The 56,711-nt window shown below is 61.9% G+C and carries 52 protein-coding genes, 1 tRNA gene and 1 pseudogene (2 of these 54 running past the window's edge); 26 read left to right on the plus strand and 28 right to left on the minus strand.

The genetic code is table 11. The features are described from left to right. On the minus strand, window positions 1–2,117 hold the 5' portion of the coding sequence (gene lon, locus BV911_RS04175; protein ID WP_086052333.1) for an endopeptidase La. It extends 292 nt beyond the left edge of the window; only the first 2,117 of its 2,409 coding nucleotides appear in the window; it begins with the start codon at window positions 2,115–2,117; its stop codon lies off the left edge, out of view. 210 nt (window positions 2,118–2,327) lie between these two features. Then, complete coding sequence (gene tgt / locus BV911_RS04180; RefSeq protein ID WP_086052334.1) at window positions 2,328–3,458, minus strand: tRNA guanosine(34) transglycosylase Tgt; 1,131 nt, start codon at window positions 3,456–3,458, stop codon at window positions 2,328–2,330. Between the two features lie 82 nt (window positions 3,459–3,540). Between tgt and BV911_RS04185 the strand changes: the two genes are divergently transcribed. The 6 genes and pseudogenes from BV911_RS04185 to BV911_RS04210 all read left to right on the plus strand — a co-directional run bounded on the left by BV911_RS04185 (window position 3,541) and on the right by BV911_RS04210 (window position 8,042). Continuing rightward, entirely contained in the window at window positions 3,541–4,950 is a 1,410-nt protein-coding gene (locus BV911_RS04185; protein ID WP_086052335.1) for a RimK family alpha-L-glutamate ligase, read from the plus strand. A 76-nt stretch (window positions 4,951–5,026) separates the two neighbouring features. After that, window positions 5,027–5,395 (plus strand): SUF system Fe-S cluster assembly protein, encoded by a 369-nt coding sequence (locus tag BV911_RS04190; protein WP_371587843.1) that lies wholly within the window; start codon window positions 5,027–5,029, stop codon window positions 5,393–5,395. Window positions 5,396–5,477: 82 nt separating this feature from the next. Continuing rightward, window positions 5,478–5,750: pseudogene (locus BV911_RS20315) on the plus strand (sugar O-acetyltransferase); the annotation flags it as partial. 52 nt (window positions 5,751–5,802) lie between these two features. Then, the gene (locus tag BV911_RS04200) at window positions 5,803–6,186 is read left to right on the plus strand and encodes an iron-sulfur cluster assembly accessory protein (RefSeq protein ID WP_086052388.1); all 384 of its coding nucleotides are present in this window, start codon (window positions 5,803–5,805) and stop codon (window positions 6,184–6,186) included. Between the two features lie 109 nt (window positions 6,187–6,295). Beyond that, window positions 6,296–7,042 carry a triose-phosphate isomerase gene (tpiA, locus tag BV911_RS04205; RefSeq protein ID WP_086052337.1) on the plus strand — a complete coding sequence of 249 codons (747 nt, stop codon included), beginning with the start codon at window positions 6,296–6,298 and terminating at the stop codon, window positions 7,040–7,042. A gap of 217 nt (window positions 7,043–7,259) precedes the next feature. Further along, a complete protein-coding gene (locus tag BV911_RS04210) occupies window positions 7,260–8,042 on the plus strand; it encodes a GH25 family lysozyme (protein ID WP_086052338.1) in 783 nt (260 codons plus the stop codon). 129 nt (window positions 8,043–8,171) lie between these two features. On the opposite strand, the gene BV911_RS04215 is transcribed toward BV911_RS04210, so the two are convergent. After that, complete coding sequence (locus BV911_RS04215; protein ID WP_086052339.1) at window positions 8,172–8,771, minus strand: superoxide dismutase; 600 nt, start codon at window positions 8,769–8,771, stop codon at window positions 8,172–8,174. 215 nt (window positions 8,772–8,986) lie between these two features. Here BV911_RS04215 and ccmI point away from each other — a divergent pair, with 215 nt between their 5' ends. Genes ccmI through BV911_RS04230 form a run of 3 tightly spaced genes read left to right on the plus strand, consistent with a single transcriptional unit; the run spans window position 8,987 to window position 10,880 of the window. Next, entirely contained in the window at window positions 8,987–10,222 is a 1,236-nt protein-coding gene (gene ccmI, locus BV911_RS04220) for a c-type cytochrome biogenesis protein CcmI (protein ID WP_086052389.1), read from the plus strand. Then, window positions 10,219–10,695 (plus strand): Holliday junction resolvase RuvX, encoded by a 477-nt coding sequence (gene ruvX, locus BV911_RS04225; RefSeq protein ID WP_086052340.1) that lies wholly within the window; start codon window positions 10,219–10,221, stop codon window positions 10,693–10,695. Before ccmI ends, ruvX begins: the two co-directional genes overlap by 4 nt. Beyond that, window positions 10,692–10,880, plus strand: coding sequence for a DUF1289 domain-containing protein (locus BV911_RS04230; RefSeq protein ID WP_086052341.1), 189 nt, complete (start codon window positions 10,692–10,694; stop codon window positions 10,878–10,880). The genes ruvX and BV911_RS04230 overlap by 4 nt, the downstream gene beginning before the upstream one ends. On the opposite strand, the gene dusA is transcribed toward BV911_RS04230, so the two are convergent. Continuing rightward, entirely contained in the window at window positions 10,849–11,907 is a 1,059-nt protein-coding gene (dusA, locus tag BV911_RS04235) for a tRNA dihydrouridine(20/20a) synthase DusA (RefSeq protein WP_086052342.1), read from the minus strand. The two genes, BV911_RS04230 and dusA, sit on opposite strands and share 32 nt — an antisense overlap. Before the next feature lie 339 nt (window positions 11,908–12,246). Continuing rightward, the gene (locus BV911_RS04240) at window positions 12,247–14,181 is read right to left on the minus strand and encodes a multiheme c-type cytochrome (RefSeq protein ID WP_240512138.1); all 1,935 of its coding nucleotides are present in this window, start codon (window positions 14,179–14,181) and stop codon (window positions 12,247–12,249) included. A gap of 334 nt (window positions 14,182–14,515) precedes the next feature. Between BV911_RS04240 and BV911_RS04245 the strand changes: the two genes are divergently transcribed. Then, window positions 14,516–15,760: an FAD-binding oxidoreductase gene (locus BV911_RS04245; protein ID WP_086052343.1), complete on the plus strand. Its 1,245-nt coding sequence runs from the start codon at window positions 14,516–14,518 to the stop codon at window positions 15,758–15,760. A 66-nt stretch (window positions 15,761–15,826) separates the two neighbouring features. Here BV911_RS04245 and BV911_RS04250 read toward each other — a convergent pair whose 3' ends face one another. The 6 genes from BV911_RS04250 to BV911_RS04270 form a co-directional block, all read right to left on the minus strand. Beyond that, window positions 15,827–16,429 carry a DedA family protein gene (locus BV911_RS04250; protein ID WP_086052344.1) on the minus strand — a complete coding sequence of 201 codons (603 nt, stop codon included), beginning with the start codon at window positions 16,427–16,429 and terminating at the stop codon, window positions 15,827–15,829. Further along, window positions 16,426–16,782: a hypothetical protein gene (locus BV911_RS04255; RefSeq protein ID WP_086052345.1), complete on the minus strand. Its 357-nt coding sequence runs from the start codon at window positions 16,780–16,782 to the stop codon at window positions 16,426–16,428. The genes BV911_RS04250 and BV911_RS04255 overlap by 4 nt, the downstream gene beginning before the upstream one ends. After that, complete coding sequence (locus BV911_RS19110; RefSeq protein ID WP_205963791.1) at window positions 16,779–16,991, minus strand: hypothetical protein; 213 nt, start codon at window positions 16,989–16,991, stop codon at window positions 16,779–16,781. The genes BV911_RS04255 and BV911_RS19110 overlap by 4 nt, the downstream gene beginning before the upstream one ends. Before the next feature lie 53 nt (window positions 16,992–17,044). Beyond that, on the minus strand, window positions 17,045–17,893 hold the full coding sequence (locus BV911_RS04260; RefSeq protein ID WP_086052346.1) for an SDR family oxidoreductase: 849 nt from the start codon (window positions 17,891–17,893) through the stop codon (window positions 17,045–17,047). Between the two features lie 68 nt (window positions 17,894–17,961). Further along, window positions 17,962–18,771, minus strand: coding sequence for an SDR family NAD(P)-dependent oxidoreductase (locus tag BV911_RS04265; protein WP_086052347.1), 810 nt, complete (start codon window positions 18,769–18,771; stop codon window positions 17,962–17,964). Between the two features lie 79 nt (window positions 18,772–18,850). Beyond that, the gene (locus tag BV911_RS04270) at window positions 18,851–19,855 is read right to left on the minus strand and encodes a zinc-binding alcohol dehydrogenase family protein (RefSeq protein WP_086052348.1); all 1,005 of its coding nucleotides are present in this window, start codon (window positions 19,853–19,855) and stop codon (window positions 18,851–18,853) included. A gap of 108 nt (window positions 19,856–19,963) precedes the next feature. Between BV911_RS04270 and BV911_RS04275 the strand changes: the two genes are divergently transcribed. Beyond that, entirely contained in the window at window positions 19,964–20,869 is a 906-nt protein-coding gene (locus tag BV911_RS04275) for a LysR family transcriptional regulator (protein ID WP_086052349.1), read from the plus strand. Between the two features lie 133 nt (window positions 20,870–21,002). Here BV911_RS04275 and guaB read toward each other — a convergent pair whose 3' ends face one another. From guaB to BV911_RS04305, 6 genes are all read right to left on the minus strand, one after another. Beyond that, window positions 21,003–22,457, minus strand: coding sequence for an IMP dehydrogenase (gene guaB, locus BV911_RS04280; protein ID WP_086052350.1), 1,455 nt, complete (start codon window positions 22,455–22,457; stop codon window positions 21,003–21,005). Window positions 22,458–22,588: 131 nt separating this feature from the next. Further along, window positions 22,589–23,680, minus strand: coding sequence for an ABC transporter ATP-binding protein (locus BV911_RS04285; protein ID WP_086052351.1), 1,092 nt, complete (start codon window positions 23,678–23,680; stop codon window positions 22,589–22,591). A gap of 23 nt (window positions 23,681–23,703) precedes the next feature. After that, entirely contained in the window at window positions 23,704–25,371 is a 1,668-nt protein-coding gene (locus BV911_RS04290; RefSeq protein ID WP_086052352.1) for an alpha-amylase family glycosyl hydrolase, read from the minus strand. A gap of 11 nt (window positions 25,372–25,382) precedes the next feature. Next, entirely contained in the window at window positions 25,383–26,534 is a 1,152-nt protein-coding gene (locus BV911_RS04295; RefSeq protein WP_086052353.1) for a carbohydrate ABC transporter permease, read from the minus strand. Between the two features lie 14 nt (window positions 26,535–26,548). Beyond that, window positions 26,549–27,529: a carbohydrate ABC transporter permease gene (locus tag BV911_RS04300; RefSeq protein WP_086052354.1), complete on the minus strand. Its 981-nt coding sequence runs from the start codon at window positions 27,527–27,529 to the stop codon at window positions 26,549–26,551. Window positions 27,530–27,607: 78 nt separating this feature from the next. Further along, window positions 27,608–28,960 carry an ABC transporter substrate-binding protein gene (locus BV911_RS04305; RefSeq protein ID WP_086052355.1) on the minus strand — a complete coding sequence of 451 codons (1,353 nt, stop codon included), beginning with the start codon at window positions 28,958–28,960 and terminating at the stop codon, window positions 27,608–27,610. 269 nt (window positions 28,961–29,229) lie between these two features. Here BV911_RS04305 and BV911_RS04310 point away from each other — a divergent pair, with 269 nt between their 5' ends. The 3 genes from BV911_RS04310 to BV911_RS04320 are packed head-to-tail and all read left to right on the plus strand — an operon-like array spanning window position 29,230 to window position 32,586. Next, window positions 29,230–30,282, plus strand: coding sequence for a LacI family DNA-binding transcriptional regulator (locus tag BV911_RS04310; RefSeq protein ID WP_086052356.1), 1,053 nt, complete (start codon window positions 29,230–29,232; stop codon window positions 30,280–30,282). Continuing rightward, window positions 30,276–31,598: a GH1 family beta-glucosidase gene (locus tag BV911_RS04315; protein ID WP_086052357.1), complete on the plus strand. Its 1,323-nt coding sequence runs from the start codon at window positions 30,276–30,278 to the stop codon at window positions 31,596–31,598. Before BV911_RS04310 ends, BV911_RS04315 begins: the two co-directional genes overlap by 7 nt. A 37-nt stretch (window positions 31,599–31,635) precedes the next feature. Then, window positions 31,636–32,586, plus strand: coding sequence for a glucokinase (locus BV911_RS04320; protein ID WP_086052358.1), 951 nt, complete (start codon window positions 31,636–31,638; stop codon window positions 32,584–32,586). A 33-nt stretch (window positions 32,587–32,619) separates the two neighbouring features. Here the strand turns inward: BV911_RS04320 and BV911_RS04325 are convergent, their stop codons facing one another. Beyond that, complete coding sequence (locus BV911_RS04325) at window positions 32,620–33,324, minus strand: GntR family transcriptional regulator (RefSeq protein ID WP_086052359.1); 705 nt, start codon at window positions 33,322–33,324, stop codon at window positions 32,620–32,622. A gap of 138 nt (window positions 33,325–33,462) precedes the next feature. Between BV911_RS04325 and uxaC the strand changes: the two genes are divergently transcribed. Genes uxaC through kduD form a run of 3 tightly spaced genes read left to right on the plus strand, consistent with a single transcriptional unit; the run spans window position 33,463 to window position 36,474 of the window. After that, window positions 33,463–34,869: a glucuronate isomerase gene (gene uxaC / locus BV911_RS04330; protein ID WP_086052360.1), complete on the plus strand. Its 1,407-nt coding sequence runs from the start codon at window positions 33,463–33,465 to the stop codon at window positions 34,867–34,869. Between the two features lie 37 nt (window positions 34,870–34,906). Continuing rightward, window positions 34,907–35,731, plus strand: coding sequence for a 5-dehydro-4-deoxy-D-glucuronate isomerase (gene kduI, locus BV911_RS04335; protein ID WP_086052361.1), 825 nt, complete (start codon window positions 34,907–34,909; stop codon window positions 35,729–35,731). Then, entirely contained in the window at window positions 35,728–36,474 is a 747-nt protein-coding gene (kduD, locus tag BV911_RS04340; protein WP_086052362.1) for a 2-dehydro-3-deoxy-D-gluconate 5-dehydrogenase KduD, read from the plus strand. Before kduI ends, kduD begins: the two co-directional genes overlap by 4 nt. Window positions 36,475–36,590: 116 nt before the next feature. Here the strand turns inward: kduD and araD are convergent, their stop codons facing one another. Then, window positions 36,591–38,333 (minus strand): L-arabinonate dehydratase, encoded by a 1,743-nt coding sequence (gene araD / locus BV911_RS04345; protein ID WP_086052363.1) that lies wholly within the window; start codon window positions 38,331–38,333, stop codon window positions 36,591–36,593. Window positions 38,334–38,565: 232 nt separating this feature from the next. On the opposite strand from araD, the gene BV911_RS04350 reads away from it, so the two are divergent. Next, a complete protein-coding gene (locus BV911_RS04350; RefSeq protein ID WP_086052364.1) occupies window positions 38,566–39,549 on the plus strand; it encodes a LysR family transcriptional regulator in 984 nt (327 codons plus the stop codon). Window positions 39,550–39,608: 59 nt separating this feature from the next. Here the strand turns inward: BV911_RS04350 and BV911_RS04355 are convergent. The 3 genes from BV911_RS04355 to BV911_RS04365 form a co-directional block, all read right to left on the minus strand. Then, window positions 39,609–39,694: transfer RNA gene (locus tag BV911_RS04355), tRNA-Leu, on the minus strand. Window positions 39,695–39,964: 270 nt separating this feature from the next. Further along, a complete protein-coding gene (locus BV911_RS04360) occupies window positions 39,965–40,756 on the minus strand; it encodes an inositol monophosphatase family protein (protein WP_086052365.1) in 792 nt (263 codons plus the stop codon). Between the two features lie 106 nt (window positions 40,757–40,862). Beyond that, window positions 40,863–41,768: a LysR family transcriptional regulator gene (locus tag BV911_RS04365; RefSeq protein WP_086052366.1), complete on the minus strand. Its 906-nt coding sequence runs from the start codon at window positions 41,766–41,768 to the stop codon at window positions 40,863–40,865. Between the two features lie 93 nt (window positions 41,769–41,861). Here BV911_RS04365 and metF point away from each other — a divergent pair, with 93 nt between their 5' ends. After that, window positions 41,862–42,728 carry a methylenetetrahydrofolate reductase [NAD(P)H] gene (gene metF / locus BV911_RS04370; protein WP_086052367.1) on the plus strand — a complete coding sequence of 289 codons (867 nt, stop codon included), beginning with the start codon at window positions 41,862–41,864 and terminating at the stop codon, window positions 42,726–42,728. A 135-nt stretch (window positions 42,729–42,863) separates the two neighbouring features. On the opposite strand, the gene BV911_RS04375 is transcribed toward metF, so the two are convergent. Next, window positions 42,864–43,958 (minus strand): DUF2235 domain-containing protein, encoded by a 1,095-nt coding sequence (locus BV911_RS04375; RefSeq protein WP_240512139.1) that lies wholly within the window; start codon window positions 43,956–43,958, stop codon window positions 42,864–42,866. Window positions 43,959–44,160: 202 nt separating this feature from the next. Between BV911_RS04375 and BV911_RS04380 the strand changes: the two genes are divergently transcribed. The 3 genes from BV911_RS04380 to BV911_RS04390 are packed head-to-tail and all read left to right on the plus strand — an operon-like array spanning window position 44,161 to window position 49,030. Next, the gene (locus BV911_RS04380; RefSeq protein WP_086052368.1) at window positions 44,161–47,295 is read left to right on the plus strand and encodes a valine--tRNA ligase; all 3,135 of its coding nucleotides are present in this window, start codon (window positions 44,161–44,163) and stop codon (window positions 47,293–47,295) included. Further along, on the plus strand, window positions 47,292–47,906 hold the full coding sequence (locus BV911_RS04385; protein WP_086052369.1) for a hypothetical protein: 615 nt from the start codon (window positions 47,292–47,294) through the stop codon (window positions 47,904–47,906). Before BV911_RS04380 ends, BV911_RS04385 begins: the two co-directional genes overlap by 4 nt. 20 nt (window positions 47,907–47,926) lie before the next feature. Continuing rightward, window positions 47,927–49,030, plus strand: coding sequence for a pyridoxal phosphate-dependent aminotransferase (locus tag BV911_RS04390; protein ID WP_086052370.1), 1,104 nt, complete (start codon window positions 47,927–47,929; stop codon window positions 49,028–49,030). Between the two features lie 26 nt (window positions 49,031–49,056). On the opposite strand, the gene BV911_RS04395 is transcribed toward BV911_RS04390, so the two are convergent. Both BV911_RS04395 and BV911_RS04400 read right to left on the minus strand, forming a co-directional pair. Then, on the minus strand, window positions 49,057–49,569 hold the full coding sequence (locus tag BV911_RS04395; RefSeq protein ID WP_086052371.1) for a DUF1269 domain-containing protein: 513 nt from the start codon (window positions 49,567–49,569) through the stop codon (window positions 49,057–49,059). A 123-nt stretch (window positions 49,570–49,692) separates the two neighbouring features. Then, window positions 49,693–50,892, minus strand: coding sequence for an alanine--glyoxylate aminotransferase family protein (locus BV911_RS04400; protein ID WP_086052372.1), 1,200 nt, complete (start codon window positions 50,890–50,892; stop codon window positions 49,693–49,695). 171 nt (window positions 50,893–51,063) lie between these two features. Here BV911_RS04400 and BV911_RS04405 point away from each other — a divergent pair, with 171 nt between their 5' ends. Both BV911_RS04405 and BV911_RS04410 read left to right on the plus strand, forming a co-directional pair. Continuing rightward, window positions 51,064–51,744, plus strand: a complete 681-nt coding sequence (locus BV911_RS04405) for a tyrosine-protein phosphatase (protein ID WP_086052373.1) — start codon at window positions 51,064–51,066, stop codon at window positions 51,742–51,744. Then, window positions 51,741–53,525 (plus strand): ABC transporter ATP-binding protein, encoded by a 1,785-nt coding sequence (locus tag BV911_RS04410; RefSeq protein WP_086052374.1) that lies wholly within the window; start codon window positions 51,741–51,743, stop codon window positions 53,523–53,525. Before BV911_RS04405 ends, BV911_RS04410 begins: the two co-directional genes overlap by 4 nt. Here BV911_RS04410 and BV911_RS04415 read toward each other — a convergent pair. Beyond that, the gene (locus BV911_RS04415; protein WP_086052375.1) at window positions 53,522–54,208 is read right to left on the minus strand and encodes a TIGR04283 family arsenosugar biosynthesis glycosyltransferase; all 687 of its coding nucleotides are present in this window, start codon (window positions 54,206–54,208) and stop codon (window positions 53,522–53,524) included. The genes BV911_RS04410 and BV911_RS04415 overlap by 4 nt on opposite strands. Before the next feature lie 66 nt (window positions 54,209–54,274). Here BV911_RS04415 and BV911_RS04420 point away from each other — a divergent pair, with 66 nt between their 5' ends. Continuing rightward, window positions 54,275–55,021 carry a folate-binding protein YgfZ gene (locus tag BV911_RS04420; protein WP_086052376.1) on the plus strand — a complete coding sequence of 249 codons (747 nt, stop codon included), beginning with the start codon at window positions 54,275–54,277 and terminating at the stop codon, window positions 55,019–55,021. A gap of 58 nt (window positions 55,022–55,079) precedes the next feature. Here the strand turns inward: BV911_RS04420 and BV911_RS04425 are convergent, their stop codons facing one another. Beyond that, complete coding sequence (locus BV911_RS04425) at window positions 55,080–55,739, minus strand: DUF1523 family protein (RefSeq protein ID WP_086052377.1); 660 nt, start codon at window positions 55,737–55,739, stop codon at window positions 55,080–55,082. Window positions 55,740–55,746: 7 nt separating this feature from the next. Then, a complete protein-coding gene (locus tag BV911_RS04430; protein WP_086052378.1) occupies window positions 55,747–56,010 on the minus strand; it encodes a hypothetical protein in 264 nt (87 codons plus the stop codon). Between the two features lie 160 nt (window positions 56,011–56,170). Between BV911_RS04430 and BV911_RS04435 the strand changes: the two genes are divergently transcribed. Next, a protein-coding gene (locus tag BV911_RS04435) for a P1 family peptidase (RefSeq protein WP_086052379.1) crosses the window boundary here: on the plus strand, window positions 56,171–56,711 show its 5' portion. It continues 455 nt past the right edge of the window; the window shows 541 of its 996 coding nt (coding positions 1–541); its start codon is at window positions 56,171–56,173; its stop codon lies beyond the right edge, outside the window.

The following is a 56,711-nucleotide window of genomic DNA, read 5'->3' on the forward strand; positions in this document are numbered from 1 at the left end:
AGGGTGACCTCACCGGTCATGGCGATGTCCTTGCGCACAGGGATCTGTGTCAGCACCGACACGATCGACGTGACCATCCCCACCCCGGCAGATGGACCATCCTTGGGCGTCGCGCCTTCGGGCACGTGCACGTGGATGTCGATCTTGTCGAACACCGTCGGCTTGACCCCGACAGAGGGCGCAATCGAGCGGACGAAACTGGATGCCGCGTCGATCGATTCCTTCATCACATCGCCCAACGTACCGGTGGTCTTCATCCGGCCCTTGCCCGGCAGGCGCAGCGCCTCAATGGACAACAGATCGCCGCCCACTTGCGTCCACGCCAGTCCTGTCACGACACCGACCTGATCTTCGACCTCTGCCAAGCCATAGCGATACCGCTTGGCCCCCAGCATGTCTTCCAGCACCTCGGGCGTGACGACCACCTTATCGGCCTCTTTGCGCACGATCCGCGTCACCGCCTTCCGGGCCAGCTTTGCGATCTCACGCTCAAGGTTCCGCACCCCGGCTTCGCGGGTATAGACGCGGATGATGGCAGTCAGCGCCTCGTCCGTGACTTCAAATTCCGCAGCCTTCAAGCCGTGATTCTTGGTCACTTTATCGATCAGGTGCTGACGCGCGATTTCACGCTTTTCGTCTTCGGTGTAGCCAGAGAGCGGGATAATCTCCATCCGGTCCAGCAGCGGGCCGGGCATGTTATAGCTGTTGGCCGTGGTCAGGAACATCACGTTCGACAGGTCATACTCGACCTCAAGATAGTGATCGACAAAGCTGCCGTTCTGTTCCGGATCCAACACCTCAAGCATCGCCGACGCCGGATCGCCCCGGAAATCCTGACCCATCTTGTCAATCTCATCAAGCAGGATCAGCGGGTTGGTGGTCTTGGCCTTTTTCAACGCCTGAATGATCTTGCCGGGCATGGAGCCGATATAAGTTCGACGGTGGCCACGGATCTCGGATTCGTCGCGCACGCCGCCAAGGCTGATGCGGATGAACTCCCGCCCCGTTGCCCGCGCAACCGATTTGCCAAGCGAGGTCTTGCCGACACCCGGAGGGCCCACAAGGCACATGATCGGGCCTTTCAGGGCCTTGGACCGCTGCTGCACCGCCAGATACTCGACAATGCGCTCCTTGACCTTGACCAGACCATAGTGATCGTCGTCCAGCACCTTTTGTGCGGCGTTCAGGTCTTTCTTGACCCGACTGCGGGTGCCCCACGGGATCGCCAGCATCCAGTCCAGATAATTGCGCACCACGGTGGCTTCGGCCGACATCGGGCTCATGTTCTTGAGCTTTTTCAATTCGGCATCGGCCTTTTCACGGGCTTCCTTCGACAGCTTGGTGGCAATGATCCGGGCTTCCAGTTCGGCCACTTCGTTCTGGCCGTCTTCGCCGTCGCCCAGTTCCTTCTGGATCGCCTTCATCTGTTCGTTCAGATAATACTCGCGCTGGGTCCGCTCCATCTGCGATTTCACGCGGGTCTTGATCTGCTTTTCGACCTGCAGCACCGACATTTCACCTTGGATCAGGCCATAGACCTTCTCCAGACGCTCAGCCACGTTCAGCGTCTCCAAAAGCTTCTGCTTCTGGTCGACGTCAATGCCCAGATGGCCCGACACCAAATCCACCAGTTTGCCGGGCTCATGGGTCTCGGCAATCGCACTCAGGGCTTCGTCGGGAATGTTCTTGCGCACTTTGGCATAGCGTTCGAATTCCGTTCCGACGGTGCGCAACAGCGCCTCGACCGTATCGGCATCGCCCATTTCTTCGTCCAGCTCGACGGCGCGAGCCTCGAAGAAATCGGGGTTTTCAATGTATTCCGCAATCGCCACGCGCTGCCGGCCCTCGACCAGCACCTTCACGGTGCCATCGGGCAGTTTCAGCAGTTGCAGGACATTGGCCAAAACACCGATCTTATAGATGCCATCGGAGGTCGGATCATCAACGCCCGGATCGATCTGGCTGGACAGCAGGATCTGCTTGTCATCGGCCATCACTTCTTCCAGCGCCTTGACGGATTTTTCCCGGCCCACGAACAGCGGCACGATCATGTGGGGAAAGACCACAATATCGCGCAGCGGCAAGACGGGGTAGGATGCGTTGAGTTGCTCTTGCATGCTCTTTTCCTCATTGGCGAAGGACCCGGGCCCCGACAGCGGCGACCATCGGCCCTTCCCTGTTACATCGTCCTTAAAGTGGGACAAACCCGCGCCGCTTTCAACTGCTTGTCATTGGGACAGCGCCTTGGGTCTGCAATAGATGTATCTCGATTTCCAAATTCGCAAGGGGGCATCACCATGCTGTGCGTGGCCACCCCCGTGCACAAATTAAAGCGGCTCCAGATCACCCTGGGCACGCAGCGCGTTGAATTCACGCTGAAACTCAGTGAACGTTCCGGCTGCGATCGCGGCGCGGATGTCGGACATCAACTCCTGATAGTAATGCAGGTTATGCCACGTCAACAGCATTGAGCTGATGATTTCTTGCGCACGAAACACATGATGCAGATAGGCGCGGGAATATCCGGTACAAGCCGGACAGGTGCACTGGTCATCAATCGGGCGTGGATCGTTCTGATGACGGGCATTCTTGATGTTCACCACGCCGCGCCGGGTAAAGAGTTGCCCGGTCCGGCCCGACCGAGACGGCAGAACACAGTCAAACATATCGATGCCACGGGCCACAGCCCCGACGATATCGTCGGGCTTGCCCACGCCCATCAGATAGCGCGGCTTGTCTTCGGGCAGCATGCCGGGGGCGTAATCGAGCACCTTGAACATGATCTCCTGCCCTTCGCCCACCGCCAGACCGCCAACAGCATAGCCGTCGAAGTCGATGGCGCGCAGAGCTTCGGCACTTTCACCGCGCAGGTCTTCGATGTCGCCACCTTGCTGGATGCCGAACAGCGCGTGGCCCGGGCGATCGCCAAAGGCGTCCCGCGACCGCTGCGCCCACCGCATCGACAGACGCATACTTTCGGCAATCCGATCCCGGTCAGCGGGCAATGCCGGACATTCGTCAAAGCACATGACGATATCAGACCCCAACAGCTTTTGGATCTGCATGCTGGTCTCGGGCGAGAGCATGTGTTTGGAGCCGTCGATATGGCTGCGGAAGGTGACGCCTTCTTCGGTCAGCTTGCGCAAGTCGGCCAAGCTCATCACTTGGAAGCCGCCGCTATCGGTCAGGATCGGCCGATCCCAGTTCATAAAGCGGTGCAACCCGCCCAAAGCGTTGATCCGCTCGGCGGTTGGGCGCAGCATCAGGTGATACGTGTTGCCCAAAAGGATGTCGGCGCCGGTGGCGCGGACGGATCCGGGCAACATTGCCTTGACCGTGGCCGCGGTGCCGACGGGCATGAATGCAGGGGTCCGAATATCCCCGCGTGGCGTCCGCAAGGTGCCGGTCCGGGCCCGGCCTTCGGTGGCATGAAGCTGAAAGTTTATATTTCGGGTCATTGGCACTGTTGTCATTGGCTTGGGGAGGCGTGATAGGCTGTCCGGCGGCAGAACGCCACGAGAAAACAACCGAGGGCCTGATATGACTGATGCGGACACGTCCGGGGATTTCCGTCTGGGATGGGAAGAATGGGTCAGTCTTCCCGACCTTGGCCTTCCCACCCTGAAGGCCAAAGTTGATACCGGCGCGCGGACCTCGGCGCTGCATGCCTTTGATATTGAACCTTTTGGCCCGCCAAGCCGCCCCCGTGTGCGGTTTGGCATCCACCCGATCCCGGGGCAAGACGACGTCTCGGTCCATTGCTTGGCCAATGTCATCGACCGGCGCGAAGTCACGTCATCCAATGGCGAGACAGAATGGCGCTATGTCATCCGCACCACGATTTCTGTCGGCGGACGGCGTTGGCCGATTGACGTCACCCTAACCGATCGCGGCTCCATGGCTTATCGAATGTTGCTGGGGCGGCAGGCACTGGGCGAGGATATTGTCGTCACGCCGATGTCAAGTTTCTGCCAACCTGAGCTGAATTACGATGTCTACCAATCCGCCCTGCTGACGTCAGAAGCCCCGAAGCGCACACTTAGGATCGCGATCCTTGGCCGTGACACCAAAAGCGCAACCATCACCCGCCTGATCGCCGAGGGCGAAACGCGCGGTCACGTGGTCGAAGTCATTGACGCCGCCCGCTGTTATATGGCCATCACGCCGAACGCGCAGGAGGTCTATTGCGACGGCAAGCGATTGCCCCGCTATGACGCGGTGATCCCGCGTGCTGGCGTTGGGAATGCCCCCTATAGCGGCGCGGTCATCCGGCAATTCGAAGCCATGGGCACCTATTGCATGAACCCAGCCCACGGCATTGCCGCTTGCCGGGACAAACTGCACGCGCATCAGGTGCTTGCGCGCAATCAGATCGGGATGCCGGTGACCGCCTTTGCCGCGTCACCCAAGGACACCGCCAATCTGATGGGCTTGGTGGGCAGTGCGCCGCTGATCGTCAAGCTGCTGGACAGCAGCCATGGCAAAGGCGTCGTGTTGGCCGAAACCCGCAAAGCCGCGGAATCGGTGGTCGAGGCCTTTCGCGGGCTGCACGCCAATTTCCTGCTGCAACCCTATATGAAAGACAGCGCGGGCGAAGATATCCGGTGTCTGGTGATCGGCGGCCGGGTGGTCACCTCGATCCGCCGAATCGCCGGGTCCGGCGAATTTCGCGCCGATCAGGGCGAGGGCAGCCGGGCGGAACGCGTCAAGATCAGCCGCGACGAACGCCGGGCCGCCACCCGGGCCGCCAAGGCGTTCCGCCTCAATCTGGCCACGGTCGATTTGCTGCGCACCCAAGACGGCCCCAAAGTCATCGAGGTGAACCCCGGTCCGGCCTTGCAAGTTCTGGAAACCGTCAGCGGCCTGAATTTGGCGTCCATGGTCTTTGACGAGATCGAAAAGCGGGTGCGTCCCAGCCCGTCGCGACGCCTTGGCAAAGTCCGGGGCTGATCACCAAAAGGCAGGCCCCCTAGACGCGCGGCCCGCCACGGCCTATATTCCTGTGTGAAACAGTAAGGGATTTCTCATGTCCGCCATGGATGCCGCCGCCCCGATGGAGGGGACGCCGCTGATCAAGCCGTCAACCACCGATCACCCGCTCTATGAGCAGGTCGTCGAGGCCTGCCGCAGCGTCTATGACCCAGAGATTCCGGTCAATATCTATGATCTGGGTCTGGTCTATACCATCGAAATCAATGCCGAGGCAGAGGTCGAGGTGATTATGACCCTGACCGCCCCCGGCTGCCCGGTTGCTGGTGAAATGCCCGGATGGGTGGCGGATGCGATCGAACCGTTGCCCGGCGTGAAGACCGTCAATGTTGCCATGACCTTTGAGCCAACCTGGGGCATGGACATGATGTCTGATGAAGCCCGGCTTGAACTTGGGTTCATGTAATCCCTGCTGACAGCACCGATTGGACCCAGAGGGTGTCCGTCGGGCTTTATTCCCCCGGCACCCCAGTTCTTTCCCATTCGTGATCGGCGCTAGCACCCAGATCGGGCCGATGGTGCAGATCTTAACCGCCGATCACCCGCGTGATGCGGACAGCCGCGCCAAAGGGCTAGCACTGGACCGGCCGATCGCCATTGGCGCGAATGTCTGGATCGGCGGCGGCGCGTTGCTTCTGCCCGAGGTCTCGGTGGGCGACGACGCGATCATCGGGACCGGGGCCGTTGTCACCCGAGATGTCGCCCCCGCAACCACCGTTGCCGAAAACCCGGCCCGACCAATATCCCCTGCCCCCTTGTGAGACACAGGGTTCAGTTCTATTTTAGACCTATAACTAACCCTTGGAGACCACGATGTTCGGCATTCCCGGAAAACAGGCCGTGACCCTGACCCCCTCTGCCGCAAGCCAGATCACAAAGCTGATGCGTCGCGACGGGACCGAAGGTTTGCGGATCGGCGTCAAAAAGGGCGGCTGCGCTGGCATGGAATACACCATGGATTATGTCGCCGAAGTCAATCCGATGGACGAAGTCATCGAACAAGATGGCGCACGGGTGATGATCGCGCCAATGGCGCAGATGTTTTTGTTCGGGACCGAGATCGACTATCAAAGCTCTTTGCTGGAAGCCGGATTCAAGTTCCGCAACCCGAATGTCGTGGATGCGTGCGGCTGCGGCGAGTCGATCAAATTTGACGACGCCCTGACAGCAGGTACCGCCGCGCCCTCTGGAAAATAACCCACCCCCGCGACGGTGGCCGGGACGAACCGCGCCGCACCGCCTTGCGGTGCGCGGGCGAAGGCGATCTAAGGGCCGGGACACATCAACATGACATTCAGGAGGTCCCATGCGCGGAAAACTGGCAGCCGGAAATTGGAAAATGAACGGCGTTGCCGCATCGCTGGCCGAGGTTGAAAGCCTTGTCCTGTCGATGGGCCGCCCGACTTGCGAGGTCCTGCTCTGCCCACCGGCGACCTTGATCCATCGCATGTCGGTTGTGGCAAGCGGCAACATCAAGATCGGTGGCCAAGATTGCCATGCCAAGACCACCGGCGCCCATACCGGCGATCTGTCGGCGGCGATGCTGGCCGATGCCGGCGCGTCCTATGTGATCGTCGGCCATTCAGAGCGGCGTCAGGATCACGGCGAAACCGATGCCGTCGTGCAGTCCAAAGCGTCCGCTGCGATCACCGAAGGCCTTGTCGCGGTGATCTGCGTCGGGGAAACCTTGGAAGACCGCGAAGCGGAGCGGACCTTGGATGTCATCGCCGCGCAATTGGACGGCTCGGTGCCGGATACCGCCACGGCGGCAACGGTCGTCGTCGCCTATGAACCGGTATGGGCGATCGGGTCGGGCCTGACCCCGACACTGGAACAAATCGGCGAGGTTCACGATTTCATCCGCACCAATTTGAACGCCCGCCTCGGCACCACCGAAGGCGATGCAATCCGGCTGCTTTATGGTGGGTCAGTCAAGCCGGGCAACGCTGCCGAGATTTTTGCCGTGTCGAATGTAGACGGCGCTTTGGTGGGCGGTGCCTCTCTGAAGGCCGCAGATTTCGGTCCTATCGTCGACGCGTTGTCGAACGCCTAAGGACACGGCCCACATGACCGGTCAGGCGACCCTTCTGAGCGCCGCCTGACCCGCGGCCTTTGGGCCAGCATCGCCACCACGCGCCCGCCCCCGTCAGGCGGTTGGGGGTTTCCGCTTAATGCGGAACCCACGCAATCCTTGCGTCCATGCGCGAATAATTGCGGACAATTCGCCCTGCCTGCGCTAAGCTTGAAAAAAATCGAGCGGGCAAATCATCGTGTTTAAAAAATCTTTTCTCGCCATTTGTTTGGCGGCATTAACGGCGTGCGGCGGCGGGTCTCGCAATTCGGATACTGTCTCGGTGACAGGGCGGGCCAACCCGTCCGGAGCACTGGTGTTCGGCGATGACAAACCCCATTCGTGGGACGGGCACACCCCTGCACATTATGACGTTCACGGCATCGACGTCTCGCGCTGGCAAGGCCATGTTGATTGGCCAAGCGTCCGCAGATCTGGGATCAGTTTCGCGTTCATCAAGGCCACGGAAGGCGGCGATTTCGTCGATCCGATGTTCGACGCCAACTGGGACGGTGCGCGTCAGGCGGGCCTGCCACGCGGGGCATACCATTACTATTACTTCTGCCGCAGCGCACTGGAACAAGCGCAGTGGTTCATCGCCAATGTGCCACGGGATTCCCAAGCTTTGCCGCCCGTATTGGATTTGGAATGGACGCCGCACTCTAAGACCTGCACCTACCGTCCCGACGGCGCAACCATCCGGCGCGAAGCCAAGATATTCCTGGAAATTCTGCAAAGCCATTACGGCAAGCGACCGGTGATTTATACCTCGGTCGACTTTTACCACGAGACTGGGATTGGGCAATTGCGCGGCGAGAATTTCTGGCTGCGCTCGGTCGCGGGACATCCGGCGCAGGTCTATCCGGGTGCCGATTGGACCTTCTGGCAATATACCGGAACCGGACGCGTTCCGGGTGTGCAAGGGCGCGTGGACATCAACACGTTCATCGGTTCGCGCGCGCAGTTTGCCGCTTGGAAGTAACGCCTGCGGGATGATCCCAAAGAAAAGCCTGCCGCCGAAAATCGGCGGCAGGCGAGATATCAGTCCGAGAGTACGGAACACTACCGCTCCCCAAACGCCGTCAAGCTGATGGGTGGGAGATGACCCAGATCACAGCCGCGAGGCGACGTTTTCCCAGTTGACCAACTTGTTCAGGAAGTTCGTCAGGTAAGCCGGACGCTTGTTGCGGAAGTCGATGTAATAGGAATGTTCCCACACATCACAGCCCAGCAACGCGGTCTGACCAAAGCACAGCGGGTTGACGCCGTTTTCAGTCTTGGTGATCTTCAGGCTGCCATCGGCATCCTTGACCAGCCACGCCCAGCCCGAGCCGAACTGACCGGCACCCGCTGCCGAAAAGGCGGTTTTGAAATCATCGACCGAGCCGAAATTCTCAACCAAAGCGGCTTCCAGTTCGGACGGGATCGCCGTTTCGCTTGGACCCATCATTTCCCAGAATTGGTTGTGGTTCCAAAGCTGGCTGATGTTGTTGAAGATCCCCGATTGCGCCACAGCGGACGGATCGTAGGTTCCGGTGATGATCTCTTCAAGCGATTTACCGTCCCACTCGGTGCCGGAGATCAGCTTGTTGCCGTTGTCGACATAGGCCTTGTGGTGCAGATCGTGGTGATATTCCAAGGTCTCGCGCGACATGCCAAGATCGGCGAGCGCGTCAAGGGAATAGGGAAGATCGGGAAGTTCGAATGCCATCATGGCCTCCTTTGAGGGAAATCATTCGCGTAAGGGTTACTTGACCCCCGCCACTCTGGACGTCAACCCCGGGCAGCCCAGAAGGTTCCGAAGCGGGCCTCTACCGATGCTGGAAGTACTGTCCCTTCGCCGACGGGCGCAAGGGGCACCCCCCCACTCAAACCCACTGCATTCAGGGCTTTTGCCCAGAGCGGCAAGGCACTATGTCTGCCGGCATGACATTCTGGATTCTCGCACTTCTGTTGGCCGGGCTTGTAACCGCGCTTTTGATTCTGGTTCTGATCCGCAATCGCGGGACACAGCGATCACGGTCGGACTTTGACCTTGCCGTGTACCGCGCTCAGTTGGATGGGGTGGACCGAGATCTTGCGCGCGGTATCGTGACTGACGAGGCCGCCACCCGCACCCGCACCGAGATCGCCCGCCGGATTTTGAACGCGGATCAAACGGCAGAGCCGGTTATCACGTCACAGGCCCCTGCCACAGCAACCCGCATTGCGATCGGGATCGTCGCGGCGGTGCTGATCTTGGGAACTTGGGCGCTGTATCGCCAGCTGGGCGCGCCGGGTTACGGCGATCTGCCACTGGCCGCCCGACTTGAGGCCAGCCAGGCCTTGTATGCGACGCGTCCCAATCAAGCGGAAGCCGAACGTCAGGCGGCCAATTTGATGCCCCCCCCGGCCGCGCCGGATCCGCAATTTGCGGAACTGATGACGCAATTGCGCACGGCCTTGCAGGATCGCCCCGACGACACGCGCGGCCTGACCCTGCTCGCCCGCAATGAAGCGGCTTTGGGCAATTACGCCGCCGCAGGCGCCGCCCAAACCCGCCTTGTCGCCCTTTTGGGCGACACCGCACAAGCCAATGACTTTGCCGATCTGGCAGACTTGCTGATCTTGGCGGCAGGGGGCTACGTATCGCCAGAAGCGGAATCTGCCTTGGCCCAAGCGTTGGAACGCGATCCCAACAATGGCCCCGCCCGATACTATTCCGGGTTGATGTTTGCCCAGACTGACCGGCCTGACTTGGCGTTTCAGATCTGGAGCCGCCTTTTGAACTCCAGCACTACGGATGAACCTTGGCTCCCCGCCATTCGCGACCAGATTGCCGACATCGCCGCCCGCGCCGGGATCCGCTATTCTTTGCCGGATCAGGCCGCCATCGCCGGTCTGGCCGGTCCCAGTGCCGCTGATATCGACGCTGCCGCTGACATGGCCCCGGAAGACCGCATGGCAATGATCCAATCAATGGTCACGGGGCTGTCAGACCGACTTGCCACCCAAGGCGGCAGTCCAGAAGAATGGGCCCGGCTCATTGGCGCCCTTGGGGTGTTGGGCGAAACCGACAATGCCCGCGACATCTGGCTGGAGGCCCGCGGCGTGTTCGCCGGCAATGACGCCGCGCTAACAACGCTGGCCGCAGCCGCCGCACAAGCAGGATTGCAGGAATGATCCTTGATGATTTTGACGCATTCGCAGCGGCGTTGCCGCCGATGCAGGCGATTGCAGGTCTGGATTTTGGCACAAAAACCATCGGAGTCGCGGTGTCGGACCGGTTGCTGTCGGTGGCCAGCCCTTTAGAGACCGTGCGCCGAACCAAGTTCACCAAAGACGCTGACGCCCTGCTGGCGATCTGCGCCCACCGTGAGATCGGCGGCTTAATCCTTGGATTGCCGCGCAACATGGACGGCAGTGAAGGCCCCCGCTGCCAATCCACCCGCGCCTTTGCCCGCAACCTAGAGCGGCTCATCCCGCTGCCCATCGGCTTTTGGGACGAACGCCTGTCCACCGTCGCCGCCGAGCGCGCCCTGCTTGAGGCCGACACCTCGCGGAAGCGTCGCGGCGAAGTCATCGATCACGTCGCAGCCAGTTTCATCTTGCAGGGGGCACTGGACCGTCTTGGCCATATGCGGCGGGCCAAATGACCCGTTCCAACGCTGCCGACCGCCCGAAAATGGCCTCGCCCTGCATCTCCATCTGCGCCATCCATCCGGTCACACGGATGTGCACAGGCTGCAAACGCAGCCGCGAGGAAATCGCCCTTTGGACCCGCTATTCCGACGAGGAACGTGCCGCCATCATGCGGGCTCTGCCTGACCGGACGATCTAGGCTGATCCTCGGCGGCGCTCGCGTTGTCGGCAAAAACCTCTGCGGCGGCGGCGACCAAGGCCAGCGCATCCTCGATCACCTCGGGGCCCGCGCCGGCCTGTGACGGCGCCAGCGACAAGTGGCGCCGCCACGCCCGCGCGCCCGCACGTCCGGCAAACAGCCCCATCATGTGGCGCGTCACCGAATGGACGCGGCCACCGTCCGACAGGTGCTGCTCTAGATAGGGGATCATCTGGCGGGCAACGGTCTCTGGCGTAGGTCCCTGCGCACCGCCGAAGATACGGGCATCAGCCTGTTGCAAGATATCGGTGGGCGTATGATAGGCCGCGCGGCCAATCATCACCCCATCCAACCCGGCCACTAGGAACGCTTCCGCCTGAGACAGATCGGCAATGCCACCATTGACCGACAGGTGCAGATGCGGAAACGCCTGCTTCATCGCCAGAACGAGCGCATAATCGAGCGGCGGCACATCTCTGTTCTCCTTGGGGCTGAGCCCTTGAAGCCACGCCATCCGCGCATGCACAGCGACCCGGCGCACCCCGGCTGCGCTGATCGTCTCAAGGAACCTTGGCAACACCTCGGACGGCGTTTGATCGTCAACGCCAATGCGGCATTTGACGGTCACCTCAACCGAAACCGCGTCTTGCATGGCCGCGACGCAGGCCGCGACCAAGTCGGGTTGCTTCATCAGTACCGCGCCGAAACACCCCGACTGTACCCGGTCCGACGGACAGCCGACATTCAAGTTGATCTCGGGATACCCAGCGGCCTCGGCCATGCGCGCGGCGCTGGCAAGCTGCACCGGGTCCGAGCCGCCAAGCTGCACCGCAACCGGCTGCTCCGCAGGATCAAACTCCAGCAAATGCACCGCGCCGCCCTGAACCAAGGCGGGGGCGGTGATCATCTCAGTATACAGCAGCGCGTGCTGGGAAAACTGCCGGTGCAGATACCGGCAATGCCGATCCGTCCAATCCATCATCGGGGCGACGGACAGCCGCGAGGCCAAGGCTAAATTCTGTGTCATCGACGTCACGGTCCCTTCGCGGTTTGACCGCTTCTTCGGTGCCAAATAGCAGGTTTGAGGCTGGGATTCACCCCCCGCATCAGCCCGCCACCCGGACCAAGGCTGGTGCCGGATGTTGATCTGGCCCGACCTAACCACTTCAGCGGCTTTCGGCCAGATCAGAACGGGCTGAAAACGCCTGTGACCCGGCGTCCCGGATGCAGACGGATCGAACATTGTGAGGGCAAACCCGCGCGCCGGGCCACCGCACCACACCGCAGAGCGCCACGTTTAAGGACCGCTCTGCGGTAGCAAACGGGCGGCTCTACACCGGTCGCCGCCCCTATCCCCCTTGCGCCCTTAGTGGGGCGCCGTGGAGACACCGAACTGACGGGCGAAGTCCTGAACCATGGGATCATCCGGAAGGATGGTCAGGGCGTCGCGCACAGCCGCTTGGCCTGCTTCCTCGCCATCCAGCGCCGCACTCAACCGGATCACCATGCTCCATGCATCTGTCCGCTGCGGATCAAGCGCGACCACTTGGCGAAACGCGCCCAGCGCGGCGGGATAATCCCGCGAGGTCAAGGCAATGCCGCCCAGAACCAGATGGGTTTCGGGAAAGTCCAACCGGGTCGACAAGGTGGCCTGCCATTCGGCCATCACCCGGGCCCGGTCTGCCTCCATCGCGCGCGGCAAACGCGCAATCGGCAGTCCCAACATGCCCCGCAGGGCAGCAAAGCGCACCGACTGCGACGGATCATTCAGCAGCGGCGCCAGCCTGAGCACCGAATCTTGCGGGCTTGCCCCTCGTTGAAGCGGCGCTGCCGCCGACCGGACGAGCGGGCTGTCATCGGTTAGCAGATCGGCCATTGCCTCGGCGGTTGCGGGGTCAGAGGCCCCTTCCATCAGGTAAAGCGCCGTCGACCGAACCAGATCGGCCAGTTCGGTATCCTGTGCGAGCACCTCTAGATCAGACCGGGCATAGGCCGGGTTCTGACGCGCGCGGGCAAACACGGTCCCGAACTGAAAGCCTCGATGCGTCGATTGCGGATACCAGCCTGCAATCGCGTCAGCAGCCCAGTCCGGGGTACGATCTTGATGACAAGCGGTGCAGGCATCCGGTGCGCCAGTTACGGCATCTAAGTCCGGACGCGGGATGCGGAAACTGTGATCTGCCCGCAGATCGATCCCCATATAGGCCTGTTCCGCCATGTGGCAGTTCTTGCATTCTGCACCGGCGCTGCCGACCTCATGAAAGTGATGCTCTGGCGTGTCGAATTCTTGCAATGGCAGCGTCGGAAAATCCGGGTTGCCCGCCGGGGAATGGCATTGGGTGCACACAGCATTGCCTTCGGCCACAAGCTGGGCGCTGTGCGGGTCATGGCAATTCGTGCAGGTGACGCCTTCGGCATACATCTTCGACTGAAGGAAAGAGCCGTAGACATACACCTCGTCCTGAATTTGCCCGTCCGCATGATACAGGTTCGGCGTCAGCAACGACAACCGATAGGCGTCGTGATAGGGCGTTCCGGGAACCGGGTTGCCGTCGCCATAGGCCTCGCGGCGCGAATGGCATCCGGCGCATTGTTGCCCCCATGCCTCGCCATCCGCATCAGGGACCATCGTCAGGCCATAGGTGGCATGATCGGCCTCCATCGGCGATTGACTTGTGGCCCACGCGATATGGTCAGATCCGGGCCCATGGCACGCCTCGCAACCTACCCCGATTTCGGCCTGCACCGACGCATAGCTTTGGCTGGGGAAATCAAAATTCTTCTCAAACCCGGTCGCATGACATTCGGCGCAACGGCCATTCCAGTTCTTGTACGGCCCGGTCCAGTGCAACCCATCGTTCGGCGGCAAAATCTGATCGGGGTAAAGGTTGTACCATTCCTGCGCGTCGGCATCCCACACCACATCAAAACTTTGCAGTTTTCCGGGCTCTGTTTCGAACAGAAACTGTTGCAACGGGGCAATGCCGACGACCGAATGGACGTCATACGTGGACATCGACCCATCCGTCTCGGTGACCTGCGCGTGATAGCCCCCGGCATCCTGAGAAAAGGCGACGGACATGCCGGAACCGGAAAAACTGGTGCCATCGAAATCAGCAACCACCGTCTCCGGGCTTGGCAGGGTCCATGCCAATTGATGATGCGACCCGTTCCACGCCTCAACCTCATCAATATGGCAATCGGCACATTGCCCGGAACCAACATAGGACGGAGCGTCCTGTGCGAGGGCCGGTGCGGCACCACAGAACAGGCTGAAAGCGATCAGGATACGGCGAATCAAGAAGGGCAACTCCCAGAAAAGACAGACAAGGTCAGGGCCAGCGCCCAGAATTGATTCAATCCTAGCGCAGTTGGCTAATCAGGCACACCACCTATCCTCGGCAGAAGACAGGAACAGGCGGACCGGCATTCATTGGTCATGGAAGTTATTTCTGCCTGCTTTGCAGGCACATTCAAGACCTGTGCTGCAGGCGAAGCTTCGCGCCGAAATTCGGGCGGTGATGGCTCCCCCGCGCGGGCGCGACCTCGGCGAGGGCACAATGTCGGGTGGACCTTGGTCTGCACGAAGGACATACAAACGCCATGGCAGTCGGACATTCAGAATCGAGGGTAGCATGACCACAGTTGCAGTACTTGGCGGCGGCATGGTGGGCGTTTGTTGTGCCTTGGAACTGCAACGGCGCGGCATGACCGTCACGCTGATCGATCGCCGCGAGCCGGGCCAAGAAACCTCCTATGGCAACTCAGGTGTGCTTGCGCGCTCGTCACTGATGCCGATGAACAATCCCGGCCTGTGGAAGGCCCTGCCCAAGCTGCTGTCCAACCGCACCACGTCCCTGCGCTATCACCTGCCCTTTTTGCTGAAAAACATCCGCTGGACCGCCGGATTTCTGGCGCGTGCCCGTGGGCGAGCCTTTCAAGAGACCACGACGGCGCTGGATGCCCTGATCCGCCTGTCCATAGATGAGCATCTCAGCTTGATGGCGCAGGCGGGCGCTTTGCCCCGGTTGCGCGACAATGGCTGGCTCATGCTGTACCGGTCCGAGGCAGGGTTCGACGCGGCTGCAATGGGGCGCGCCTGCTATGCGTCCTATGGGGTCCGGTCCGAAATTTTGGATCCGGGCGCATTGGCAGAGATGGAGCCAAGCCTATCCCCGATCTTTCACCGGGCGCTCTGGATCAAGGATGCCCATTCGGTCGACAATCCCTCCGCCCTTGTCGCGGCCTATGCGCAGTTATTCGCGGATCGTGGCGGTGTGATCCGCCGCTCCGACCTGCGCGACGTGATCCCGGACGGGTCCGGCTGGTCGGTCACCGATACAGACGGGTCCCGGCATCAGACTGACCGGGTGGTGGTCGCGCTGGGGCCTTGGGCCCCCGAATTCATGAGCCGCATCGGCATCCACGTCCCGATGGGGTTCGAACGCGGCTATCACATGCATTACGGCGCCGAAGGCAACGCAACCTTGGCCCGGCCGATCTATGACACTGCTGGCGGTTACGTCCTGTCGCCGATGGAACAGGGTTTGCGCCTGACCACTGGGGTTGAATTGACCGACCGTGACGCCCCGCGGAATCTGTCGCAACTGACCAGTGCCACCAGCGCGGCACGACAAGCCTTTCCGCTGGGCGCGGCCTTGGACCCGGCCCCGTGGATGGGACGGCGTCCCACCCTGCCCGACAGCCGCCCAATCATCGGCGAAGCCCCGGGGCGCAGCGGACTTTGGCTGGCATTCGGCCATCAGCATATCGGCTTCAGCACTGGACCGGGGACCGCCAGCATCTTGGCCGATCTGATGACCGAGGCCGCGCCTGCAATCGATCCGGCACCGTTCCGGCCCGGCCGCTTCTTGCATTAACTGGCCCCCCGGCCACCGCGGCGGATGCGCGGGGCGTTGGGTTGCCCCCCGCGCAACCGATGCCCCTCACCCCCCGGCGTGGTCCGCGAGAAGCGACTTGAGCCGCCGCCACAAGAGCCCGCCGATCACCACGGCCACCAGAACCGCTGCGATCATTGCGCCGCCACTGGCAATCAGATCCATCGCGGCTTCCAACTGGCCCGAGACCAGATAGCCGATCCCGACATAAGCCCCGACCCAGATCAAGGCACCCATCGCCGCCGCGAGTGTGAAGCGCACCCGACGCATCTGCGCCCCCCCGGCAACAAAGCTGACATAGGGGCCCACCGGACTGAGAATGGTCCGGCTCAGAAACACACCAAGCCCGCCCCATTGCGCGATCAGGCCTTCGGCCCGGGCGAACGGCCGTGACCGCGCTGTGCTGAGGGCGGCAAACCGGGCGCTACCGGTGCGCCCCAACTGAAACATGAACTGATCCCCGACCAACGTGGCGGTGATCCCGGCGGCAAAGACCTGCCAAAGCTGCAAGTCGCCGCTGGCGGCAAAAGCGCCGGCCGAGGCCAGCAGCGCCGAGGTCGGCAACGGGGCTGCAAGGCAACTGAAAAAGATCGTAGTGACCAGCAGCCACAACCCATAGGCGGGGACCAACCCCAACAGCGTTTCGGTCATGGGGCGACCTCTCGGTAAGCGGCTATTGCAGCACGGACTTCGGCACGGATCACTTGCACCGGCACGCCACGCGCCTGCGCGAGGTCACTCAGTGTGACGATCCTACCTTCCGGTCCCGTCAGGCCCAGCGCCGTCAGCATCACGTCTTTGGGCAGATCATAGGACAGGGCGACGTAGCGGGCGGTCATCCAGCCCGCAATCGGCTGATCTTGGTGCCGAGGATCGGCAAAGAAGATCAGCACTGGCACGATGCGGAGGGCGAAGTATACCGCCGCAAGCAAAGCCACGGCGAAGGCACCGGTCAACAGCGGGTGCGTGCGGGCCAGAACCCGCAAAGCGGCCCACAGCGTCATTCGCGCGTCCCCCCCTGCATGGCCGCAGGCACAGCCACCCTTTCGGGGACGATGACCCGTTCCGATCCTGCGACCGCCCAAGGCAGAATACCGTCGAAACCATCCTGAACACCGCCGACCCGCCCCATGGCGATGCGGCACATCGAATGGCCGAACAACGGCCCGATCCTGTTGCGGACGGGCTGGGGTGATCTAAGACTGAGCATCATCAATTTCCGTGACTTCCCTCGTTTAACGACGGCCACTGGAAATTCCGTCGCGGTCAGATCTGAGATAGTGCCTTGAAATACGTCTGCCAGCTTTGGTGTGGACGCCCGGCTGCGCGATTGTAGTCGCTTGGGTTATTCAGCGCGCCGACCCGGATGCCGTGATAAATTCCGGCAATGACGGTCCCGATAAAATCCCCCAGTTCGGCAATCCGATCAGCCTTGTATGCCTCGACCGACATGGGACGATAGACAAGGGGCGTACCAAACGCTCGGGTCAGATGGGCCGCAAGGTCGGCCTGCGTCAGCCCTTCGCCGTGCAAATTGTAGGTCTGACCGTGATGCGCCGACCCAAGCAGCATTTCGGCGTAAGCGTGTGCCAGTTCCGAGCGGGTGGTGTAGCCGCACATGCCGCTCCCGGCGCAGTTGACGATTTCGCCGCTCGCCTTGTAGCGGTCGATATAGTCCACATCCGGTTCGATATAGATGCCATTGCGGCCAATCACCCAATTCAGTTCGCTCGCGCGGATATCGGCCTCGGTTTGGCGATTGCTTTGGATGACCGGTGAAAAGCCGGTGCCGGTCTCGGCCCCTTGAACGCTGGTATAGACAATCTTTTTCACCCCGGCGCTGATCGCCGCCGCGATGACATTGCGATGTTGCTGGATGCGCCGGTCAGGGGCCTCCATGCCAGACACCAAAAGCAAAGTCTCGACACCCGCCAGCGCGGCCGCCAACTGCTCGGGTTGCTCATAATCCGCCGGGCGTACTTCTATCCCAAGGCCAAGGGCTTTTTCCGGCGTCCGGGCCAGACCGACAAGCGGCCCGGCATTGGGCTTGGCCTGAAGGGTGCGGATGATGGCGGCGCCAAGCTGCCCTGAAACTGCGGTGACTGCGATCGTCATGAAACGTCCCTTGTTGTGGCCTGACCGATATGCACGCAGCACATGCTCAGTTCTCAGATGATCCTACCCTATCCCAGCATCGGCGCAATTCTGGCCTCGATCGCGGCCACCACCCGGGCGACCGTTTCGGGATTGGACGCATCGGCATGGGGCCGCGCAAATTGACCGGAATCATTGTCGTAATACCGCCCCGTCGCCGTGGAAAACTCCGGCGACAGCGCCGCCCGGTGCAGGATGTCGGCCCCGATGGCGATGTCATTGCCAGCAAGACCATAGCCGATCCGCACCATATTCGTCGCCAATAACGACCCCGGATTGACCGCCACCGTGACCGGGCCCGCCTGCCCCAGTTCCACCGCCAAAGCCTGGCTCCATATGGTCAGCGCCAGCTTGCTTTGCGCATAGGCCGCCCCGGCATCCAGATGCCGCGCCCCGGCCATTGCCGCCAGATCGACCGAAGCTTGCGCCGCCGACGACAAATGCACGATCCGACCTGCCTGTGTCAGGATCGGCAAAAGCATCCGGGTCAACAACGCCGGGGCCAGCGTATTGACCACAAAGCGTACATCCTGCCCATCCGGCGCAATCGGATGCGCGGCTTTGAACACACCGGCATTGTTGATCAGCACGTCCAGATTGTCATGGGCATCACGAACCGCCCGGCCAAGGCTGGCGACCTCGGCCAGATCCGATAGATCAGCGCAGAACGTCTCAACCGGGCCAGAACCGAAGACAGCGCGTAACACGTCGGCGGTGGCAGCAAGCTTGGCGGCATTCCGACCGTGGATCAGCAGGTGGTGCCCTTCGGCTGCGAAAACCTGCGCCGTCGCCAAGCCGATGCCGTCGGTTGCACCGGTGATCAGAATGGTCTTGGACATGAAATTTCCCTTACGTGGTGACAATTGGCCGTCAGGTTATTCGGGACAGCCGCCCGGGCCTACCGGGCGGCTGCGAGGGTCAAAAGCCGCTCAGAACCTGCTTGCCGATCACCCGTCCACTTTCTTGACGCGAATGGGCCGCAAGCAGGGTCTCGACACTCATTTGGCCCACCCGTTCAGTCACGGTCGATCGCAGTGTTCCGGCATCCAGCATCGCAGAGACCCGGTTCAACAGATCGCGCTGCACCGCCATATCCGCGGTGGCAAACATCGAGCGGGTGAACATGAATTCCCAGCTCAGCGTCAGCGCCTTGAACTTGGCCGGGCCAATATCCAGCCCCTGTGGATCGTCGATCAGGGCGATATGGCCGCGCGGCGCAATCAGGTCAAGGATCGCCGGATAGTGCTGCTCGGTTCCGGTCAACGAGGCCACGTATTCCGGGGCCAGCCCCAAATCCTTGACCTGCTGGGCCACGTCGCCGCGATGATCGACAATGTGATCGGCCCCCATTTCCCGCACCCAATCCCGGGTCTCGGGACGCGACGCGGTGGCAATGACGGTCAGCTTCGTCAACGTCTTAGCAAGCTGGATCAAGATCGACCCGACGCCGCCCGCGCCGCCAATCACCAGCAGGGATTTTCCCGCGCCATCGCCCTCGGTCAGGCGAAAGGCATCGAACAGCATTTCCCACGCGGTGATCGCGGTCAGCGGCATCCCGGCGGCGTCGGTGAAGTCCAGCGATGTCGGCTTGCGGCCGACGATGCGTTCGTCCACGGCCTGAAACTCGGCGTTGGAACCGGGGCGGGTGACGTCGCCCGCGTAAAAGACCGCATCGCCAACCTGATAGGCGGTCACGTCGGACCCAACCTCAACCACGATGCCCGCTGCGTCGAAACCCAGGATATCTGGCCCCTCAGCGGGTGCCCGGCTCTCGCGCAGCTTGACGTCCACTGGATTAAGCGAAACGCCTTTGACCGCGACCAGCAGATCGCGCGGGCCGATCTGCGGCGTTGCGACCTCAAACTGTCCCAGTGCGTCCGGGGCATCCACCGGACCGGCGGCTACATATCCAATTGCTTTCATCTTTCGTCTCCATCGCAGATGTGGGGTATTTCCTCCAAGATACCTATTGATGCAGGCGATAAAACTGCGCATTTTCGGGTTCAGTTTTCTGTTTTTGGATATAATGAAATGGACACCGACAGCCTGCGTTTGTTCGTCATGGCGGCCGAACGCCTGAACATCAGCGCGGCGGGGCGGGAATTGCGGCTGGCACCCGCCGTTGCCAGCGCCCGGCTGGCCAAACTCGAACAAGAGCTCGGCGCGGAATTGCTGCACCGCACCACCCGCAAGGTATCGCTGTCTTTGGAAGGGGCAGATTTTCTGCCCTACGCCCGCGAAATCCTTGCCCAAGCCGACGCGGCGCGGGCGGCATTGGGGCGTGGCAGTGGCGGGATCACCGGCACATTGCGTTTTGCCGCCCCCAGCAGCTTTGCGCAGTTGCACATCATGCCACTGCTGCCCGAATTTCACCGGTTATACCCCGAGCTGACCTTGGACCTGCGCCTGTCCGACACCCGGTTTGACACCATCGACGGCAGTTTTGATCTTGCCCTGCGCAGCGCCCCCTTGACCGACAGCAGCCTGAAAGGGCGCAAGCTGTCGGATGACACCCGGGTCCTGTGCGCATCGCCAGAATACCTGTCGGCGCGTGGCTGCCCCGAAACGCCAGTGGACCTGCCGGGCCACGATTACATCGCGTGGTCCAATCTGGCAGCGCGGTATCTGATCAACACCGCCGGAGAGACCGCCCTCCTCGACCCCAGCACCATGACTTGCCGGGTCATTCTGGATGACGGCAACGCACAGCGCGAAGCCACCATTGCCGGCGCAGGTCTGTCGATCAATTCGTTATGGAGCGTGGCGCAAGACCTTGGCTCTGGGCGCTTGGTCCGCGTCTTGCCGGACTGGCGCGCGAATGACCAAGCCGTTCTCTGGCTGGTCTATCCCCGCAGCAACGTCCTGACCCCTAAGACCCGGATCTTCATTGATTATCTGATTGATCGACTGGGTCAGCGACAGGACTGGCGGGATTAGGGCCAACATCGCCCCCTAAAGGCTGTCGTGGCCTAACCCATTGGCGGCCAGCGGGTCACACCCGGCGACAGAAAACCAAATAGGGCCGGGCGATTGCGCGCCCGGCCCTTTGACATCGTGCTAGTTTCTGGCGTTACCCGATCCGGTAATTCGGGCTTTCGCGGGTGATTTGCACGTCATGGACGTGGCTTTCCTTCAGCCCGGCACCGGTGATGCGCACGAACTGGCAGATTGTGCGCATCTCTTCGATCGTCGCAGCCCCGGTATAGCCCATCGCCGCCCGCAGACCGCCAACCATCTGGTGAACCACAGCTGTCGCTGACCCTTTGTAGGGGACCTGACCTTCGATCCCTTCCGGGACCAGCTTGTCGCTGGCGGCATCGCTTTGGAAATACCGGTCCGCCGATCCTCGGGCCATCGCCCCAAGGCTGCCCATGCCGCGGAAGCTTTTGAAACTGCGGCCTTGGTACAAGATCACTTCACCCGGGCTTTCGTCGGTGCCTGCGATCATCGATCCGACCATGGCGCAGGACGCGCCCGCCGCGATTGCCTTGGCGAAATCGCCGGAATACTTGATGCCGCCATCGGCGATCACCGGCACGCCGCTGTCCTTGGCGCCCCGAGCGCAATCCATGATTGCCGTCAATTGCGGCACGCCGACCCCCGCGACCATCCGCGTGGTGCAGATCGATCCCGGTCCGATCCCGACCTTCACCGCATCCGCTCCGGCACCAATTAGGGCCCGGGTTGCTTCAGCAGTGGCGACGTTTCCGGCCACCACCTGAATGCCGCTCGACGCAGACTTGATGCGGCGCACGACATCGGCGACACCAGCCGAGTGGCCATGGGCCGTATCCACAACGACCATATCGACACCGGCATCGATTAGGGCTTCGGCCCGTTCAAACCCGGCATCCCCGGTGGTGGTGGCCGCAGCAACCCGCAACCGGCCCAGATCATCCTTGCAAGCCTGCGGGTTCAACACCGCCTGCTCGCTGTCTTTCAGGGTCAACAGACCGGTGAGCATGCCATCGGCATTCACCACCAGCAGTTTCTCGATCCGGCGCTCTTTCATCAAAGCCTTGGCTTCATCCAGATCGGCAGGTTCGCGCAGCATGGCCAGATTGTCCGAGGTCATCATCGCCCTGACCGGCGTGCGGTCATCATGGGCAAAGCGCATATCCCGGTTGGTCACGATCCCGACGACCCGGCGCTGCGCATCCACCACCGGAAAGCCGGTGATCTTGTAGCGCGCTTGCAGCGCCTTGGCATCCGCTAGGGTCTGATCGGGGGTCAGGGTGATCGCATTATAGACCACACCGCTTTCGAACCGCTTGACCAACCGCACCGCATTGGCCTGCTCTTCGACCGAAAGATTGCGGTGGATCACGCCCATGCCGCCAGCCTGTGCCATGGTGATCGCCATCCGGCCTTCGGTGACGGTATCCATGGCAGAACTGAGCAGGGGAATATTCAGTCGAATGGATTTGGTGACATAGGTCGACGTATCGGCCTGCGACGGCAACACCGAACTTGCAGCGGGAACGAGCAACACGTCATCGAAGGTCAGAGCCTCGCGAATCTCCATAGGTCTCTCCTTGGGGAATATCGTTTGGCGCGTCCCTATCTCATGCACAGGCTGTCAGGGAAAGCGGATAATGGCGAAACGCTGTAAATGCCGCGCTGGCCCGGCCCGCGGGGGGCCGGTGCCGACTGCGATCAGAGGTAGTGCAAAGAGGTACCTTCATGGAAGACATGCACCTTGTTCGGCGCCGCCGTGAGGTGCATCACCGATCCGCGATCCACAAAGACAATCCCGGGCAGTTTGGCGATCATCGGGTTCCCGCCCTCCTGCGGCTTGGTGTAGAGAACCGTCAATTCCCCCAGTTTCTCGGTAAACTCGACCTCGAAATCCAAAAACGCCAGTTCGTTGCCACGGGCGACTGTCAGGTCTTCGGGCCGAACGCCGATTTCAACTTCTGCCCCCATCAAATGCGCTGGGCTGGGCACGGAAGAGGTGATCTCGACGCCGGACGGCACCCGCAGACGGGTCTCTGCGCCTGTCCCGGTGATCTGCCCCTTAAAGATGTTCATCGCCGGTGAGCCGATAAACTGCGCGACGAACGTGTTCGCGGGCGTCTCGTACAGTTCCAGCGGCGTGCCCACTTGGCTGATCCCGCCGCCTGCCAAGACCACGATCCGGTTGGCAAGAGTCATGGCCTCGACCTGATCGTGGGTGACGTAGATCATGGTGCTGTCGGGCATGGATTCCTTCAGCTGCGCGATCTCGATCCGGGTTGCGACACGCAAGGCCGCGTCGAGGTTCGACAGCGGCTCGTCGAACAAATAGACCTTGGGGTCGCGCACAATCGACCGACCGATGGCGACCCGCTGTCGTTGCCCCCCGGACAGGGCCTTGGGCAGCCGGTCCAGATAGGGCGTCAGTTGCAGGATCCGCGCGGCCTTGGTGACGGCGGCCTCGATCTCGGCTTTCGACTTCTTGGCAATTTTCAGGGCGAAGGTCATGTTATCCCGCACCGTCATATGCGGGTAAAGCGCGTAGGATTGGAACACCATGGCAATGCCGCGCTGCGCCGGGGGAATGTCATTCACCACCTGCCCGTCAATGGACAGGGTCCCTGCGGTGATTTTCTCAAGCCCGGCGATCATCCGCAGCAAGGTGGACTTGCCGCAGCCTGACGGGCCGACAAATACCACCAACTCGCCGCTCTGGATCTCGAGGTTGATATGGCTCAGGACCTTGACCTCGCCATAGGCTTTGGCGACGTCCTTTAGTTTGACTTCAGCCATGATCTCCCTCCCTTTTCAAAAACTCAGCCATCTTGCCGCACAGCGAAACAGGCTTGGTAGGGAGGCAGTTGCAGCCCCCGTTCCGTGGTGACGGTTGTGAACGGCGCGCCGCGGTCAATGCGCCAGTCGCCCGGCGGCATCTCAACTGGGATTGCGGTTCCGGACAGGTTGAAGGCGCAGAACATCTCGGCGCCATCATGGCAGCGCAGAAACGACAGCGCGCCGTCACTGACGGTGACAAAACGGATTTCGCCCTTGCGCAACACCTCATGCGCGCGCCGGAACGCCAGCATGTTGCGATAGAAGTCCAACATGGAGGTGGCATCCGCCTCTTGTTCGGCCACGGCCCGTTGCAGATGCTCGACCGCCACCGGCAGCCACGGTTTGACATCGGTGAAGCCGCCATTGCGATGGTCCGCGATCCACGGCATCGGCGTCCGGCACCCATCACGGCCCTTGAACTTGGGCCAGAACCGTTTGCCATACGGGTCTTGCAGGTCTTCGAAGCCGACATAGGCCTCGGTCAGTCCCAATTCTTCGCCCTGATACAGGCAGACCGATCCGCGGATCGACATCAGAAGCGCGGCAAAGACCCGGCGCGCCTCGTCGCCCAAATTCCACCGCGACGGGTGCCGGACCACATCATGGTTCGAAAATGCCCAACACGCCCAGCTGTCCGGGGCGACGGTACCAAAGCGGGTCAGAACGTCTGCCACGACGGTGCCGGCCGGATAGGTCGAGGCCATGAAATCAAAGCCATAGCATTGATGCAGCAGGGCATCGCCTGCGGTGTAATCGGCCTGCACCTGCATGCCGCGCTGGCTTTCGCCGACCTCGCCCACCGTGGTTGTGCCGGGAAATTCATCCAAAATCGCGCGCAGACTGCGCAGGAAATCCAAGTTCTCTGGCTGGGTCTTGTCGTGGATGTGGTCCTGAAAATTATAGGGGTTCACCGATGGTGCAGTGCTGTCATTGCGGTCGGCGGGATCCAGCGGCGGGTTATCCCGCAACTCTTTATCGTGAAAATAGAAATTCACCGTATCCAAGCGAAACCCATCGACACCACGCTCCAGCCAATAGCGGGCGACATCCAGCATCTGATGGCGCACGTCTTCGCAATGAAAGTTCAGATCCGGTTGCTCGGTCAGAAAATTATGCAGGTAGTACTGCATCCGCTCGGCATCCCATTCCCAAGCCGAGCCGCCGAAGATCGACAACCAGTTATTGGGGGGACTGCCATCGGGCTTGGCCTCGGCCCAGACATACCAATCCGCCTTGGCATTGTCGCGGCTGGAGCGGCTTTCCTTGAACCACGGATGTTGGTCCGAGGTATGCGACAACACCAGATCGATCAGCACCTTCAGGCCCGCGCCATGCGCCCGCTCGATCAAGGCATCGAAATCTCCCAACGTCCCGAACATCGGATCCACATCGCGATAGTCGCTGACATCATAGCCGTAATCCAGCATCGGCGACCGAAAGAACGGTGAAATCCAGATCGCATCGACGCCAAGGCTGGCGATGTAATCCATCCGGTGGATGATCCCCGACAGATCGCCGATGCCGTCATTGTTGCTGTCCTGATACGACCGCGGATAGATCTGATAGATCGCAGCACCGCGCCACCAATCCGGGTCGACCCCGCCGGGGTTTGCCGCGGTCTGTTCCGGGCTTTCGCTGACAAAACTCATAAAACTGTCTCCTACTTGACCGACCCTGCCAGCAATCCACGCACAAGGAACCGCTGCATTGTGAAAAACACCACCAATGGCACCGCAATCGACACGAAAGCCGCCGTCGCAAGAATGCCCCAATCGCCCCCCCGTGATCCCAGCAGGTCATCGGCAATCTTGACCGTCATCACCCGCGCCTCGTCGTTGGACGGCAGAAATACCTTGGCCACCAAAAGGTCATTCCATGTCCATAGGAACTGGAAAATCGAAAACGCCGCCAGCGCCGGCAGGCTGAGCGGCAACACGATCTTGGTGAAGACCTGAAAATCCGTCGCCCCATCCACCTTGGCGCTTTCGATGATGTCGCGCGGCAGACCCACCATGTAATTGCGCAGCAGATACACCGCCAACGGCATCCCGAACGCAGTGTGCGCAAACCAGATCCCCATGAAGCTTTGCCCGATGCCAATCCGGTTGTGCAGGTTCAGCATCGGCACCAGCGCCAGTTGCAAGGGCACCACCAGCAAGCCGACAACCGCCGCAATCAACAAGCCACGCCCGGGAAAATCCATCCATGCCAACGCATAGGCGGCAAAGGCCGCGATCAGGATCGGAATGATCGTGGCCGGCACCGTGACCGTTAGGGTATTGATGAACGCCCGGTCCATGTTGTCAGCGGTCAACACCTGCCGGTAATTGGCCAAGGTGAATTGCGGCGGCGTCTTGGCGGCGAAATAGACCCGTTGCCCGCGGCTGCCGGGATCGGCGGGCGCGGTAAATTTGAAACTGCCATCGCCATTGACCACAAGGCTTTCGCCGTCGCTTAACTGGGCCACGGTTCCGGCCGGAAATTCAGCCGGGGCAACCCCGCGCGTGCCGAACCCGGTCACCGTCCCGCTGCCATCGCCGAAGCTGGCGCGCACTTCCGCGTCATCAAAGATATTGCCGGAGACGACCCACTCGGTGCCCTCTTCGACCGGCGTGCCAGATGCCCGCCCCCGGAAGGTCAGTTCAACCGAGAACGGCGCCTGCCACCACCCCGAGGCCGAGATCTGGTCCCGCTCGCGGAATGACGACACCAACAAGCCCACGGTCGGGATCAGCCAGAGCAGCACAAGGAAAAGAACCGACAAATGGGTGGCGATGCTGAGAGCGGACTTGCGTCCTGCGATATTGTCCATGACGGGCCCTTCCCTCAGCGCATTTCTTTGCGCGATTGCATGATGTTCCAAATCATCACCGGCAACACCACCAGCATGATGACAAAGGCCACCGCCGTCGCGCGGCCATCGTCGCGGAACATGAATGACATCATATAGCTGGGCAGGATATCGGTGCCGAAATTGCCGCCCGTCATGGCATAAACGATGTCAAAAATTTTCAGGGTTCCGACGGTGATTGTGGTCCAGACCACCACGAGGGTCGGCATGATCTGCGGCACCTTGATCTGGAAGAAAATCTCCAGCGGGTTGGCCCCGTCGATGATCGCAGCCTCGATGGTATCTTCGGGAATCCCGCGCAGGGCCGCCGACAGAATGACCATGGCAAAGCCCGTCTGAATCCAGATCAAGATCATCATCAGGAAGAAATTGTTCCAGAATGGGATCTGCAAGACATCCACCGGGTCCGAGCCAAACAAGGCCGCCCGGAGCGCATTGATCAATCCGATATCCGCGTCGACCGCGTAGACGAATTTCCAGATCAATGAAGCGCCGACGAACGAAATCGCCATCGGCATGAAAATCAACGATTTGGCGATATTGCCCCAGCTTAGGCGGTCGGTCAGTTGCGCCGCCAGCAAGCCGAAGAAGGTGGATCCCGCCGGCACCACCACAACCCACAGCAGGTTATTGAAAAACGCGGTGCGGAAATCCGGTGACGCCAACAAGGTGCTGTAATTGCCAAGCCCGATGAACCCATCTCCGGACCGGTTGTACATTGACCGCACCAACGATCCGATGACCGGATAGACCAGATACAAGCCCAACACGAATATGGCTGGGAACAAGAACAGCCATGGCCGCCACTTGTTCGCCCGGTTGATGTTGCGGCCGATATGGCGGCCTTTCGCCGGGAAGATCACTTTGTCCAGTACCAGATTGGACAAGTAGAAATACGCGACGCAGCCCCCGACACCGACGAAGATCGTCACAATACCTTGCATTAACGGGTTCATCGGCCCCTCCAGGTCGGATCGGTTACACGCGGAGCCAGCCGCAGAGAGCAGCTGGCCCCCGTCAGACGGTGATCCGCCTTACTGGATCGTCTCCCAGCGGTCCTGAATGCCCTTGGCCACGTCCTCGGCGCTGGCACCGGTGGTGTAATCGACCATTCCGGTCCAGAACGCCCCGGCCCCGATTTCGCCCGGCATCAGGTCGGACCCGTCGAAGCGGAAGGTGGTCGCGTCGGTCAAGATCGCGCCCTGTGCCCGCAGCGTATCGGTGGCATACATCGCTGAGTTTGCCCCCTTGAACGGGGTCAGAAACCCCGATTGCGCCATCCAGATTTCATGGGCGATCGGCGTTTTCAGAAACTCGATGAAGCCGTGGGCCACTGGCGCATCGTCGGTGATTGCAAACAGTGTTCCGGCCCCAAGAACTGGCTTGCCCAGATCCTTGTCTGCGTAGGCCGGGAAGTAGAAGAAATCCACGTCCTCGCCGACAGCGGTTCCGTCGGGGAAGAAGGTCGGGATGAAGGTCGCCTGCCGGTGCATGTAGCATTCTGGCGGAAAGCCGAACAAACCGGTCGCGCTGTCGCGGAAATCGGTGGTCGCCACCGCTTGGCTGCCGCCGCTGACATAGGCATCGTTCTTGGCGAAATGGCCATATTCTTCGATCGCTGCCACCACAGCCGGGTCGTTAAACGGGATCTCGTTGCTGACCCATTGGTCATAGACCGACGGCGGCTGCGTCCGCAGCATCATATCCTCAACCCAATCCGTGGCGGGCCAGCCGGTCGCCGCGCCCGATCCCAGCCCGATGCACCACGGGGTGCCGCCATCCGCAACAATCTGGTCGGTCAGCGCCTTAAGCTCTTCCATGGTTTCGGGGATCTCATAGCCGGCTTCCTCGAAATTTTCGGGAATGTACCAGACGATGGATTTCAGATCGACTTTGTAGAAAAAGCCAAACAGGTCATCCACGCCATCCGCATCGGCGTAAGTGCCCAGATCAACCCAGGACTGCCCGGCCGAATAATTGTCCAGAATCCATTGCTCGGTGCCGTCGGCCAGCGGGGTCAAGCCGCCGCGCGCCGCGAGGTCCGTGGCAAGGCCCGGCTGCGGGAAGATCGCGATATTCGGGGCTGATCCGGCCTGAATGGCGATCACGATATCCTGCTCAAAACTTTCCGAGCCCGAATAATTGACGCTCGCCCCAGTCGCGTCCTCGAAATAGGCGATCACGCTTTCCACAAGCGCTTTGTCCGCGCCGGTCCAAGGGCCGGTCATGGTCAATTGCTGCCCGGCAAAGTCATGCGACGCCGCGAATGCCTCCAGACTGTCCCAGTTGAAATCGCCCTCTCCCGGGGCAAACTTCAACTCCTGTGCATTGGCTGCGCCCGCGCACAAAGCCAACCCGGCCACTGACGCCAATAAGCCAAATTTCATAACAAACCTCCACGTTGATACGCCCGCCGTCACCCGGGCTGCCAATTTTATGCGCAATTGACGAATCGTTTCAAAGCGCTTTGGACTGTGGCAACAATACGCTAGTCTGGACACCTGTCAACGCGGGCTCGCGCCGATCCAATGATGACTTGAACCTGAAAACAAATGGGTGTTAGCGCTGACAGCTACGGATAAAAGGACGCCCGATTTTTGACCTGCCGACCCACAGCCCGGATATTCGCGGCGACCCTAAACGCAAGGTTTTGCCGATGAACCTGAAAGACCTCGCAGAAGTTCTTGGCGTCAGCCAGACGACAATCAGCCGGGCGCTGAACGGCTATCCGGAAGTCAGCGAAGGCACCCGCAAGCGGGTAATGGAGGCCGCCGCGCGCTATGGCTATCGCCCTGACAGTCGGGCGCGGTCATTGGCGACGGGGCGGTCCATGTCCATCGGGATGGTGTTGCCGATGGCGTCGCCGCAAGAGGTGGTGAACCCGATTTTCGCCGATTTCGTGGCTGGTGCCGGCGGGCTGTTGGTGGAACGGGGCTATGATGTGCTGTTGTCGCTGGCCTCTGGCGCCACCGAGGACGAGGCCGGGGCCTATCGGTCGCTGGCCACCCGGGGCCGGGTCGACGGCGTGATCCTGCAAGCGCCCCTGATCGATGATTGGCGCATCGGCATGCTGCAAAAGCTGGGCTTGCCGTTCGTCGTGCATGGGCGGACCTCGAACGAGACCTCGGCCTATTCGTGGATCGACGTCGACAACCGCCGCGCCTTTCGCCGGGCCACCGATCACCTTCTCGACCTCGGCCATCGCCGGATTGCGCTGTTGAACGGCCTTGAAGCCATGGATTTCGCGTTTCGCCGCCGGGACGGCTATGTGACCGCCCTGACCGCCCGCGACATCACCCCCGACCCCGCCCTGATGTACCAGCAGGCCATGACCGAGACCTATGGCTTTGCCACCACCTGCCGATTGCTGGATGGGCCGAACCCGCCCAGCGCGGTGCTGACCTCATCCTTGCTGGTGGCCCTTGGGGTGCGCCGAGCCCTCGAATCCCGCGGTTTGCGGATGGGACAGGATGTGTCGCTTGTCACCCATGATGACGGCCTGTCGTATCTGCCCAATGGCGACGATGCGCCGATGTTCACCTCCACCCGGTCCTCGGTGCGCGATGTCGGCAAACGCGCCTCTGAAATGCTGCTGGCCATGATTGACGACCCCACGCTTGCCCCCTTGCAAACCCAGTTAGAGGCGGCGCTGGTTCTCGGCCCGTCCAGCGGGCCCGCCCCCCATTCGGAAAGGACACGACCATGTTGACCCGTAACGATTTCCCGGAAGGTTTCGTCTTTGGGGCCGCCACCTCGGCCTATCAAATCGAAGGCACGGCCAAGGGCGGCGCTGGCCCGACCCACTGGGACAGTTTCGCTGCCACCCCCGGCAATGTCGTGCGCGGTGAAAATGGCGACCGGGCGTGCGACCACTACACCCGCTATCCAGAGGACCTGGATCTGGTCGCAGCTGCCGGCTTTGATTCCTATCGGTTTTCGACCTCATGGGCGCGGGTCCTGCCCGAAGGCCGGGGCACCCCGAACCCTGAGGGCCTCGATTTCTACGACCGGCTGATTGATGCGATGCTGGAACGGGGAATCAAACCCGCCGCGACCTTGTATCACTGGGAATTGCCGCAGCCGCTGGCCGATCTCGGCGGCTGGCGCAATGGCGATATGCCGAACTGGTTCGGAGAGTTCGCCGACCTGATCGCCCGCCGCTTTGGCGACCGCCTGTGGAGTACCGCCCCGATCAATGAGCCGTGGTGCGTCGCGTGGCTGTCGCATTTCATGGGTCATCACGCCCCCGGTATGCGTGACATCCGCGCCGCGGCCCGGGCGATGCATCACGTCCTGCTGTCCCACGGCACCGCGATCGAGGTGATGCGCGGCCATGGCATGACCAATCTCGGGGCGGTGTGTAATTTCGAATACGCCCTGCCCGCAGATGACACGCCCGAAGCCGCTGGCGCTGCCGCGCGCTATGACGCGATCTACAACCAGTTCTTCTTGTCCGGCCTGTTCAAAGGCACCTACCCCGATCTGGTGCTGGAAGGGCTAGAGCCGCATCTGCCCCAAGGCTGGCAGGACGATTTCGCAACCATACAAGCCCCGCTCGACTGGGTCGGGCTTAATTATTACACCTGCAAGCGCATCGCCCCAGCAGCCACGCCGTGGCCCGCGCTGCAAGAGGTCGATGGCCCGCTGCCAAAGACGCAGATGGGATGGGAAATCAACCCAGAGGGTCTGGCGCATTTCCTCAAGATGGTGCCGCAAGACTATACCGGCGATCTGCCGCTTTATGTGACTGAAAACGGCATGGCCAACCCCGACGTGATCATCGATGGACAGATCGATGACAGCGCCCGGATCGCCTATCTGGATCAACATTTCAACAAAGCGCGTCTGGCTATCGCCGATGGCGTGCCGCTGAAAGGCTATTTCGTTTGGTCGCTGCTGGACAATTACGAATGGTCGCTTGGCTATGAAAAGCGGTTCGGACTGGTCCATGTGGACTTTGAGACGCTGAAACGTACCCCCAAGGCCTCTTGGCATTCGCTGAAGTCCATGCTTGTAACGTCATGATCACCCTGTTCGCATCCCTGACCCAAGGCTTGACCCCATGACCACCCTTGTCGCCGATGTCGGCGGGACCAATACCCGCGTCGCCATATTCTTCGACGAAGACATGACGCCAACTTCGGTCCGCCGGTTTCGCAACGCCGAATTCGCCTCACTGGAAGCGGTGCTGAAACAGTACCTTGCCGATTTGGATGGCGTCTCCTGCTCGGCGGCATGTGTGGCCGTCGCGGGGCCGGTGCGGGACGGGATCGGCCGGATGACCAATCTTGACTGGGTGATGGATGGCGCGACGCTTTGCACGGCCACCGGTGCCGCCCAAGGGTTCGTGATCAACGACCTTGAGGCGCAGGGCCATGCCCTTGATGATGTGGACACCCGCTGCGTTCTTGGCCATGGCCGGCCTGCCGCCGCCACCAGCACCCGCCTTGTGGTGGGCTTGGGCACCGGCTTCAACGCCGCCCCGGTGCATCCGGTCGAGGACGGGTCTGAATTCTATGTTGTGGCCTCGGAATGCGGTCATGCCAGCATGCCGGTGCAGGACCAAACCGGGCTCGATCTGTCCCTGAGCCTGCGCAAGGCGCATGGGTTCGCCTCGATCGAAGAGGCCTTGGCCGGGCGCGGCCTGCTGGCGATCAATGCCTTTGTCGCGGCGAAATCCGGGGCCGCACCGCATGACAGCACCCAAGACTTGATTGCCGCGCTCTCGGGCACGCCGACCGCCACCGACACCGCCACGGCAGGCCTGTACTGCCAACTGCTCGGGCAGGTTCTTGGCGATCTGGCCTTGGTCCATCTGCCATGGGGCGGCATCTATCTGATCGGCGGCATGGCCCGGGCCATGTCCCCCTTCTTCGCCACCCACGGGCTGAGCGACGCCTTTCATGACAAGGGCCGCTTCAGCACCTTCATGGACGATTTCGCGATCCATATGGTGGAAGATGACTACGCCGCCCTCACCGGCTGCGCCCGCTACGTACGCCGCCACAGCTAAGCCCCACCGGCCAACCACGCCAGACGACCGGGACTAATCCTCGGCGTCGTCGAAATAGGATTGCTGCGCGTCCCGGATCTTTGCCAGAATGGCCCTGATCTGGCCCAGATGAGCGCGAATTTCCGCCTCGACCTGCACCGGATCGCGATTCGCCAAGGCGCTGGCAATCGCCCGGTGACCGGTGACCGCGTCCTGCTTGCCAAAGGACAGCGATAAAAACCGGACCCGGTCCATATGGCCTTTTTGCTCTTGGATCACCGCCCATGCATGCTCTTGCCCGGCCATGGCACAGATCCGGCGATGGAACTGATCATCCAGATCGTGGAAATCCCATAACGCCCCGGCGGCCACCGCCTTTTCTTGCTGCGCGATCAGCAGATCCAGATCGGCAAGATCGGCAGGCGCGGCCCGCACCGCCGCCTCACGGCCGCATTCCACCTCAAGCGCCGTGCGCACAAACGCAGCCCGCAGTACCGCCTCTTCCGAGATTTTGCTGATCAGCGTGGCGCGCTGGGGCCGCATCAGCAGAAAACCCAATTTCGACAGCCGAAAAAAAGCGTCCCGGATCGGTTGTCGCGACACGCCGAGCTGCTTGGCCACCTCGATCTCGGACACCTTGGTTCCGGGCGGAAGCTCCAGCGACACCACCGCGTTATAGAGGATCTCAAACGCCTGATCCGTCGCCGTCGACGTCACGGACCCGATGCTTTTCAATGCGCCTGTACCTTGCTCCGACATGGCGAGACCGCCCTTCCCTTCTGTGTCCGTGCGGCCTTGCAGAAGCCGGCAGCCGCCGCAAGCGGATGAATAGCATATTGCTTGAACTGGCGCACTAGCATATCAGTTTCACATCCGTTTGAATTTGAAAGTCGCGCAATGAGCCTCACCGATCCTGACCGACTGTTTCCTGTCGAGCCTGCCCTTCGCAGTCTGGCAAAAGACCTGTACGCAGGCATCGCCGACCTGTCGATCCTCAGTCCGCATGGCCATTGCGACCCCCGCTGGTTCGCGGAAAACAAGCGGTTCCCGAACCCGGCCGAACTGTTTGTGATCCCGGATCACTATATCTTTCGGATGTTGGTCTCGCAGGGCATCGGCATGGACACGCTCGGCCTGTCCCGCGTCGATGGCGGCACCACCGAACGGGACCCGCGCAAGATCTGGCAGGTGTTCGCCGACAATTTCCACCTGCTGCGCGGCACCCCTTCGGCCATGTGGCTCAATCATTCATTCGAGCATGTGTTCGGGATTGACATTCCCCTGACCTCTGGCACCGCCACCGAATATTTCGACCATATTGACGCCAAACTCGGCGATGACGCCTATCGCCCCCGCGCCCTATTCGATCGCTTCAAGATTGACGCGCTGGCGACCACAGAAAGCGCGCTGGACGATTTGTCGTGGCACCAGATGATCCGTGACAGCGATTGGCCCGGCAAGGTTGTGACCACCTATCGCCCCGATGCGGTCGTCGATCCCGAATTTGAAGGGTTCGCCAAGAACGTCGTGCAACTGGGGGCAATCACCGGCGAGGACACGGCCACCTATGCCGGCTATCTGAACGCGCACCGGGCGCGGCGCGCGTTCTTCAAGACCATGGGTGCCACGGCCAGCGATCACGGCCATCCGTCCGCCCGCACCGAAGACCTGCCCCGCGCGGTCGTCGAGGACCTGTTCCACAAAGCATGCGCCGGAACCTGCACCCCGGACGAGGCCGATGCCTTCCGCGGCCAGATGCTGACCGAAATGGCCCGGATGAGTCAGGATGATGGGCTGGTCTTGCAAATTCATCCCGGCTCATGGCGCAACCATTCGGCCCAGACCTTCGCCGCCTATGGCCGGGACATGGGCTTCGATATCCCGTCGCGCACCGATTACGTCGCCGCCCTGAAGCCGATGCTGGACGCGGTCGGGATGGACCCGAACCTGACCATCATCCTCTTTACGCTGGACGAAACCGCCTATAGCCGGGAACTGGCCCCCTTGGCCGGAGCCTATCCGGCACTGCGCCTTGGTCCGCCATGGTGGTTCCATGACAGCTATGAGGGCATCAAACGGTTCCGCGAGGCCACCACCGAAACCTGCGGCTTCTACAACACCGTCGGCTTCAACGACGACACCCGCGCCTTCTGTTCGATCCCGGCCCGCCACGACGTCTCGCGCCGGTCCGATTGCGCCTATCTGGCCCAACTGGTGGCCACCGGGCGGCTGTCGCAAGCCGACGCCCATGAGGTGGCGCAGGACTTGGCTTATGGCCTTGCCAAAGCCGCCTACCGCCTGTGACCGCCCTGCCCCAATCGACCCATTCCGAGGAGAGACCATGACCCCCGCTGAAACCCGCTACGCGATTGATCCCGTCACCGCAAAAACCCTCGACACCGAAGGCTTGCGCAGCCATTTCCACGTCGGCGGCCTGTTTAAAGACGGCGAAATCACCCTGATCTACAGCCATTACGACCGCTTGATCATGGCCGGCGCCGTGCCCGCAGGTCAGACCCTGACCCTTGATGAGGTACGGGAAACCGGCACGCCCAGCATTCTTGATCGCCGGGAAATGGGCGTTCTCAACATCGGTGACACCGGCACGGTGGCCGTCGGCGGCACCTCTTACGAGGTCAAGCATGGCGAGGTGCTGTATATCGGCATGGGCGCGGGCGCGATTGACTTCTCAGGCGCCGGCCGGTTCTACATTCTCTCTGCGCCAGCGCATCACAGCTATCCCACCACGCTGATCCGCGTCGAGGATGCCCGCCGCGTCGAACTGGGCTCGAAAGAGACGGCGAATGAACGGGTGATCATCCAACTGCTGCACCCGGACGTTTGCAAAAGCTGTCAGCTGCTGATGGGCTATACCCAACTTGCCGAAGGCTCGGTCTGGAACACGATGCCCGCCCATACCCATGATCGCCGGATGGAGGCCTATCTCTATTTCAACATGAGCGACGATCAGCGCGTCTTCCACTTCATGGGCCAAGCGCAGGAAACCCGGCACATTGTCATGGCCAATGAAGAGGCCGTGATTTCGCCGCCATGGTCGATCCATTCCGGTGTCGGCACCGCTGCCTATACATTCTGCTGGGCCATGGCCGGTGACAATGTCGACTTCACCGATATGGATATGATCGCGATTGGGGATTTGAAATGAGCGATCCGTTCCGCATCGACGCCACCCGCGCCCTGGTCACCGGGGCGAATACCGGCATCGGTCAGGCCATCGCCCTTGGTCTGGCCCGAGCCGGGGCGCATGTCCTTGCCGCAGGCCGGTCGTCCTGCGCCGACACCGTGGGACTGATCGAAGCGGCTGGCGGCAGTGCCGAAGCCGTGACCCTTGAGTTGTCGGACCCGGCAGCGGCGGCAGCAACCCTTGCCAGCTTGGGCGATCTGGACATTCTGATCAACAATGCCGGGATCATCCGGCGCGACGACAGCGTGGATTACGCCGAAGCCGATTGGGATGACGTGATGGACGTCAATCTGAAAGCGGTGTTCTTGATGTCTCAGGCCTTTGCCAAGCAGGCAATGGCCCGCGGCACCCCCGGCCGGATCGTCAACATTGCCTCGCTGCTGTCGTTTCAGGGCGGCATCCGGGTGCCGGCCTATACCGCATCCAAGCACGGGATCGTCGGGCTGACCAAGATCTTCGCCAATGAATGGGCCGCCAAAAAGATCAACGTCAACGCGGTCGCGCCGGGCTATATCGCCACCAACAACACCGCTGCCTTGCGCGCTGATCCCAAGCGCACGGCCGAACTGCTCAGCCGCATTCCGGCCGGCGATTTTGGCGATCCCGCCGACATTGCGGGCGCGGTGACGTTTCTGTGCGCCCCGGCCTCGTCCTATGTCACCGGTGCGGTGCTGAACGTCGACGGCGGCTGGCTGGCCCGCTAAGCTACGGCGCAAACGCCCCCCCGACGCCCTGTTGTTCAAGGCGTCGGAGGGGCTGTCGATACACCGGCCACACACGAGGCCAGCGAACGGGCGGTCAAACCACCGCCCACGCGGCCTCAGTGACTGTCACGCGGCACCGCATTGCCCCGTGCGCCCTTAAGGAAGTCCAGATCGGCCCCGGTATCGGCCCCTTCCACGGTGGAGACGAACAGTTTCGGATAACCGCCCACCGGTGGCACCACCGGGCTGGTCCAGTCCGCCAACCGCGCCGCGATCTCGGCATCGCTGAGATCCAGATGAATTCGGCGTGCCGCCACATCCAACTCGATCATGTCACCGGTGCGCACGATCGCCAGTGGCCCGCCTGCCGCCGCTTCCGGCGCGGTGTGCAGCACCACGGTCCCATAGGCCGTTCCCGACATCCGCGCATCCGATATGCGGACCATATCGGTGATGCCTTTCTTTAGGATCTTCGGCGGCAGGCCCATATTGCCGACCTCAGACATGCCCGGATAGCCCTTCGGTCCGCAGTTCTTCATCACCATGATGCAGGTCTCGTCGATCTCCAGCGCGTCGTCATTGATCCGCGCCTTGTAGTCGTCGATATCCTCGAACACGACCGCCCGGCCGCGATGCTGCATCAGATGCGGACTGGCGGCGGAAGGCTTCAGAACGGCGCCCTTCGGTGCCAGATTGCCCCGCAGAACCGCAATCCCGCCCGAGGCCGTCAGCGCCTTGTCCACCGGCAGGATCACGTCCTCGTTCCAGTTTTGGGCCTCTTTGACCTCATCCCAAATGCCCAGCCCCGACACGGTCAAAGCGTCGCGATGCAGCATGTCCGCCTCGCCCAGACGTTTCAGGACCACAGGCAGGCCGCCCGCATAGAAGAATTCCTCCATCAGGTATTTGCCTGACGGCATCAGGTTGACGATGGTCGGCACGTCCCGGCCCAAGCGGTCCCAGTCATCCAAGGTCAGATCGACCCCGCACCGGCCCGCCAGCGCCAGCAGGTGAATGACCGCGTTGGTCGAGCCGCCAATCGCGCCGTTGCAGCGAATGGCATTCTCGAACGCCTGTTTGGTCAAAATGTCCGACGGTTTCAGATCATCCTTCACCATCTGCACGATGCGGCGGCCCGTCAGTTGCGCCATCACCTTGCGCCGGGAATCGACCCCCGGAATGGCGGCATTGCCAGACAGGGCCATGCCCAACGCCTCGGCCATTGAGGCCATGGTGCTGGCGGTGCCCATGGTGTTGCAGGTGCCCGAAGACCGGCTCATCGCCTGTTCGGCTTCCAGAAAGTCTTCTTGGCTCATCTTGCCAGCCTTGATGTCTTCCGACATCTGCCACAGCGCGGTGCCCGACCCGACCCGCTCGCCACGGAACCAGCCGTTCAGCATCGGCCCGCCGGTGACCACGATGGACGGAATATCGGTGGACGCCGCGCCCATCATCAGACTGGGGGTGGTCTTGTCACACCCGACCAGCAACACCGCGCCGTCAATCGGTTGGGCGCGCATCACCTCTTCCACCGCCATGGCCGCCAGATTGCGGTACATCATCGCCGTCGGGCGGAAGGTATTTTCCGACGCCGAGAACACCGGCACTTCCACCGGAAAGCCCCCGGCCTCCCAGACACCGGCTTTCACCTTTTCGGCCAGATCACGCAAATGACCGTTGCATGGCGTCAGTTCGGACCACGTATTCAAGATGCCGATCACCGGACGCCCGTCAAACAGGTCATGCGGATAGCCCTGATTTTTCAGCCATCCCCGGTGATAAATGGTATCGCGCGAGGTGCCGCCATACCACTCTTGCGAGCGAAGCTTGCGGGGCCAGTCTGCCGGTTGGAACGTCATGTCGAATCCTTTTCAGCGCAGCGCGGGTCACGGGGAAGAATGGGTGCGCAGGCACCGCAGCGCCCGGCGCGGTTGGGTGGGGTGGCGACCGGACGGAGGGGCTGACACGCGGTCAGGATCGCCATCCTGAACTGGCAGCCATTGCGCCGCACAATGCCCAGCGCGCGCATTGCATTCAAATCATAAATTGAACTATCAATATACCGATTGTGATATATTGATCCGAGCCTCTATGCCCCCTCTTAAACCAACCGTCCCCCCCGCCCTGCACAGCGATCAGTTGATCCGGCGCGGTCTGCGGCTGCCGCAACTGCGCCTGATGGTGGCGGTGCAGGATCTTGGCCAAATATCCGCAGCCGCCGCGCAACTGTCGATGACCCAACCCGCGGCCTCGCGTCTGTTGGCTGAGTTGGAACAGACCCTCGACCAACCTTTGTACAAGCGCCACAGCCGCGGCATCGCCCTGACGGAAGCGGGCGCGCTTTTGGCCACACGGGCGCGCAAGATCCTTGGTGCCTTGGATCAGACCGAAGCCGAGGTGGCGCAAATCAAGACCGGTGCCCGTGGCCGGGTCCGAATTGGGACGGTCACCGGGCCGGGGCTTGAGATCGTGCTGCCGGTGATCCGGCAGTTGCAGGACACCCACCCCGAGATCGAGCTGTCCGTTGAGGTCGATACTTCGGACAAGCTGGGCGAAGCGTTGATCGCGCAAGAGCTTGAGTTCTATCTTGGGCGCGTGCTGGACAATATCGACCCGCGCAGCGTCACCCTGCGCCCGATTCGGCCCGAGCCCCTGTGCCTGATCGTTCGCAACGGCCATCCCTTGCAACGGCGAACCCCGCTCGCCCTGTCAGAATGCTTGGCGTTCGATTGGGTGATGCAGGCCCCGGGCAGCGTATTGCGCCGCACCATCGACGGCTATCTGCTGGAACAGGGGTTGCCGCTGCCTGCCAAGGTTCTGTCCACCTCGTCGCTGCTGCTGACCATGGCGCTGATCGGCGATACCGATGCCGTGGCCCCGGTGTCGCGCTCCGTCGCCGCCTTTTATGCCGGGCAGTCCGGGCCGGACGGACCGGGCGGGCCCATCCACATCCTTGACGTGGCTCAGGACATGCAGGTCAGCCATTTTTCCCTGATCACCCGCAAGGGCGATGCCGTCTCACCTGCGGCGCGGCGGGTCATCACGCTGATCGCGGCACAAGCGGGCCTCGCGTAGCCCGAACCCTCAGGACGGCGCAGCAAAGACCGGTCTGAACACTAAAGAAGAAAGGCAAGTGGTGCGGGCGGTGGGAGTCGAACCCACACGGGCATACGCCCAACAGATTTTAAGTCTGGTATGTCTACCATTCCATCACGCCCGCTAGCGCGCGCCGGACCATAACGCACGTGTCGGCGGTGTAAAGACACGCCGCGACCGAAACCGCCAATGTCCAGCATAACTCTTTGAAACCGAGGCTCCCGCGCGGGCAAAGCGCCGCGTTACGGGCTATCCGCACAGGCGGCCCCGGCACCCCGTGCCCCCGCGCCCCAACCGCCGCCCCAGTTGCCCGCAACGGATGGCGGGACTGGCCAATGGAGGATCGTCGGGAGATCAGCCAGCGCCGGTTCCGGCATTGGCTGTGCCGCCTTGATCAGGTATTGCGGATGGTCTTGACGAAGGCACCCGACAACGGATCGTTGCAGACAATGACGCCGCCATCGGTCAACAGATCGCGCCCGTCACGGATCGGCATTACAAAACCGCCCGCCTCGCGCACGATGCACAGACCCGCTGCAACATCCCACGGCTTGATCCCGCGCTCCCAATAGCCGTCAAACCGGCCCGCGCCGACATAGGCCAGATCCAACGCCGCCGCACCCCAACGCCGAACCCCGGCACATTGCGGCAGCAGACGCGCCAGATCCTGAAGCGTCGCCGGCAATTCCGGGCGACCACCAAACGGCAGCCCCGTGGCAAACACCCCTTCGATCATCGACGACCGGCCCGACACCCGCAGGCGCTGTGACTGGTTCAACCACGCGCCCTGGCCCTTTTCGGCATAGAACATCTCGTCCTTGGCGGCGTCATAGACCACCCCGGCCACGATCTCGCCCTTATGCTCAAGCGCGACGGACACCGCCCAATGCGGCAAGCCGTGCAGAAAGTTGGTGGTGCCGTCCAACGGATCGACGATCCAGCGCCGGGTCGGGTCGTCGCCATGGATTTCCGCCGATTCCTCGGCCAGCCAGCCATAGGACGGGCGCGCACCCATCAATTCCTCTTTCAGAATTGCTTCGGCAGCCAGATCGGCCTTGGACACAAAGTCGCCGGGGCCTTTTGACGACACTTGCAAGTTCTCGACCTCGCGGAAGTCCTTGACCAGCGACCGTCCCGCCTTGCGCGCGGCCTTCATCATGACATTCAGATTGGCGCTGCTTTTCATCCGCGTGCTCCTTTATTCAAGCGGCGCGTATACGCGCGCGGAAGCCAGATGCCAAGGCGGGATGTCACCCAGCTTTGCCTTGGCCTATCCGACGCGCCCCGCGCGATCAGACCCGCTGCAATTTCTGCGGCTCGCTGCTGGCCAACCGTAACAAATGCCCGACATAGGGCTTGGCCTCATCCCCGGCGCGGGTTGCCGCATATAGGCGGCGCGTCACCCCGGCTTCAGTCAATGGCAGCACCACATAGTCAGGGTTGCCGCGAATGCTGCGTACCACCCAATCCGGCAGCACCGCCACCCCCCGTCCCGAGGCCACCAACATCAAGATCACCGCCGTCAGTTCCACTTGCCGCACCTCGCGCGGACGCAGCCCGGCCGGATCCAGCAGACAGATGAACACATCCAGCCGCGCCGGATCCACCGGATAGGTAATCAAGGTCTCATTGACGAAATCTTCGGCCACCACAGAGTCGCGGCGGGCCAGCGGATGGCCCCGCGCCGCCACAAAGACCGGATCATAGTCAAACAACGGCGTAAACACGATGCCGGGCAAGTCATCGGGATCCGACGATACCACCAGATCCAATTCTTCGCGCTGCAAGGCCGGCAAAGCGGCAAAGGACAGCCCCGGCCGAATGTCCACATCCACATCCGGCCAACTGTGGCGAAACAGCTCCAACACCGGCAGCAGCCAATCGAAACAAGCGTGGCATTCAATCGCAATATGTAACCGTCCATCGCGCCCGGCTTCCAACCCAAGAAATTCTTCCTCGACCGCAGCCACTTCGGGCAGCACCCGCTCGGCCAAGCGCAACAGCCGCTCGCCCGCCACTGACAGCCGCAACGGCTTGGCCCGCCGCACAAACAGATCGACCCCCGCCTGCGCCTCTAGTCCCTTGATCTGATGGGATAACGCCGATTGCGTCAGATTCAGCCGGTCTGCCGCGCGCGCCAATCCGCCCGCCTCATGAATCGCCTGCACCGCGCGCAAATGCTTTAACTCTAGATGCATTTCACGGATTCCTAATAATCTTCTTGAGGATTATGAATTTGTTTCACGGCGATTCCCATGTCATAAAGGCTGCCAGTCAAAAAGGGACCCCTCATGTCGAAGCCACGCATCTCGTTCGAATTTTTCCCGCCGCAGACGCTGGACGCGTCGTTCCGGCTTTGGGAAACCGTGCGGGCGCTGGCGCCGCTGGATCCCGGATTCGTCTCAGTCACCTATGGCGCAGGCGGCACCACCCGCAAACTGACGCACGAGGCTGTGGCCACCATTCACAAGCATTACGGTCTCAACGTGGCCGCGCATCTGACCTGCGTCAATGCCAGCCGCGACGAAACGCTGGAAATCGCCCAAGCCTATTCCGATGTCGGCGTTACGGAAATCGTGGCCCTGCGCGGCGATCCTCCGAAAGGCAGTGACCGCTTTGTGCCGCACCCGGACGGCTTTGCCGACAGTTGCGAACTGATCGAAGCGTTGGCCGCCACCGGAAAGTTCAAACTGCGGGTCGGCGCTTATCCTGACCCGCACCCCGAAGCCACGGACACACTCAGTGACGTCACTTGGCTTAAGCGCAAGGTCGACGCCGGTGCGCACAGCGCCATCACCCAGTTCTTCTTTGAACCGGACACCTTCTTCCGCTTCCGCGACGCCTGCGTGGCCCAAGGCATCACCGCGCCGATTCTGCCGGGCATTCTGCCGATTGAGAATTGGACCGGCATTCGCAAATTCGCCGCCCGCTGCGGCACCGCGATACCCGGCTGGCTTGACGACACGTTTGACGCCGCCGCCAAAGACGGACGCTCAGAAGAAGTCGCGACCGAGTTGTGCGTCGATCTGTGCCGCCGCCTGATGGCCGAAGGGGTCGAGGATTTGCATTTCTACACCCTCAACAAGCCCCATCTGACCCGCAACATCTGCGCCGCGTTGGGGGTCACATCGGCCACACCGCTGGAACACGTGGCCTAGCACCCGCACGGCCCAACCCTGACGTCCAAACACGCGCAAGGCCATCTGCTCCGCCGAATTGGCGGTGACACCCCTGCCCGTATTCGGAAGTATAGCCCAGCCCACACCCCGGCAGTCATCGCCGGGTTTCCTGCCTCAAGCTTCGCTCGCGGCCCCAAAGCCGTCATCCGGGGCCAAGGGCAGGCCATCCACCTGACTGCGGGCCCCAACCGCGCTGGGATGCAGGTGCTCTGATCGGTCCAAGCCAACACTCCGGCGCTTGCGCAGCGGAAACGCTTTGCTCCAGCCCCGCCAACCGCCCAATGACGGCGCGCTGGCGTCGCAAGGCAGGTCCCGGCGCCAGTCTGACGGCAACGGCAACCCGCAGCCTTCCGCCTTCTCCAACATCCAGACCAGCGGGATATTGGCCAAAGGCCGCGCGGGCGGAAATGCCGCCACTTGCCCCCCAACATCGCCGTGAATGCCCCGGAACCAAACCTGCTCGGCGTGACCGGTCCAATCGTCGGCACAATGCCACAGCAACGGCGCGAACGCGGCCCTCGTCTCATTCAGCGCCAGCGCGTGATAACCGTGCCGCACCCGCTGCCCCAGATGCGCGGTATGAAACGCATGACGGGCCGCGCTCAGCCGCCACGCCACCGGCAGCGGCCATCCCAGCGCCTTGACCGTATCGAACACGCCGACCATCTGTATCTCGACCTCGGGATGGCAAAACCGGCGTGCAAATACCCGCGCTTGCGGCCCATGCGGGTCGCGCTCGTAATGCCGGTATAACTGCCGCACCATCTGCTCGGTGGCAAAGCGAGGCCGGATCAGCCCGATCCGGTCGATCAACCCGGCCAGAGACCGCACCGCGAACGCGCCCCGGGAATAGCCAAACAGATAAATCCGATCCCCGACCCGATACCGCGTCGCCAGCGCCCCATAGGCCCGGCGAATTTGCCGGTTGATCCCGGTGCCGGTGATCACATCCACCGAAGCGCGCCAATCGCGCCATTGAATCCCTTCTTCATAGAACAGGGTCGGCCGCTGCCCCGCCGGAAGCCCCTTCAGCATGCCATAAATCCGGCCGATATTGGTCTCATCCCCCGCCGCCAACGACGACAAGGTGCCGTCCAGAAAAATCACATGACAGCGGGCCCGGCGCGACCGCCGCAGGCCCAATGCCGCGACCCCGGCCTTGCCATCGCCCGCCAATCCGGGCCGGTCTTGTGCTGTTTGCCTGTCCACCGGTCCATGCCGCCCTTGCCGTTTCCGTCCCATCCTACAGGCGGCGGATTAACGGGGAATAGACATTCTACCGGGGCAGAACGCATTTTCAGGCTGGTTTTTCCCGTCCCCTGCCCCCTCCTGCGCCGCCGCCCCTTGGCCTTGCCCCCGTCCTTCGATATGCGAGAGGAATACGTACGCGACCAGCCAGAGGCGCCCGATCATGACTATGGACAAGACTTTTAACGCCGCCGAAGCGGAAGCCCGGATTTCCAAGGCTTGGGAAGATGCCCACGCCTTCGCCGCCGGAGCCAACGCCAAACCCGGGGCGGAAACCTTCTCGGTCCTGATCCCGCCGCCCAATGTCACCGGCTCGCTGCACATGGGGCACGCCTTTAACAACACCCTGCAAGATATTCTGGTCCGCTGGCACCGGATGCGCGGCCATGACACCCTGTGGCAGCCCGGCACCGACCACGCCGGCATCGCCACCCAGATGGTGGTGGAACGCGAACTGGCCAAATCGGGCCGTCGCCGCACCGACATGACGCGCGCCGAATTCACCGATCTGGTCTGGCAGCAGAAAAAGCAATCCGGCGGCACCATCATCGGTCAGCTCAAGCGCCTTGGGGCGTCCTGCGACTGGGACCGGCTGGCCTTCACCATGTCCGGCGCCCCCGGCGCCCCCGAAGACGAGGGCGGCAATTTCCATGACGCCGTTATCAAGGTCTTTGTCGACATGTACGACAAGGGCCTGATCTATCGCGGCAAGCGGCTGGTGAACTGGGACCCGCATTTCCAGACCGCCATCTCGGATCTGGAAGTCGAGAATATTGAAGTCGACGGCCATATGTGGCACTTCAAATACCCGCTCGCAGACGGGGCCACCTATGACTATGTCGAGAAAGACGAAGACGGCACCGTCACCCTGCGCGAGACCCGGGATTATATCGCCATTGCCACCACCCGGCCCGAGACCATGTTGGGCGACGGCGCGGTTGCGGTGCATCCGTCGGATGCCCGCTATGCCCCCATCGTCGGCATGATGTGCGAAATCCCGGTCGGCCCGAAAGAGACCCGTCGCCTGATCCCGATCATCACCGATGAATACCCCGATCAGAATTTCGGCTCCGGCGCGGTGAAGATCACCGGCGCGCACGATTTCAACGACTATCAGGTCGCCAAGCGCGGCGGCATTCCGCTTTATCGCTTGATGGACACCAAAGGCACCCTGCGCGACGACGGGTTGTCCTATGACGACAGCGCCGCCCGGGCCGCCCAATTGGCGGCCGGCGATACCGCGTCGGAAAACGAAGTCGACACCATCAATCTGGTGCCCGAAGACCTGCGCGGACTGGACCGGTTCGAGGCCCGCAAGGCCGTGATCGACCAGATCACCGCCGAGGGCCTCGCGGTGATGATCGCGAACCCCAAATACGATCCTGACGCCGAAGAGCCCGGCCCAGCCCTGATCCCTTACGTCGAGAACAAAAAGGTCATGCAGCCCTTCGGGGACCGCTCGAAAGTGGTGATCGAGCCGATGCTGACCGACCAGTGGTTCGTCGATGCCGAAGCCATCGTCGGCCCGGCCATCGACGCCGTGCGCAGCGGCGAGATCAAGATCCTGCCCGAGCAGCAGGAGAAGGTCTATTTCAACTGGCTGGACAATATTGAGCCGTGGTGCATCTCGCGCCAGCTGTGGTGGGGCCACCAGATCCCGGTCTGGTACGGGCTCGACCTGTCCGACGACCAGCCCGAGGACACCTCCGGCGATTTGGACGAGGTCGATATCGGCCATCTGCTGATCGAGTCAGGCATCGTGCATCGCGGCACCCGGCATCACTGCGCCTCCGCCTTTGACGGCGTCGTTGACGGCTTCCATGCCGATCTCGCGTCCTTGCCCGTGCCGCTAAACGCCGCTCGCATCGTCGAAGTGGCCGACCGCGCCGCCGCCAACCATGCCTTTGCCGCCAGCCTTGCGGAGTATGCGGTCAGTCAAGACCCGACCCACCTGATTTACCCGGTCTGGCGCGATGCCGACGTGCTGGACACCTGGTTCTCGTCCGGCCTCTGGCCAATCGGGACGCTGGGCTGGCCCGAACAGACCCCGGAACTTGAGAAATATTTCCCAACATCGGTGCTGATCACCGGCTTTGACATCATCTTCTTTTGGGTCGCCCGAATGATGATGATGCAATATGCCGTGGTCGGACAAAAGCCGTTCGACACCATCTATCTGCATGCCCTCGTCCGCGACGAGAAGGGCAAGAAGATGTCCAAATCGCTGGGCAACGTGTTGGACCCGCTCGACCTGATCGACGACTACGGCACCGATGCGGTGCGCTTCACCCTGACCTCCATGGCGGCGATGGGGCGGGATCTGCGCCTGTCGAAAGACCGGATTGCGGGCTATCGCAATTTCGGCACCAAGCTGTGGAACGCCGTGCGCTTCGCGGAAATGAACGGCGTCTACCAGTCCGACAAAAGTCCGACGAAAGTCCGACACAAATCCGACGTCACCCAAACCGCCAATAAATGGATCATGGGCGAGACCGCGAAGATCCGCGAAGAGGTCGACGCCGCCCTTGCCTCCTACCGCTTCAATGACGCGGCCAACGGTCTTTACGCCTTTGTCTGGGGCAAGGTTTGCGACTGGTATGTTGAGTTTGCCAAGCCGCTCTTTGCCTCCGGCGACGAGGCGATCATCGCCGAGACCCGCGATGTCATGGGCTGGACTCTGGACCAGTGCATGATACTGTTGCACCCGACCATGCCCTTCATCACCGAAGAGCTTTGGGGCCTGACAGCGACCCGGGAAAAGATGCTGGTTCACACGGACTGGCCCACCTACCAAGCCCTTGACATGGTTGACGAAACTGCTGACCGTGAAATGAACTGGGTGATATCGATGATCGAGGAAATCCGCTCTGTGCGGTCTCAGATGCACGTGCCCGCCGGGTTGAAACTGCCGCTATTGCAGCTTGATCTGGACGCTGCCGGACAGGCCGCGTTTACCCGCTCGGAAGCCTTGATTCTGCGCCTTGCCCGGATCGAAAGCGTCAGCACGGTCGACACCATGCCCAAAGGCTGTGCCACCCTAACCGTTGACGGCGGCACCTTCGGCTTGCCCTTGGCCGGGGCCATTGACCTCGACGAAGAACGCGCTCGTCTGGACAAAGCCCTTGGCAAGCTGGCCAAGGATATCGGCGGCCTGAAAGGGCGCTTGAACAACCCGAAATTCATCGCTTCGGCCCCCGACGAAATCGTCGAAGAGAACCGCGAACTTCTTTCGCAAAAACAACAGGAAGAGGCCCGAATTCACTCGGCCCTCGCCCGACTGGCGGAGCTTGCCTCATGAACAAACCGAACAAGACACCCGCCCTCAAAACCACGGCCCTGACCCACGGTCGGCATACCTTGCGTGCCGCCGTGCTGAACAAGGTGCCCACCGCCCGTGCCTTCCTGACCGGCGGCGCACAGGGCACCGTTGCAGAAGCTACGGCCTCCACCGTGGAAGACGCCATCGAACAGCTAAAGCAACAGTTGGACGAGACCGCAGCGAAGTCACTTTCGGATCGCCGTCACGATGACCTGCTGGCATTGGACGTTCCGACCAAGGAAGAATTTGCCGACGGCCTGTCCATCGTCAAGCCACATGGCGGTCAACTTGCCATGCTGCGCGCCCATGCAGCAGCAGGTGCCGAAGGCCTGTCGACCGAAGATTTGGCCGATGCCGCAGGCTATGCCGGGTATAAATCCGCAAACCTGCAATATGCCAAGCTTGGCCGCGCGTTGGCCGAAGCCATCGGCTGCGATTTGCCCGGCAAGTCAATCGGCGGTGAAAAGGATTTGGCAACCGGGCTTCTGGCCAGCGTTGGCGGCGCCGGAACCGAAGGCGATCAGGTGCTGGTCATGCATCCGGAACTGCTGAGCGCGGTTCAGGATATTCCCGTCGCACCAATCACCTAACGACGAGGCCCGCGTCCCTGATGGTTGCCGGTCCACGCTATGCCGCCCTGATCGCCTCACTGCCCGCGTCGGTCCCCTTTGTTGGGCCCGAGGTGCAGGAGCGGCGTCAGGGCGGATCCTTTCGCGCCCGGCTGGGGGCCAATGAAAGCATCTTTGGCCCCTCGCCTGCGGTGCGCGAGGCCATTACCCGGGCTGCCGCCGATGTCTGGATGTATGGCGATTCCGAGGCATTGGCCCTGCGCAGCGCCATCGCAGAACAGACCGGCACCACCCTCGACAACATCGTGCTGGGCGAAGGCATCGACGGCTTGCTCGGAACGCTGGTCCGGTTGTTGATCGATCCCGGCGACCCGGTGGTGACATCGCTCGGGGCATATCCGACCTTCGGCTATCACGTTCGGGCGGCTGGCGGCGTTTTGCACAACGTTCCCTATCGCGCCGACCGCGAAGATCTGACCGCCCTCTGTGCCAAGGCATGGGAGACCCGGACAAAACTGGTCTATCTGTCCAATCCAGACAATCCCATGGGAAGCTGGCATGACGGGGCGGCGATTTTGGCCATGCTCGACCGATTGCCACCGGATTGCCTGTTGCTGCTGGACGAAGCCTATCTCGATCTTGCCCCGGACGGCACCTCGCCCGACGTGGCTGCCGACGATCCCCGCCTGATCCGGATGCGGACCTTTTCCAAGGCGCATGGGCTGGCCGGGCTGCGCATTGGCTATGCCTTGGCCGCCCCTGACCTGATCCGCGCCTTTGACAAAATCCGCAATCACTTCGGAGTGGGGCGTCTAGTTCAGGCTGCCGCTCTGGCCGCGCTGACCGATACCGACTGGCTGGCCCATGTGCGATCCGAAACCCAGATCGCCCGGGCGCGGCTGGGCCAGATCGCCGATGAAAACGGCTTTGTCGCCCTGCCCTCGGCCACCAATTTTGTTACGATGGACTGTGGCCGCGATGGCGACTTCGCGCGCAAGGTCTTGGCCGAGGTGATGCAACAGGGCGTGTTTATCCGGATGCCGGCGGTAGCGCCGCTGGATCGGTGCATCCGGGTCTCGGTCGGGCCAAAGGCCGATCTGGACATTTTCGCCGCCGCGTTGAAAGACGCCCTTGCCCGGCTCTGACCGGGCAAGGACCAGTGGATGTCAGCTTAGCTTTGCGCCGGGGCTGCGACTTCGGCCTCATGCGCGGCCAGTGCGGTGCGCAGCGCCTCTTCAGCGGTGTGATCGAGCGAGGTTTGCAGAATGCGGCCGCCGACGCCACTGATCCGCTCCAGAACCTTGTCCCCGGTGACGCGCTTGACCAAAACAAACAGAACCGCTTCGTCGGTCTGAACTTCTTCTGCGAGCGATTTCATGAACTTGTCGTTGATGCCCATATCGCTGAGCCGACCGGCCAATGCGCCGCTGGCTGCCCCTGCGGCAACGCCCAGCAGCGGGTTCATGAACAAAACGCCAACCAGCAAGCCCCAGAAACTGCCGCTGGCCGCGCCGGTCGCAGTCAGGTTCACCATCTGGTTCAGCTTGACGCCTTTTTCGCTTTTGACAGCAACAACCGCGTCGCCAATCTCGATCAAGTAATCCTTGGTCAGTTCAAGAACTTTCTGGCGGACCTCTTCGGCTTTGGCCTCGGTCGGATAAACGATCGCAATAAGATCGGACATTGCCGTCTCCTTATGTGAAGTTCGATTTTCTCAATCACCCAGCCGACACCGGGAAAATTTCGGCCCGGCTGGCGCGCAAACACTGCCACAGCCCCGGCCCTAGTTCGAGCCAAAACCGCAAGGTCATCCCCGCGCCATGACAGCGGCAGCCGCATCCAACGCGCCCGGCCCATGCGGGATGTCCAAAGCCGTCAACCCCGCCTGAATGCTGCCTAAAACACCCATAATCATATGGGCGTTGACGTGTCCCATATGTCCAATTCGAAAGAACCCGTGCCAGTCCGGCGTGTCCGCAGGTGCCATGCCAAGACCGATCCCAAGGGTAACCCCGGTGGTCTCGCCGACCCAATTGCGCAAGCGGGTGCCGTGCTCGGCCCCGATGCGCAGCGCGGTGACCGCATGGCTCCGCTCGGCCGGATCGGTCACGTTAATTTCGAGTGGCCCAGCCGCGCCCCATGCATCACAAGCCGCCCAAACCGCCTGCGCCAGCCGCGCATGGCGGTGCATGGCGGCGTCCAGCCCTTCCTCGTCCAGCAGAATGGTCAGCGCGGCGCGCAGCGCGAACAGATGATGCGTCGGCGCCGTGCCGCAGAAATGGTTGGGGAAATGCACCGGATCGACCCGTGGCACCCAATCCCAATACGAGCTGACCTGCGTGACGCCGGCGCGAACACCCGCGGCCTTGTCATTGAAAAAGACAAAGCCCAAGCCCGGCGGCGTCATCAGCCCCTTTTGCGAGGCCGTCACCATGACATCGACCCCCCAAGCATCCATCTCGAACCGATCACAGCCCAGTGACGCGATGCAATCCACCATCAGCAATGCCGGATGCCCTGTGCTGTCCAGCGCGGCCCGCATCGCCGGAACATCGTTTCGGATGCCGGTCGCGGTATCGACCTGCACCGCCAGCACCGCTTTGATCTGGTGATCGCGGTCCGCCCGCAGAACGTCGGCCAGCCGCGCAGGGTCTGCCGCACTGCGCTGTCCGAATTCCAAGGTTTCGACCACCGCCCCGATCCGGCGCGCCATCTCGCCCCAACCCTTGGCGAAGTGACCGGTAGACAGCACCAGCACCCGATCACCCGGGTTCAGGATATTGGCGACAGAGGCCTCCCAGACCCCGTGACCGTTCGCGATGTAGATCGCCGCGTGATGCCGTGTCTGGGCGACGCGGCGCAAATCAATGATGATCGAGGCCACCATGTCGACCAATTCGCCGAAATAAATGTTCGGCGCGGGACGGTGCATGGCCTGAAGCACCCGGTCGGGCATCACCGACGGGCCGGGAATCGCAAGGTAGGGACGACCATGAACGAGGGACATATGCGGCACACTTTCAAAGTGGAGTTGTCAATTTTCAGCTATGCCAAACAGCAACAGCCGTCAAACTCTGCAACGTTCTGACCCAGCGTCAGCTTGAACGTGGTCCTGCACAAGACTAAACATAGGGCAACAGTGGGTCCAAGCACCCCTCCTTGTAAGGCGTTTCACCCTATGGCTTTCAGCCTGAAATCCCAGTTCACCAAAATGGAACGTGGGCTGCGAAAGCGCTTCGGGCGCGATATTTCCACACCAAAAACCCGGCGCCATGCGTGGTGGCATTTTCAGATCTTGGACCACGCCTTCCTGCGGGTGTGGTGGTGGAACCTCGAAGAAATCGCCCCGGGCGTCTGGCGGTCCAATCAACCCTCGCAGGCCCGCATCAAGCGCTATCGCGAGATGGGCATTCGCACGATCATCAACCTGCGTGGCAAGCGCAAACATTCGCCCTATTTGTTCGAGGAAGAGGCCTGCGCCAAAGAAGGGCTGATCCTTGAAGACATCACCCTAAGCGCGCGTTCTTTGGCGTCGCGCAAGGACCTGCTGGGGTTGATTGAAATCATGCGCAACGCCGAGAAGCCAATGTTGCTGCACTGCAAGTCCGGGGCCGACCGGGCCGGGTTTGCCTCGGCGCTGTATCTGGCGATTGTCGAAGGGCGCCCCCTGCCCGAGGCGCGCAAACATCTGCACTGGCGCTATTTGCATCTGCCGGGCGGAGATACCGATATTCTGGACCACGTGCTTGACAGTTATGAAGCCGAGACCGCGCAGGAACCGATGTCATTGGAAGCGTGGATCACCACACGCTATGATGCGGCACGCCTGACCGAAAGCTGGAAGGCGACACGGAAATGAGCCCACGCCCCGAAATTCCGCTGGCAAAAAGCTGGCCGCTGTTCAAATGGCTCTGGAAAGACTTCCTGCGCCCCTACCGCATGTTGATGGCAGGGGCCTTTGTCCTGATGACCATCGAAGGCAGTACCGCCGGCGCACTCAGCTACGTCCTGAAACCGATGTTCGACAAAGTCTTCGTTGACGGCGACCAATCGGCGATGAAATGGGTCGGCATGGCCATTCTGGCGATCTTTTTGACCCGTGCAATCACAGGCATGGCCCAAAAACTGCTGATGACCTATATCGGGCAACACTCGGTCGCCGATATCCAGTACCGGCTGTTGCAGCACGTCATGCAACTGGACACCACCTTTCACTCGGTCCACCCTCCGGGCCACTTGATGTCCCGGGTACAGGGCGATGTCGGCGGCGTTTCCACGATCTGGAGCGCGCTGATCCAAGGTTTGGGCCGGGACGTGGTTGCGGTAATCTCACTGATCGGCGTTGCCTTGTACATGGATTGGGCTTGGACCTTGATTGCCTTGATCGGTGTGCCAATCACAATTGCGCCGATTATTCTGGCACAGCGCTTTGTCCGGTCGCAGTCGCGCGCAGCCCGGGAACTGGCCGGTCAGGTCGGCACCCGACTGGACGAGGTGTTCCACGGCATCACTCAGATCAAGCTGAACTCCCTCGAGCGCTATCAGTCGCTGCGGTATAACACGCTGCGCCGACGGTCGATTGCGCTGGCGATGCGCACCGGAGCCGGACGCGCCTTGATCCCCGGCATGGTCGATATCATGGCCGGTGCGGGCTTCGTTGCTGTTTTGTATTTCGGCGGCAATGAGATCATTAGCGGCGAAAAAACCATCGGCGAATTCATGAGTTTCTTCACCGCCATGACCCTTGCGTTTGAACCGTTGCGCCGATTGGCCAATCTGGGCGGGTCATGGCAGACGGCGGCGGCAAGTCTGGAACGGGTGCAGGCGCTGTTTGAAACCAAGCCCTCGATCACCACACCGGCCCTCCCGGCCCGGCACGACGTGGAACGGCCCGAAATCCGCTTCGACGATGTGCATCTGGCCTATGGCGACCTGCCGGTTCTCAGAGGCGCCAGCTTCGTCGCCGAGGCCGGAAAAACCACGGCCTTGGTGGGGGCTTCTGGCGCGGGCAAAAGCACGATCTTTAATGTGCTGACCCGGCTGATCGACCCCAATACCGGCGATGTCCTGTTGGGCGGCGTCTCAACCCGGCAGCTCGAACTCAGCGCATTGCGGGGACAGTTTTCCGTGGTGACACAGGATGCGCTGCTGTTCGACGAAACCTTGCGCGAGAATATCCTGCTAGGCCGCACCGATGTCAGCGAGGCGCAACTGAACGAGGTTCTGCAAGCTGCTCATGTCAGCGAATTCCTGCCCCAGTTGCCGAAAGGGCTGGACAGCGAAGCCGGACCGCGCGGTTCAAACCTGTCGGGCGGGCAACGTCAGCGGGTCGCCATTGCGCGGGCGCTGCTGCGCGACACGCCGGTCCTGCTGTTGGACGAGGCGACTTCGGCATTGGATACCCGGTCGGAAAGCGTGGTGCAGGCCGCCATTGACCGTCTCAGCTCCGGGCGCACCACCTTGGTCATCGCCCACCGCCTGTCGACGATCCGCAATGCCGACAAGATTTTGGTGATGGATTACGGACAGGTCGTCGAGCAAGGCACCCATGACGAACTGTTGGACAAGGGCGGGATGTACAGCGATCTCTACAGGCTGCAATTCCGGTCCAAACAAGACCCCGACGCCAACACCGACTAAGTGGCGTCGTAATCCTTAGCGAGGGTTGCGGCGTCCAGACCGGTGCGGAAGCGTGCCAATCTCAGCAGGTTCGCGGTGCTCTGTCGCAGCCAGCCATTGCGCTGATAGCGGTCCGCCCCCGTGGCGGCCGTGGCTGGCAGCGGCGTCATCCGGCCTTTCAGACGTTGGGCCAGAACCACGTCCTCCATCAGGGGCAAGTCGGGATAACCGCCGACCGCATCCAAAAGCGTCCGTGCAATCACCAGCCCCTGATCGCCATAAGGCAGACCAAACAGCCGCGCCCGGGCATTGCCGCCCGCAGCAACCACCCGTGGCCCCAATCCTGTGGCCCGGAACTTTAACGAAAAATATCCCGCCCTGTCGCTGCCCTTTTCTAAATGCGCGGCAACGGCCTTTGACCACCCATCGGACAGGTGGGTATCGGCGTGCAGCACCATCACCCACGGGGCGGTGGCCTGTGCCACCCCACGCCCGATCTGCGCCCCACGCCCCGGCGCACCCGTGACAAGCCGCGCCCCGGATGCGGCGGCGATCGCGTGGGTTGCATCCTGCGATCCACCATCGCTGATGATCAGATCGCGCAGCAACCCGCCGGACACCCCTTCCATCAGGCATGCCAGTGTTTCCGGCAAATCACTGGCAGCATTCAACGTCGGAATGACAACACTTACAGGAGCGGGCATGGCAGGCCTTTCGCCAGAGGACACCGGTGCTATATGTCACCAAAGACTTAGAAGGAAGCGCACAGCATGACCTCGAACCGGCAGCTTTTCGACATCACCGGCAGCGACCGCGACGGGTTTCTGCAAGGGCTGGTGACCAATGATGTGGCAGGGCTGAAAGACGGGCTGGTCTATGCCGCCCTGCTAAGCCCGCAGGGCAAATATTTGGCTGACTTTTTTCTGGTGCCGCAAGACGGCAGCATCGGACTGGACGTGAAAGCCGATCTTGCGCAAGGGTTGCTGCGCCGTCTGACCATGTACCGCCTGCGGGCCGATGTGCAGATCACGCCGTCGCCGGTGCAGGTCACCTGCGGCGTGGGTCCGGTACCTGCCGGTGCCTTTGCCGATCCGCGCGATCCGGCGCTTGGCTGGCGCGCCTATGGCCCTGCGGTGCCCGAAGCCACCGATCCGGTGGATTGGGACGCCATTCGGGTGCAAAATTTGATCCCGGAAACTGGTATTGAATTGATCCCGGACAGCACCTTCATTCTGGAAGCCGGCTTTGATCGTCTGTCTGGGGTCGATTTTCGCAAAGGCTGCTATGTCGGGCAAGAAGTCACGGCGCGGATGCGCCACAAGACCGAATTGCGCAAAGGTCTGGTCCGGGTCCGAGTGGATGGAACGGCACCGATCGGCACCGAGATCACCAAGGACGGCAAAGCTGCGGGCACACTTTACACGCAGTCCGGCGGCTATGGCATTGCCTATCTGCGTTTCGATCGCAGCCAAGGCACCCTGACCGCAGCAGATGCCACGGTTCACACGATAGACTGATTGGCCGCTGCCGCGACCAGCGCAGGCTCCGCTCTGATGAGAGCGGAGCCGTAGCCCCTCAGCCGAAGGTTTCGACCCACCACTCCCGGAATCGCTGACGGCGTCCCCGGAACTTCTTGGCTCGGGCATCAACCCGATCGCCAGCGTCGTCGAACGCGTCGGCCACATCCGCAACAACCGGATCAACCCGATTGGCCCAGAACCGCTTGAGCACACTGCGGACGAACAGCGCCAGTGCCAAAAGCCCGCCCAGAACCAAAATCTTGATCCACGGAATGGTGCTGACATCGGGGCTGTCGACCGCTTTCAGTGACAGCACGTTGGGATAAATTGAGAACAGCTGATTGCGCCAGCCATAATGCTTGATGAGCACCCATTGCGGCGCTTGACTGGTCGAAACCAGATCGGCGGCCCGGGCCTGGATGTCAGCCGAGTTGAACTTGTAATAAGGCGGCCAACCCCAGCCGGTATCTTCGTTGCGGTACACGATGGTGCCGCCGCCTTCGCGAATGGCGCTGATGAATTTCACGTCGCGATTGTTGGTGGTCGCGTCCGCCGGCTCTGAGCCGCCCCAAAACAGACCGTTATTGCCAATCTCGACCCGGCGCACTTCGTTCTCGACGATGCGGACCACATCATTGCTGGGCAGGGTATAATGCAAAAACCCACCGATCAGCAGCGCCACGAGGGCCAGAAACGTCCATTTGATGTAAGTCATCGGTCTCTCACTTGAAATTGCTCAGATAAATCGTCACCGCAAGGGCGCCCCATGGCCCTAGATATACCGTAACGGCCAGCCATCGCCAGATCCGCGCACCATAGGCGCGAACGCCGGCCTCTACAAACGCCGTCCGCTCGCGATCGGTTGCCGAGGCATTGTAGTCACGCTCCAGTGTCTCGCGTTTGACCTGCCGCAGATACAGGTAGACACAGACATAGACCACAGTCTGGGGGATCAACATCATGGCGAATAAGCGCAGGAAGGCCATTGCCTGTCTCCAATCGGTGATCGCCGCTGTTCCCGGGGCCGGTGTGCTCCGTCCCGCTCTATAAATCAGTTCAAGTGCGGTGCCGTCAAATGCTGCGACAGTTGACGCCCGCCGCCGAACCCCGCACCATCGACGCCACACCAGTCAAGGACCATGCGCGATGCAGACCGGACCCCGCAATCTAATCACCGATGTGCCCGGATTGTTGGTCGGAAACGCCAGCGATGCCGCGCTGCGCTCTGGCGTGACAGTTCTGACCGCCGCAGCACCGTTTACTGCCGCCGTGCAGGTCATGGGCGGCGCCCCCGGCACAACCGAGACCGACCTTCTGGCGCCGGACAAATTGGTAACGCAGGTCGATGCGCTGGTCCTATCCGGTGGTTCGGCCTTTGGGCTGGCCGCCGCCGATGGGGTTCGCCAGGCCTTGCGCCAACAAGGCCGTGGTTTTGCGGTTGGGTCGCAAACCGTGCCCATCGTTCCCGGCGCAATTCTGTTCGACTTGCTCAATGGCGGCGACAAGACGTGGACCGTCAATCCATACGGCACACTCGGGGCCCGTGCGCTGGCCGCTGCCGCCACCGACTTCGCCCTTGGCAGCGCCGGTGCCGGGACCGGCGCCACCACGGCCACCCTGAAAGGCGGGCTCGGCTCGGCCTCGGCACGGGTCGGTGCCATCACAATCGGCGCATTGGTTGCGGTCA

Origin of the sequence: Pseudoruegeria sp. SK021 (assembly GCF_002119405.1) — a bacterium.
Lineage (GTDB): Bacteria > Pseudomonadota > Alphaproteobacteria > Rhodobacterales > Rhodobacteraceae > Meridianimarinicoccus.

Coding starts and splice junctions, on each gene's coding strand:
- tgt (WP_086052334.1), bottom strand. CDS start 3,458: ATGACCCGAAATATAAACTTTCAGCTTCATGCCACCGAAGGCCGGGCC.
- BV911_RS04185 (WP_086052335.1), top strand. CDS start 3,541: ATGACTGATGCGGACACGTCCGGGGATTTCCGTCTGGGATGGGAAGAA.
- BV911_RS04190 (WP_371587843.1), top strand. CDS start 5,027: ATGTCCGCCATGGATGCCGCCGCCCCGATGGAGGGGACGCCGCTGATC.
- BV911_RS04200 (WP_086052388.1), top strand. CDS start 5,803: ATGTTCGGCATTCCCGGAAAACAGGCCGTGACCCTGACCCCCTCTGCC.
- tpiA (WP_086052337.1), top strand. CDS start 6,296: ATGCGCGGAAAACTGGCAGCCGGAAATTGGAAAATGAACGGCGTTGCC.
- BV911_RS04215 (WP_086052339.1), bottom strand. CDS start 8,771: ATGGCATTCGAACTTCCCGATCTTCCCTATTCCCTTGACGCGCTCGCC.
- ccmI (WP_086052389.1), top strand. CDS start 8,987: ATGACATTCTGGATTCTCGCACTTCTGTTGGCCGGGCTTGTAACCGCG.
- ruvX (WP_086052340.1), top strand. CDS start 10,219: ATGATCCTTGATGATTTTGACGCATTCGCAGCGGCGTTGCCGCCGATG.
- BV911_RS04230 (WP_086052341.1), top strand. CDS start 10,692: ATGACCCGTTCCAACGCTGCCGACCGCCCGAAAATGGCCTCGCCCTGC.
- dusA (WP_086052342.1), bottom strand. CDS start 11,907: ATGACACAGAATTTAGCCTTGGCCTCGCGGCTGTCCGTCGCCCCGATG.
- BV911_RS04245 (WP_086052343.1), top strand. CDS start 14,516: ATGACCACAGTTGCAGTACTTGGCGGCGGCATGGTGGGCGTTTGTTGT.
- BV911_RS04250 (WP_086052344.1), bottom strand. CDS start 16,429: ATGACCGAAACGCTGTTGGGGTTGGTCCCCGCCTATGGGTTGTGGCTG.
- BV911_RS04255 (WP_086052345.1), bottom strand. CDS start 16,782: ATGACGCTGTGGGCCGCTTTGCGGGTTCTGGCCCGCACGCACCCGCTG.
- BV911_RS19110 (WP_205963791.1), bottom strand. CDS start 16,991: ATGATGCTCAGTCTTAGATCACCCCAGCCCGTCCGCAACAGGATCGGG.
- BV911_RS04260 (WP_086052346.1), bottom strand. CDS start 17,893: ATGACGATCGCAGTCACCGCAGTTTCAGGGCAGCTTGGCGCCGCCATC.
- BV911_RS04265 (WP_086052347.1), bottom strand. CDS start 18,771: ATGTCCAAGACCATTCTGATCACCGGTGCAACCGACGGCATCGGCTTG.
- BV911_RS04270 (WP_086052348.1), bottom strand. CDS start 19,855: ATGAAAGCAATTGGATATGTAGCCGCCGGTCCGGTGGATGCCCCGGAC.
- BV911_RS04275 (WP_086052349.1), top strand. CDS start 19,964: ATGGACACCGACAGCCTGCGTTTGTTCGTCATGGCGGCCGAACGCCTG.
- guaB (WP_086052350.1), bottom strand. CDS start 22,457: ATGGAGATTCGCGAGGCTCTGACCTTCGATGACGTGTTGCTCGTTCCC.
- BV911_RS04285 (WP_086052351.1), bottom strand. CDS start 23,680: ATGGCTGAAGTCAAACTAAAGGACGTCGCCAAAGCCTATGGCGAGGTC.
- BV911_RS04290 (WP_086052352.1), bottom strand. CDS start 25,371: ATGAGTTTTGTCAGCGAAAGCCCGGAACAGACCGCGGCAAACCCCGGC.
- BV911_RS04295 (WP_086052353.1), bottom strand. CDS start 26,534: ATGGACAATATCGCAGGACGCAAGTCCGCTCTCAGCATCGCCACCCAT.
- BV911_RS04300 (WP_086052354.1), bottom strand. CDS start 27,529: ATGAACCCGTTAATGCAAGGTATTGTGACGATCTTCGTCGGTGTCGGG.
- BV911_RS04305 (WP_086052355.1), bottom strand. CDS start 28,960: ATGAAATTTGGCTTATTGGCGTCAGTGGCCGGGTTGGCTTTGTGCGCG.
- BV911_RS04310 (WP_086052356.1), top strand. CDS start 29,230: ATGAACCTGAAAGACCTCGCAGAAGTTCTTGGCGTCAGCCAGACGACA.
- BV911_RS04315 (WP_086052357.1), top strand. CDS start 30,276: ATGTTGACCCGTAACGATTTCCCGGAAGGTTTCGTCTTTGGGGCCGCC.
- BV911_RS04320 (WP_086052358.1), top strand. CDS start 31,636: ATGACCACCCTTGTCGCCGATGTCGGCGGGACCAATACCCGCGTCGCC.
- BV911_RS04325 (WP_086052359.1), bottom strand. CDS start 33,324: ATGTCGGAGCAAGGTACAGGCGCATTGAAAAGCATCGGGTCCGTGACG.
- uxaC (WP_086052360.1), top strand. CDS start 33,463: ATGAGCCTCACCGATCCTGACCGACTGTTTCCTGTCGAGCCTGCCCTT.
- kduI (WP_086052361.1), top strand. CDS start 34,907: ATGACCCCCGCTGAAACCCGCTACGCGATTGATCCCGTCACCGCAAAA.
- kduD (WP_086052362.1), top strand. CDS start 35,728: ATGAGCGATCCGTTCCGCATCGACGCCACCCGCGCCCTGGTCACCGGG.
- araD (WP_086052363.1), bottom strand. CDS start 38,333: ATGACGTTCCAACCGGCAGACTGGCCCCGCAAGCTTCGCTCGCAAGAG.
- BV911_RS04350 (WP_086052364.1), top strand. CDS start 38,566: ATGCCCCCTCTTAAACCAACCGTCCCCCCCGCCCTGCACAGCGATCAG.
- BV911_RS04360 (WP_086052365.1), bottom strand. CDS start 40,756: ATGAAAAGCAGCGCCAATCTGAATGTCATGATGAAGGCCGCGCGCAAG.
- BV911_RS04365 (WP_086052366.1), bottom strand. CDS start 41,768: ATGCATCTAGAGTTAAAGCATTTGCGCGCGGTGCAGGCGATTCATGAG.
- metF (WP_086052367.1), top strand. CDS start 41,862: ATGTCGAAGCCACGCATCTCGTTCGAATTTTTCCCGCCGCAGACGCTG.
- BV911_RS04380 (WP_086052368.1), top strand. CDS start 44,161: ATGACTATGGACAAGACTTTTAACGCCGCCGAAGCGGAAGCCCGGATT.
- BV911_RS04385 (WP_086052369.1), top strand. CDS start 47,292: ATGAACAAACCGAACAAGACACCCGCCCTCAAAACCACGGCCCTGACC.
- BV911_RS04390 (WP_086052370.1), top strand. CDS start 47,927: ATGGTTGCCGGTCCACGCTATGCCGCCCTGATCGCCTCACTGCCCGCG.
- BV911_RS04395 (WP_086052371.1), bottom strand. CDS start 49,569: ATGTCCGATCTTATTGCGATCGTTTATCCGACCGAGGCCAAAGCCGAA.
- BV911_RS04400 (WP_086052372.1), bottom strand. CDS start 50,892: ATGTCCCTCGTTCATGGTCGTCCCTACCTTGCGATTCCCGGCCCGTCG.
- BV911_RS04405 (WP_086052373.1), top strand. CDS start 51,064: ATGGCTTTCAGCCTGAAATCCCAGTTCACCAAAATGGAACGTGGGCTG.
- BV911_RS04410 (WP_086052374.1), top strand. CDS start 51,741: ATGAGCCCACGCCCCGAAATTCCGCTGGCAAAAAGCTGGCCGCTGTTC.
- BV911_RS04415 (WP_086052375.1), bottom strand. CDS start 54,208: ATGCCCGCTCCTGTAAGTGTTGTCATTCCGACGTTGAATGCTGCCAGT.
- BV911_RS04420 (WP_086052376.1), top strand. CDS start 54,275: ATGACCTCGAACCGGCAGCTTTTCGACATCACCGGCAGCGACCGCGAC.
- BV911_RS04425 (WP_086052377.1), bottom strand. CDS start 55,739: ATGACTTACATCAAATGGACGTTTCTGGCCCTCGTGGCGCTGCTGATC.
- BV911_RS04430 (WP_086052378.1), bottom strand. CDS start 56,010: ATGGCCTTCCTGCGCTTATTCGCCATGATGTTGATCCCCCAGACTGTG.